At 65.1% G+C, this 57671-nt stretch carries 56 protein-coding genes and 3 pseudogenes (1 of these 59 running past the window's edge); 36 read left to right on the forward strand and 23 right to left on the reverse strand.

All coding sequences use genetic code 11. The features are described 5' to 3' along the window. On the forward strand, positions 1–636 hold a 636-nt coding region (locus tag BV95_RS04380), incomplete at its 5' end, for an HAD-IIB family hydrolase (RefSeq protein ID WP_037447959.1). Positions 637–832: 196 nt separating this feature from the next. Here the strand turns inward: BV95_RS04380 and BV95_RS04385 are convergent. The 3 genes and pseudogenes from BV95_RS04385 to BV95_RS04395 form a co-directional block, all read right to left on the reverse strand. Then, a pseudogene (locus BV95_RS04385) lies at positions 833–2638 on the reverse strand (Tn3 family transposase); the annotation flags it as partial. A gap of 61 nt (positions 2639–2699) precedes the next feature. Next, positions 2700–3260 carry a recombinase family protein gene (locus BV95_RS04390; protein WP_004213255.1) on the reverse strand — a complete coding sequence of 187 codons (561 nt, stop codon included), beginning with the start codon at positions 3258–3260 and terminating at the stop codon, positions 2700–2702. 170 nt (positions 3261–3430) lie between these two features. Next, positions 3431–3853: a MerR family transcriptional regulator gene (locus tag BV95_RS04395; protein ID WP_014072603.1), complete on the reverse strand. Its 423-nt coding sequence runs from the start codon at positions 3851–3853 to the stop codon at positions 3431–3433. Between the two features lie 76 nt (positions 3854–3929). On the opposite strand from BV95_RS04395, the gene BV95_RS04400 reads away from it, so the two are divergent. The 4 genes from BV95_RS04400 (at position 3930) to BV95_RS04415 (ending at position 9184) form a co-directional block, all read left to right on the forward strand. Beyond that, on the forward strand, positions 3930–4325 hold the full coding sequence (locus tag BV95_RS04400; protein WP_014072602.1) for a mercuric transporter MerT family protein: 396 nt from the start codon (positions 3930–3932) through the stop codon (positions 4323–4325). A gap of 12 nt (positions 4326–4337) precedes the next feature. Next, complete coding sequence (locus BV95_RS22970) at positions 4338–4667, forward strand: heavy-metal-associated domain-containing protein (RefSeq protein WP_004213249.1); 330 nt, start codon at positions 4338–4340, stop codon at positions 4665–4667. 79 nt (positions 4668–4746) lie between these two features. Next, the gene (gene merA / locus BV95_RS04410; RefSeq protein ID WP_021222959.1) at positions 4747–6123 is read left to right on the forward strand and encodes a mercury(II) reductase; all 1377 of its coding nucleotides are present in this window, start codon (positions 4747–4749) and stop codon (positions 6121–6123) included. 91 nt (positions 6124–6214) lie between these two features. Next, positions 6215–9184: a Tn3 family transposase gene (locus BV95_RS04415; protein WP_037447961.1), complete on the forward strand. Its 2970-nt coding sequence runs from the start codon at positions 6215–6217 to the stop codon at positions 9182–9184. A gap of 45 nt (positions 9185–9229) precedes the next feature. Here the strand turns inward: BV95_RS04415 and BV95_RS04420 are convergent. Next, positions 9230–10336, reverse strand: a pseudogene (locus BV95_RS04420) (DUF4158 domain-containing protein); the annotation flags it as partial. Between the two features lie 125 nt (positions 10337–10461). On the opposite strand from BV95_RS04420, the gene BV95_RS04425 reads away from it, so the two are divergent. Both BV95_RS04425 and BV95_RS04430 read left to right on the forward strand, forming a co-directional pair. Further along, positions 10462–11082, forward strand: coding sequence for a recombinase family protein (locus BV95_RS04425; protein ID WP_008832583.1), 621 nt, complete (start codon positions 10462–10464; stop codon positions 11080–11082). Then, entirely contained in the window at positions 11079–11609 is a 531-nt protein-coding gene (locus BV95_RS04430; RefSeq protein WP_037447962.1) for a GNAT family N-acetyltransferase, read from the forward strand. Before BV95_RS04425 ends, BV95_RS04430 begins: the two co-directional genes overlap by 4 nt. A 66-nt stretch (positions 11610–11675) precedes the next feature. Here the strand turns inward: BV95_RS04430 and BV95_RS04435 are convergent, their stop codons facing one another. From BV95_RS04435 to BV95_RS04465, 7 genes are all read right to left on the reverse strand, one after another. Beyond that, a complete protein-coding gene (locus BV95_RS04435; RefSeq protein WP_007683327.1) occupies positions 11676–12938 on the reverse strand; it encodes a hypothetical protein in 1263 nt (420 codons plus the stop codon). 281 nt (positions 12939–13219) lie between these two features. Continuing rightward, complete coding sequence (locus BV95_RS04440; RefSeq protein ID WP_037447963.1) at positions 13220–13624, reverse strand: copper-binding protein; 405 nt, start codon at positions 13622–13624, stop codon at positions 13220–13222. Then, positions 13621–16764: an efflux RND transporter permease subunit gene (locus BV95_RS04445; protein ID WP_016746446.1), complete on the reverse strand. Its 3144-nt coding sequence runs from the start codon at positions 16762–16764 to the stop codon at positions 13621–13623. The genes BV95_RS04440 and BV95_RS04445 overlap by 4 nt, the downstream gene beginning before the upstream one ends. Then, on the reverse strand, positions 16761–18251 hold the full coding sequence (locus BV95_RS04450) for an efflux RND transporter periplasmic adaptor subunit (RefSeq protein WP_007406384.1): 1491 nt from the start codon (positions 18249–18251) through the stop codon (positions 16761–16763). Before BV95_RS04450 ends, BV95_RS04445 begins: the two co-directional genes overlap by 4 nt. Continuing rightward, the gene (locus tag BV95_RS04455; RefSeq protein ID WP_037447966.1) at positions 18248–19510 is read right to left on the reverse strand and encodes a TolC family protein; all 1263 of its coding nucleotides are present in this window, start codon (positions 19508–19510) and stop codon (positions 18248–18250) included. Before BV95_RS04455 ends, BV95_RS04450 begins: the two co-directional genes overlap by 4 nt. A gap of 63 nt (positions 19511–19573) precedes the next feature. Next, entirely contained in the window at positions 19574–19831 is a 258-nt protein-coding gene (locus BV95_RS04460) for a hypothetical protein (protein WP_007683334.1), read from the reverse strand. Between the two features lie 77 nt (positions 19832–19908). Then, positions 19909–20271: a hypothetical protein gene (locus tag BV95_RS04465; protein ID WP_007406428.1), complete on the reverse strand. Its 363-nt coding sequence runs from the start codon at positions 20269–20271 to the stop codon at positions 19909–19911. Positions 20272–20531: 260 nt separating this feature from the next. On the opposite strand from BV95_RS04465, the gene BV95_RS04470 reads away from it, so the two are divergent. From BV95_RS04470 to hutC, 20 genes and pseudogenes are all read left to right on the forward strand, one after another. Further along, a complete protein-coding gene (locus tag BV95_RS04470) occupies positions 20532–20870 on the forward strand; it encodes a hypothetical protein (protein ID WP_037447968.1) in 339 nt (112 codons plus the stop codon). Positions 20871–21012: 142 nt separating this feature from the next. After that, entirely contained in the window at positions 21013–21492 is a 480-nt protein-coding gene (locus BV95_RS04475) for a heavy metal-responsive transcriptional regulator (RefSeq protein WP_007406417.1), read from the forward strand. Next, positions 21489–21710, forward strand: a complete 222-nt coding sequence (locus tag BV95_RS04480) for a hypothetical protein (RefSeq protein WP_007406426.1) — start codon at positions 21489–21491, stop codon at positions 21708–21710. Before BV95_RS04475 ends, BV95_RS04480 begins: the two co-directional genes overlap by 4 nt. 59 nt (positions 21711–21769) lie before the next feature. Beyond that, entirely contained in the window at positions 21770–22090 is a 321-nt protein-coding gene (locus tag BV95_RS04485) for a hypothetical protein (protein WP_007406382.1), read from the forward strand. A 23-nt stretch (positions 22091–22113) separates the two neighbouring features. After that, positions 22114–24024, forward strand: coding sequence for a 2Fe-2S iron-sulfur cluster-binding protein (locus BV95_RS04490; RefSeq protein WP_037448232.1), 1911 nt, complete (start codon positions 22114–22116; stop codon positions 24022–24024). Beyond that, positions 24024–24752: a hypothetical protein gene (locus BV95_RS04495; protein ID WP_037447969.1), complete on the forward strand. Its 729-nt coding sequence runs from the start codon at positions 24024–24026 to the stop codon at positions 24750–24752. The genes BV95_RS04490 and BV95_RS04495 overlap by 1 nt, the downstream gene beginning before the upstream one ends. After that, positions 24749–25471, forward strand: coding sequence for a hypothetical protein (locus tag BV95_RS04500; protein WP_007406380.1), 723 nt, complete (start codon positions 24749–24751; stop codon positions 25469–25471). The genes BV95_RS04495 and BV95_RS04500 overlap by 4 nt, the downstream gene beginning before the upstream one ends. After that, positions 25458–25901, forward strand: a complete 444-nt coding sequence (locus BV95_RS04505) for a DUF1622 domain-containing protein (protein WP_007406411.1) — start codon at positions 25458–25460, stop codon at positions 25899–25901. Before BV95_RS04500 ends, BV95_RS04505 begins: the two co-directional genes overlap by 14 nt. Positions 25902–25915: 14 nt before the next feature. Then, positions 25916–26356, forward strand: a complete 441-nt coding sequence (locus tag BV95_RS04510; protein ID WP_015449267.1) for a four-helix bundle copper-binding protein — start codon at positions 25916–25918, stop codon at positions 26354–26356. 254 nt (positions 26357–26610) lie between these two features. Further along, a complete protein-coding gene (locus BV95_RS04515; RefSeq protein WP_438830636.1) occupies positions 26611–27912 on the forward strand; it encodes a glycoside hydrolase family 130 protein in 1302 nt (433 codons plus the stop codon). 228 nt (positions 27913–28140) lie between these two features. Beyond that, positions 28141–28431, forward strand: a complete 291-nt coding sequence (locus BV95_RS04520; RefSeq protein WP_007406388.1) for a hypothetical protein — start codon at positions 28141–28143, stop codon at positions 28429–28431. 318 nt (positions 28432–28749) lie between these two features. Then, positions 28750–29151 (forward strand): hypothetical protein, encoded by a 402-nt coding sequence (locus BV95_RS24235; protein ID WP_015449265.1) that lies wholly within the window; start codon positions 28750–28752, stop codon positions 29149–29151. A gap of 147 nt (positions 29152–29298) precedes the next feature. Next, positions 29299–29627, forward strand: a pseudogene (locus BV95_RS24910) (hypothetical protein). Positions 29628–29879: 252 nt separating this feature from the next. After that, complete coding sequence (locus BV95_RS04535; RefSeq protein ID WP_037447974.1) at positions 29880–31400, forward strand: aldehyde dehydrogenase family protein; 1521 nt, start codon at positions 29880–29882, stop codon at positions 31398–31400. A 26-nt stretch (positions 31401–31426) separates the two neighbouring features. After that, positions 31427–32452 carry an alcohol dehydrogenase AdhP gene (gene adhP, locus BV95_RS04540; RefSeq protein ID WP_037447976.1) on the forward strand — a complete coding sequence of 342 codons (1026 nt, stop codon included), beginning with the start codon at positions 31427–31429 and terminating at the stop codon, positions 32450–32452. 25 nt (positions 32453–32477) lie between these two features. Next, a complete protein-coding gene (locus BV95_RS04545) occupies positions 32478–34184 on the forward strand; it encodes a copper resistance system multicopper oxidase (protein WP_037447979.1) in 1707 nt (568 codons plus the stop codon). After that, on the forward strand, positions 34181–35167 hold the full coding sequence (locus tag BV95_RS04550; RefSeq protein WP_015449262.1) for a copper resistance protein B: 987 nt from the start codon (positions 34181–34183) through the stop codon (positions 35165–35167). Before BV95_RS04545 ends, BV95_RS04550 begins: the two co-directional genes overlap by 4 nt. After that, positions 35161–36402 carry an MFS transporter gene (locus BV95_RS04555; protein ID WP_015449261.1) on the forward strand — a complete coding sequence of 414 codons (1242 nt, stop codon included), beginning with the start codon at positions 35161–35163 and terminating at the stop codon, positions 36400–36402. Before BV95_RS04550 ends, BV95_RS04555 begins: the two co-directional genes overlap by 7 nt. A gap of 68 nt (positions 36403–36470) precedes the next feature. After that, positions 36471–36908, forward strand: a complete 438-nt coding sequence (locus BV95_RS04560) for a DUF411 domain-containing protein (protein WP_004213035.1) — start codon at positions 36471–36473, stop codon at positions 36906–36908. A 140-nt stretch (positions 36909–37048) separates the two neighbouring features. Next, positions 37049–37807, forward strand: coding sequence for a histidine utilization repressor (hutC, locus tag BV95_RS04565; RefSeq protein ID WP_037447981.1), 759 nt, complete (start codon positions 37049–37051; stop codon positions 37805–37807). Here hutC and BV95_RS04570 read toward each other — a convergent pair. From BV95_RS04570 to BV95_RS04620, 11 genes are all read right to left on the reverse strand, one after another. Beyond that, positions 37788–38522 (reverse strand): PepSY domain-containing protein, encoded by a 735-nt coding sequence (locus tag BV95_RS04570; RefSeq protein WP_037447984.1) that lies wholly within the window; start codon positions 38520–38522, stop codon positions 37788–37790. The two genes, hutC and BV95_RS04570, sit on opposite strands and share 20 nt — an antisense overlap. Beyond that, positions 38519–38893: a hypothetical protein gene (locus tag BV95_RS04575; RefSeq protein ID WP_234703093.1), complete on the reverse strand. Its 375-nt coding sequence runs from the start codon at positions 38891–38893 to the stop codon at positions 38519–38521. The genes BV95_RS04570 and BV95_RS04575 overlap by 4 nt, the downstream gene beginning before the upstream one ends. Before the next feature lie 103 nt (positions 38894–38996). Then, positions 38997–39404: a response regulator gene (locus tag BV95_RS04580; protein WP_016743851.1), complete on the reverse strand. Its 408-nt coding sequence runs from the start codon at positions 39402–39404 to the stop codon at positions 38997–38999. 81 nt (positions 39405–39485) lie between these two features. Beyond that, positions 39486–40109 carry a response regulator transcription factor gene (locus tag BV95_RS04585; protein ID WP_037447987.1) on the reverse strand — a complete coding sequence of 208 codons (624 nt, stop codon included), beginning with the start codon at positions 40107–40109 and terminating at the stop codon, positions 39486–39488. Next, entirely contained in the window at positions 40099–41634 is a 1536-nt protein-coding gene (locus tag BV95_RS04590) for a PAS domain-containing sensor histidine kinase (protein ID WP_030089528.1), read from the reverse strand. Before BV95_RS04590 ends, BV95_RS04585 begins: the two co-directional genes overlap by 11 nt. A gap of 58 nt (positions 41635–41692) precedes the next feature. After that, positions 41693–42166, reverse strand: a complete 474-nt coding sequence (locus tag BV95_RS04595; RefSeq protein ID WP_015449253.1) for a DUF305 domain-containing protein — start codon at positions 42164–42166, stop codon at positions 41693–41695. Between the two features lie 90 nt (positions 42167–42256). Then, positions 42257–43444 carry a copper resistance protein B gene (locus BV95_RS04600; protein WP_015449252.1) on the reverse strand — a complete coding sequence of 396 codons (1188 nt, stop codon included), beginning with the start codon at positions 43442–43444 and terminating at the stop codon, positions 42257–42259. After that, positions 43441–45393 carry a copper resistance system multicopper oxidase gene (locus tag BV95_RS04605; protein ID WP_015449251.1) on the reverse strand — a complete coding sequence of 651 codons (1953 nt, stop codon included), beginning with the start codon at positions 45391–45393 and terminating at the stop codon, positions 43441–43443. Before BV95_RS04605 ends, BV95_RS04600 begins: the two co-directional genes overlap by 4 nt. 67 nt (positions 45394–45460) lie before the next feature. Beyond that, positions 45461–46027, reverse strand: coding sequence for an RNA polymerase sigma factor (locus BV95_RS04610; RefSeq protein WP_017501305.1), 567 nt, complete (start codon positions 46025–46027; stop codon positions 45461–45463). After that, positions 46024–46464, reverse strand: a complete 441-nt coding sequence (locus BV95_RS04615; protein WP_026109207.1) for a periplasmic heavy metal sensor — start codon at positions 46462–46464, stop codon at positions 46024–46026. Before BV95_RS04615 ends, BV95_RS04610 begins: the two co-directional genes overlap by 4 nt. Continuing rightward, positions 46464–46733, reverse strand: coding sequence for a hypothetical protein (locus BV95_RS04620; RefSeq protein ID WP_037447996.1), 270 nt, complete (start codon positions 46731–46733; stop codon positions 46464–46466). The genes BV95_RS04615 and BV95_RS04620 overlap by 1 nt, the downstream gene beginning before the upstream one ends. A gap of 132 nt (positions 46734–46865) precedes the next feature. Here BV95_RS04620 and copC point away from each other — a divergent pair, with 132 nt between their 5' ends. From copC to fabI, 9 genes are all read left to right on the forward strand, one after another. Then, positions 46866–47243 (forward strand): copper homeostasis periplasmic binding protein CopC, encoded by a 378-nt coding sequence (gene copC / locus BV95_RS04625; RefSeq protein ID WP_037447999.1) that lies wholly within the window; start codon positions 46866–46868, stop codon positions 47241–47243. 4 nt (positions 47244–47247) lie between these two features. Beyond that, positions 47248–48192 carry a copper homeostasis membrane protein CopD gene (gene copD, locus BV95_RS04630; RefSeq protein ID WP_037448002.1) on the forward strand — a complete coding sequence of 315 codons (945 nt, stop codon included), beginning with the start codon at positions 47248–47250 and terminating at the stop codon, positions 48190–48192. Positions 48193–48228: 36 nt separating this feature from the next. Beyond that, a complete protein-coding gene (locus BV95_RS04635; RefSeq protein WP_020820524.1) occupies positions 48229–48903 on the forward strand; it encodes a class I SAM-dependent methyltransferase in 675 nt (224 codons plus the stop codon). 107 nt (positions 48904–49010) lie between these two features. Then, complete coding sequence (locus tag BV95_RS04640; protein ID WP_037448006.1) at positions 49011–51368, forward strand: heavy metal translocating P-type ATPase; 2358 nt, start codon at positions 49011–49013, stop codon at positions 51366–51368. Beyond that, positions 51365–51763, forward strand: a complete 399-nt coding sequence (cueR, locus tag BV95_RS04645; protein WP_007406402.1) for a Cu(I)-responsive transcriptional regulator — start codon at positions 51365–51367, stop codon at positions 51761–51763. The genes BV95_RS04640 and cueR overlap by 4 nt, the downstream gene beginning before the upstream one ends. A 403-nt stretch (positions 51764–52166) precedes the next feature. Further along, on the forward strand, positions 52167–53888 hold the full coding sequence (locus BV95_RS04650; RefSeq protein ID WP_037448009.1) for a PHA/PHB synthase family protein: 1722 nt from the start codon (positions 52167–52169) through the stop codon (positions 53886–53888). Positions 53889–53891: 3 nt separating this feature from the next. Beyond that, positions 53892–55319 (forward strand): bifunctional enoyl-CoA hydratase/phosphate acetyltransferase, encoded by a 1428-nt coding sequence (locus BV95_RS04655; RefSeq protein WP_021245224.1) that lies wholly within the window; start codon positions 53892–53894, stop codon positions 55317–55319. Further along, complete coding sequence (locus BV95_RS04660; RefSeq protein ID WP_037448015.1) at positions 55312–56502, forward strand: acetate/propionate family kinase; 1191 nt, start codon at positions 55312–55314, stop codon at positions 56500–56502. The genes BV95_RS04655 and BV95_RS04660 overlap by 8 nt, the downstream gene beginning before the upstream one ends. Further along, positions 56499–57272, forward strand: coding sequence for an enoyl-ACP reductase FabI (gene fabI, locus BV95_RS04665; RefSeq protein ID WP_037448018.1), 774 nt, complete (start codon positions 56499–56501; stop codon positions 57270–57272). The genes BV95_RS04660 and fabI overlap by 4 nt, the downstream gene beginning before the upstream one ends. A gap of 27 nt (positions 57273–57299) precedes the next feature. On the opposite strand, the gene BV95_RS04670 is transcribed toward fabI, so the two are convergent. Beyond that, positions 57300–57671 carry the 3' portion of a hypothetical protein gene (locus BV95_RS04670; RefSeq protein WP_017501314.1) on the reverse strand. The gene runs 48 nt beyond the window's last position, so 372 of the gene's 420 nt are visible here — the last part of the coding sequence; its start codon lies off the right edge, out of view — the gene reads right to left on this strand; the stop codon is at positions 57300–57302.

Below are 57671 nucleotides of genomic sequence, written 5' to 3' on the forward strand. Positions count from 1 at the left end.
GTGATCTCGGGCGGGGACTGGCCGCAGTTCGAAAAGCAGATCGCCTCGCGCCTTCCTGCCGGCGTCGCGCTCGACCGTCTCTGGTTGATGCCGACCACAGGCACGAAACTCTATCGGTTCATCAATGGCGCTTGGCGCGCGGTCTATGCCGAACTGTTCGACGACGCGGAGAAGGCGAAGATCCGCACGGCCTTCGATCAGGCGCTGACCGATGCCGGTCTCGCCGACGAACGTATCTGGGGCGAACGGATCGAGGACCGGGGCAGCCAGATCACCTTTTCGGGCCTGGGGCAGGCAGCGCCGCTGAAGGAAAAGGAAGCGTGGGATCCTGACCGAAAGAAGAGGACCGCGTTGCAGGCCACGTTGCGCGCGAAGCTGCCGGAGCTCTCGATCAATCTCGGTGGCACGACATCGATCGACGTGACCAGAGCAGGGATCGACAAGGGCTATGGCCTGAAGCGCCTGAGTGCCGAGAGCGGTGTCCCGCTCGACGGGATGCTGTTCATTGGGGATGCGATATTCCCCGGTGGGAATGACTATCCCGCTGCTGAAATCGGCCTCGACACAGTGAGGGTGCGCGACGTCGCGGAAACCACCGCCGTCGTGACCGCCATCATCGCGTGTCTGCACCGATAGGATCAAGATACATGGTCGGCTCCATCGCGGAATGCCGCATTGTCAAAGCTCTGGCTTCTGTCGCTTAGGGCAGCGCTTCCTAAAACGAAAAGAAGGCAATGTGCGCGTCTCCGCGAACAAAGCCTCCAGCGATCAATCTAAGAGATTCCGCCGCGCTTCTCAATCGTAGGGGGCGTTTGCGGGAGGGGGCGGAATCCTACGCTAAGGATTTGGGCCAGCGATATTCCCCGGTTAGATTGATGTGTTCCCATCCCAACGGCGAGACGTGGGCGAGTAGATCAGGCGCGATATGGGTACCGCTGGCGGCCCGGGTATTGACGACCTCGCCGAGCTTCATGGTGTTCCAGAATATGATGATGGCGGCGAGCAGGTTCATTCCGGCGATGCGATAGTGCTGGCCTTCGCCGGATCGATCCCGGATTTCACCTCGGCGGTGGAAGCTGATGGCGCGCTTTAGGGCGTGGTGGGCCTCACCCTTGTTGAGGCCGATCTGAGCCTGGCGCTGGAGGCCGGCATCAAGAATCCAGTCGATCATGAACAGGGTTCGCTCGATGCGGCCCACCTCTCGCAATGCGAGGGCCAGCTCATTCTGGCGCGGGTAAGAGGCGAGCTTGCGAAGAATCTGGCTGGGGGCGACGATCCCCGCTGCGATCGTCGCCATGATGCGCAGGATGTCGGGCCAGTTGCGCTCGATGAGCGGTTCATTGATCTTACCTCCGACCAGCGCTCGCACATTGGCCGGCGTCGCGTTGGGCGTGAAGGCATAGAGTCTTTTCTGAGGGAGATCGCGGATACGGGGGGCGAACCTGTAGCCGAGCAAGGCGCAGGCGGCGAACACATGATCGGTGAAGCCGCCCGTGTCGGCAAAATGCTGGCGAACGCGGCGGCCCGCGTCATTCATGAGCAGCCCGTCCAGGATATAGGGAGCCTCGCTGACCGTTGCCGGGATCACCTGGGTTGCGAACGGCGCATATTGATCGGACACATGGCTGTATCCCTTGAGGCCCGGGACGTTGCCATATTTCGCGTTGATCAGATTCATCGCCTCGCCCTGCTCGGTAGCAAGGAAGAACTGCCCGTCGCTGGATGCCGATTGCCCTTGTCCCCAGAAGGCGGCCATGGGCAGGGCGGCGTGGGCCTCCACGATCATGGCGAGCGCCCGATCATAGGCGCTGCCTTCGACATGCCAGCGCGCGATCCGCAGCAATTCCCAGAAGCTGTGCGTGTTGGTCGCCGCCGCCATCTTGCGCAAACCGAGATTGACGCCTTCCGCCAGCAACACGTTCATCAGGCCGATCCGGTCGCTGCAGGGCGCGCCGGTGCGCAGATGCGTGAACGCCTCGGAAAATCCGGTTCGCTCATCGACTTCCAGCAACAGATCGGTGATCCTCGCGGGCGGGAGCTGTTGATAGAGATCGAGCACGAGATCCTCGGCCCCTTCGGGCGTGTCGGCCCTCAGCTTGTCGATGTGCAGCTTGCCGTTCTCGATGATGCCGCCTGGGATCGTGCCGGTTCGCGCCGCGCGGCCAAACTCCTTCAGCCGTGTATCCAGTCGAGCCCTGCGCTCGGCCAGCCCTTCGCCGGGTCGCAGCGGCACGGCGAGCCGCGCGGTCTGCTCTATCGCCTGTGGCGGGACCAGAAGCTGCTTGAGGTCGCCATAGCGGCGCGATCCCGCCAACCATATGTCACCGGACCGGAAGGCGTCGCGGATGTGGAACAGCACCGCGATTTCCCAAAGCCGGTGGTCGCCGCTGGGCTCAGCGCGAAGATGACGATGCCATTTCGAGTTGGGACGTAGAAAATCCACCGGCGGATCGACCTTGATCCCGTTACGCAGCATCGCAACGGCCGCCAGAAGAGGCGTGGCGATCGGCGCCGCCTGCATGTCGAGCAGGCGCAGCATCCTGGGCGCGTAGAGGCGGAAACGGTGATAGCCGTCCAGCACACGGCTGAGCGGGTCGGCCGCGAGCACGTTGGTCAGCGCGGAGGCCGTGGCGACAAGGCGTCACCTCAAGCTTTGTACGCTGAACAACGATTTTCCGGACATAATGTGAACATTGGTGTCAGGCAGCGGCGCGAAGGTACTGGTAGAGGGTTTCGCGGCTGATGCCCATGTCGCGCGCGATGGTCGCCTTGCGTTCACCGGCGGCAACGCGGCGGTGCAGATCGGCAATCATCTCATCCGAGAGCGACCGTTTCCGCCCCCGATAGGCGCCGCGCTGCCGAGCGATCGCAATGCCTTCGCGTTGCCGTTCGCGGATCAGGGCGCGCTCGAACTCAGCAAACGCACCCATGACCGAGAGCATCAGATTGGCCATCGGGGAGTCCTCCCCCGAGAAGGACAGGCTTTCCTTCTCAAACTCGATCCGGATACCTCGCTTGGTGAGGCCCTGGACCAGCTTGCGCAGGTCATCCAGATTGCGGGCCAACCGATCCATGCTGTGGACGACGACGGTATCGCCTTCGCGGGCGAAAGTGAGCAGAGCCTCAAGCTGGGGGCGGTTGACGTCCTTGCCCGATGCCTTGTCGGTGAAGGTCCGATCGAGCGACTGACCTTCCAATTGGCGATCCACATTCTGATCGAACGTGCTGACCCGGACATAGCCGATCCGTTGCCCCTTCACTGCGCACTCTCTCCATCAAAATGTCAGGTTGAAATCTATGATACGCAACGACATTCGTCAACAAATTCCGTTTAGTACCCTAATCTGACAGAAACCGCGGTAGCGCCCTGACGTCCGGTTAGGCTATACTCCAAGCTGACATCACAAAATCAAATCCCTCAAAGATGGCGTCAATTGCCTTGATGGGGTAAAAACTGGAGTGCTTCCAGGATGGGACATTCGGCAACGTCATCTCCAGTGCATCTGGCTAACGTGGTCGCCAGCGTCACCTCTATCTTCTGCAAATCTGCAATGCGGCGGCGGACATCTTCAAGGTGGAGTTCGGTTCTCGCCATAACCTCCGCGCAGGTTTGTGCACCGGTATCGGTGAGCGACAACAATGACCGTATCTCATCCATTGCATAGCCAAGGTCGCGCGCGCGCAGGATGAACTGCAACCTTTGCACCAGTTCCGGCGAATAGACGCGGTAGCCGTTGGAACTGCGAGGCGGCCCCGGCAGCAATCCCACCTTCTCGTAATAGCGGATGGTTTCGAGATTGCAGCCTGTTTTCCGGGCAAGCTGGGCACGCAAGATGCCGACCTGTTGCTCCATGAAAATACCTCTTGAGTCTGTAGTGGCTACAGAGCCTACACTGCGAATCACTCAGTTGGAACAAGGGATTCAAGCCATGGTCTCAACGCCGGAAGCGGGACAGCCAGCCCTCACCGAAAACCACGAGCCGAAGCAGGCAAACTGGGTTGCGGCGGGCGCATTGATCGGCGCGGGGCTCGCCTCGGCTTGCTGCGTCGTCCCGCTACTGTTGGTTATGCTCGGAATTTCCGGCGCGTGGATCGCCAACCTGACGGCGCTCGAACCTTACAAGCCCTATGTCGCAGGCGTAACGCTCGCGCTGCTCGGCTACGGCTTCTGGCATGTCTATTTCAAGCCGAAACCGCCCTGTGAAGACGGTTCCTACTGCGCTCGTCCACAATCGGCTTGGACCACCAAGGCGGTGCTGTGGCTGGGCCTTGCCGTCGCCATCCTGGCGCTCACCATCGACTGGTGGGCACCCTGGTTCTATTGAAAGGAAATACCCATGAAAAAGACAGTATGTATCGCTATGGCCGTGCTGGCTATGGCTGGCGGCGGGGTCGCCTATGCAGTTAGTGGCACGGCGCAAGATCGCCCCGCGGCTACCGCAACCGCTCAGAAGCAAACCACCTTTGCCATAGAGAACATGACCTGCGCCACCTGCCCGATCACCGTGAAGAAGGCGATGGAAGGCGTCGCCGGGGTAACGGCGGTCACGGTCGATTTCGCAGCCAAGACCGCGCGCGCAACCTATAACCCGCGCCGCACCAATGCTGCTGCGATTGCCGCTGCATCAACCAACGCGGGTTATCCGGCGCGCGCTATTCAAAACTGAGCGGGGCGCCGCCAGCGCCTCAAGAAAGCGATAAGCAATGAACGACTGTTGCAACCGCCCCGGGCAGGAAGGATTTGACGTGGCCGTCATCGGCGCGGGTTCTGCCGGGTTCTCCGCCGCGATCGCCGCTGCCGATCTGGGCGCGAAAGTGGCGCTCGTCGGTCACGGCACGATTGGCGGCACCTGTGTCAATGTTGGCTGCGTTCCTTCCAAGACGCTGATCCGCGCCGCCGAAGCGGTGCATGGTGGGCTTGCCGCCGCGCGCTTTCCCGGCCTTGGGGGCGCTGTCCAGATGGATGACTGGTCCGTATTGGCGGCGTCGAAGGACGATCTTGTCACGACGCTGCGCCAAAAAAAATATGTCGATCTGCTGCCCGCCTATGACGGTGTGAGCTATATCGAGGGCAAGGCACGCTTTGCCGATGGTGCGCTGATTGTCGGCGATGCGCCTATGAAGGTCGGCAAGGTCATATTGGCGATGGGTGCGCACGCCGCCGTGCCGCCGATTCCGGGGATGGACAGCGTGCCCTACCTAACCAGCACATCGGCGCTGGCGCTGGATCGCTTGCCCAAATCGCTGCTGGTGATCGGTGGCGGGGTGATCGGGGTAGAACTGGGACAGATGTTTTCGCGTCTGGGCGTTGATGTCACCATCTGCTGCCGAAGCCGCCTGCTCCCCGAAATGGACCCGGAAGTGAGTGCCGCGCTGAAAAACTATTTGGAAGCCGAGGGCGTGCGGGTTTGCGCAGGTGTCGGCTATCAGCGTATCGCCCAAACACAGAGCGGGGTCGAATTGACCTGCGAGGGGCATTGTGACACCGTCGCGGCGGAACAGGTGCTCATCGCCACCGGACGCCGACCCAATAGCGACGGGCTTGGGCTGGAGGAGCGCGGCATAGTGCTTGCCCGTAATGGTGGAATCGTCGTCGATGACCACCTCGAAACGTCGGTTCCAGGCATTTACGCGGCGGGCGATGTAACGGGACGGGACCAGTTCGTCTACATGGCCGCCTATGGCGCAAAACTGGCCGCGCGCAACGCGGTGACGGGCAACCAATACCGCTACGACAATTCCTCCATGCCATCCGTCGTCTTCACCGACCCGCAAGTCGCCAGCGCCGGCCTCACTGAAACGACAGCACGGGCGCAAGGCCTGGACATCAAGGTTTCGCTGCTCCCGCTCGATGCTGTGCCAAGGGCACTGGCAGCACGCGATACGCGGGGTCTCATCAAACTGATTGCCGACAAGGCGAACGACCGTTTGCTGGGCGGCCAGATCATGGCACCCGAAGGCGCGGATTCGATCCAGACACTGGTGCTGGCGATCAAACACGGCATGACCACCCTGGAATTGGGTGCAACGATATTTCCTTACCTGACCACTGTGGAAGGCCTCAAACTGGCGGCCCAAACGTTTGATAAGGATGTCGCCAAACTGTCTTGCTGCGCCGGGTGATTGCTCGGGGATCAACCGGCAACGAATGGCCTCCCTCCAGTGCAAGCCGCTTTGGTGTCAATTTTGTTATTCGCCTCAGCGGGAGAGCAAAATGGCACGACGCCGACTTCTGACCGGAGACGAGCGCCGGCGCCTGTTCGATCCTCCTGTCCAAGAAACCGCGATCATTGGGCATTATACCCTTTCTGCGGAAGATGTTGAATTGGTTGGGCGCCGCTATGGTCCAGCAAATCGCCTCGGTCTGGCTGCACAAATCGCTTTGATGCGACATCCCGGCTTTGGTCTGCAACCCGAGATCGGGCTTCCCGACGTCATTCTTCAGTACCTCGCGGCACAGTTATTCGTCGATCCTTCCTCCTTCTCTGCATATGGTCAGCGCGCGCAAACCCGTACCGATCATGCCGATCTCGTGGCGCGTTATCTTGGCATACGCCCGTTTCGACGCGGCGACCTGGCACTTGCCCTGAATCTTGCCGCGCAAGCCGCCGAGTATACAGACAGAGGTGAACCGATTGTTCGCGCCCTCATGGTTGGCCTGAAGGGTGAGCGGTTCATTCTTCCGTCAGGCGACACACTGGAACGCGCCGGTCTTGCTGGCCGGGCACGCGCACGCAAAGCTGGCGCAGCCGCAATCGTCGAAGGCCTCAGCTCTGCTGAACTGACACGGCTAGACGAACTCGTAATCAACAACCCGGATTTCGGCATGACACCGCTGGCGTGGTTGCGTAATTTCGAAGAAGCCCCGACTGCGGCCAATATCAATGGCTTGCTTGAGCGCCTGCGCTATGTTCGCGGCATAGGTATCCACCCGGTAGTTGGGGGCGCCATTCCGGAATTCCGCTTTGCCCAATTTGTCCGCGAGGGCGGCGTGGCACCGGCATTCCTGCTTTCGGATTACAGCGTCAATCGCAGGCGGGCGACGTTGACGGCCGCAGTGATCGACCTTGAGGCCAGACTTGCCGATGCCGCGATCCAAATGTTTGACCGACTTATCGGCGGCATGTTCACGCGCGCGCGGCGTGGGCGCGAGCGTCGCTACCAAGATAGTATTCAGTCGGTGGGGCAACTCATGCGGCTGTTTGGCGCCACGATTACAGCACTTGATGAGGCTGTCCAGAATGGCGGCGATCCGCTCGAATTGATTGACGAAGCGGTGGGCTGGCACCGGCTTGTTGCGGCAAAGGCCCAAGTAGATGCCCTTGCTGATCTTGCCGGCGAGGACGCACTGGTAACGGCAACCGAGCGTTACGCCACGCTACGGCGTTTCAGCCCGGCATTTCTGGACGCCTTCACCTTCAAGGCGTCTGGAACAGGGACGGCACTGATCAAAGCCATCGATGTCATTCGCGATGCGAACACACGAAAGTCGCGCGACCTTCCCGATGGCGTTCCACTGCCATTCCCCAATCGGCAGTGGAAGCGTCTCATCACCGAAAGCGGCCGTATCGACCGCCGACGTTATGAAATTGCGATCATGGCAACCTTGCGTGATCGTTTGCGCGCCGGTGATGTATGGATCGAGGGAACCCGCAACTATCAGCGCTTCGATGCCTATTTGCTGGGTCGGCGCGACGCCGCCAAAGTGGCGGATGTGCTTCCGTTCGATTCAAATGCTGCATCCTACCTCGCTGACCGGGCACGAAATCTTGACTGGCGGCTGCGCCGATTTGCCAAGCAGTTGAAAACAAACAAGCTTGAGGGAGTGTCGCTCGAACGAGACCGGCTCAAGCTTCAGCAAATGCCGCCTGTCACCCCACCGGAAGCTGAAGCCCTCGATCGCAAGCTCGATACCCTGCTTCCCCGCGTGCGCATCACCGAGCTGCTGCTTGAAGTCGCCGAACGCACTGGTTTTTTGAACGCATTCCGTGACCTGCGCTCAGGCAAGGAGCACGACAACCCCAGCACGGTACTCGCCGCAATTCTGGCTGATGGCACCAACCTCGGGCTGGAGCGGATGGCCAATGCCAGCGAAGGCGTCAGCTATGCCCAACTCGCATGGACCCACAACTGGTATCTTTCACCCGAGAACTATCAGGCCGCGCTGGCCATGATCATCTCAGCCCATCACGAATTACCCTTCGCGCGGCATTGGGGCGCTGGCACCAGTTCGTCGTCCGATGGCCAGTTCTTCCGGTCGGGGCGGAGCCGTTCAGGGGCGGCGGACGTCAATGCCAAATATGGCGCCGAACCTGGCGTGAAAATCTATTCTCACCTTTCCGATCACTTCGCATCATTCGGATCACGGATCATGTCCGCGACGGCAGGTGAAGCGCCTTACGTGCTCGACGGGCTTGTCCTGGGCGCCGGCAACCTTCCGTTGCATGAGCACTATACCGATACCGGCGGCGCCACCGATCATGTTTTCGCACTCTGCCACCTACTCGGGTTCCGCTTCGCGCCACGGCTGCGCGATATTGGCGACCGCAAGCTGGGTTCGATCGCTGCGCCATCGACATACAAGGGCATCGAAAGTCTGATGGGCCGCACCATCAAAACGGCAGCGATCGAGGCCGATTGGGATGACATCGTCAGGATTGTCGCCTCAATCAAGGATGGCACGGTGGCGCCGTCAGTAATCTTGCGAAAACTTGCCGCCTACAAACGCCAGAACAGGCTGGATTTTGCATTGGCTGAACTGGGCCGTATCGAGCGCACTTTGTTCACGCTCGATTGGCTTGAACAACCGGAACTGCGACGTGCCTGTCAGGCCGGTCTCAACAAAGGCGAGGCGAGGCACACGCTTGCCGCCGCCATCTATACCAACCGGCAGGGTCGGTTCACCGATCGCTCGCTGGAAAATCAGGAATTTCGCGCATCTGGGCTGAACCTGCTGATTGCGGCGATTTCCTACTGGAACACGGTCTATCTCGACCGGGCCGCCCAGCACCTCAACGCTGTCGGCACGACGTTCGATGCGGCACTGCTTGCGCACCTTTCTCCGATGGGCTGGGCGCACATCAGTCTGACCGGCGATTACCTCTGGGAGCAGGCCAGGCGACTTCCAGCAGGTGAATTCCACCCACTCAACGAGCCAATGGCGCGGTTGAAGCGTGTAGCGTAGCCCATGTTCCGCTTATGTCCGAGAAATCGTTGTCTGGCGAACAAACCTTGAGGTGACGCCGACAAGGGTTCTGAACCGTTCCCAGCCAGGCCCGGTGGCGATTATCCCGTCCAGGGCCGTGCCATCGTCCTGCGCTCCAAGCAAAGCACCACCGATTTCGGCAAAGGACTTCAGCGTGTCCCGAACGGCCGCCTTTTCGTCGGCGATCCTGGTGTTGCAAAGGCGTTCGGAGGCCCGATAGAGACGGCCTACGATGCGATCGTGGGTCTCCACGATGACATCGGCCAGCGATGACCGCCATTCCAGGGTGCAGACAGCGAGGATCGCAAGCCGCCTGTCTTCGGGCAGATCACGCATGCCGTCGGCGTAATAGCGCTCGCCCTGCCGGCGAAGCCGGGTCACACGATGCGCCGGCACGCCGTCCAGCAAATCCGCCGGAAGATCGAACCTTTGAAGATATTCCAGTCGATCCATCAGCCGGTTAGCGGCTGCTGAATTTGCGCCAACCTCGAACTGTCGCAGCCATACGAAGCGCGTGACGCGACCATCCACCGTATCCTCCAACAGGTGAGCCAAATTCTCGCTCAGGGTTGGCGTGATGCGATGGGCGATAAGATCCTCGATCCGGCGCTCGGCCTCAACCAGCGCATCGGCGCAAAGGCGCTCGATCGTCGAGGAGCCGGGAAGGATCGTGCGGGTGCGGCGACACTCCGCAACGAAGCGACGGGCAAGATCCTCATTCGATGTCGCCGCCTCGGCTTCCCGAGCGATCCATTCGCGCAAATCCCGTGCGCCCCGCCCCGAAAAGGAGCGATAGCCGTAGATTCGGCGAAGGTCCGCCAGATGCTCGTGCCGGGTCTCCTCGCGCGCGGCATAGAGGAGTAGATCGTCGCTGGTCAGGCCGAGCTGGGCCGCGATGAAATCCGATACCTGCGCCGGGATCAACTCGCCAGGAGCGAGCACCCGGCCCGGGTAGCGCAGGACGCACAGTTGCAGCGCGAAGCCAAAACGATTGTGGGCGCGCCGGCGCTGGCGGATATGCCCGAGATCCTCATCGCTGAGGGTATAGTGCCGCAGCAGCTCACCTTGATCGACCGGCAAGTGAAGCAGCGCCTCGCGCTGTCGATCGGTCAGGGTCACGCGACGCGGCATACATGCTCCTTATTCTTTCCGAGCTACGGTTTGAGATAGCTTGATTGAGATGCTGGTTAAGATACACAATAGCCCAATCTTATGTGCTCATGTTCGTCACCGCCTCAAACCTTCGTTTGTGATCCATGCTGATCGGCTACGCCCGCGTGTCCAAAGCCGACGGCTCGCAGTCGCTCGACCTGCAGCACGATGCCCTTCGCGCTGCCGGTGTCGAGCCAGGCAATATCTATGATGATCGTGCATCCGGTAGCCGTGATGATCGCCCCGGTCTTGCCGCCTGCCTGAAATCGTTGCGCGACGGCGATGTCCTCATCGTTTGGAAGCTCGACCGGCTCGGCCGAACGCTCACCCACCTGGTCAGCACGGTGCAGAATCTGTCGGATCGCGGTATCGGTCTGCGGGTGCTCACCGGCAAGGGCGCGCAGATCGACACCACGACGCCATCGGGCCGGATGGTGTTCGGCATTTTTGCCACACTGGCGGAGTTTGAGCGGGATATGATCCGCGAGCGCACCATGGCTGGCCTGGCCGCTGCCCGCGCGCGGGGACGCAAGGGTGGCCGCAAGTTCGCCCTCTCCAAGGCCCAGGTGCGGCTCGCTCAGGCTGCTATGGCCCAACGCGACACGTCCGTTTCCGACCTCTGCAAGGAACTCGGGATCGAGCGCGTCACTCTCTACCGCTATGTCGGTCCCAACGGGGAACTCCGGGATTACGGTCAGCGCGTGCTTGCTGCCAAAACGCGATGATGATGACGGGAGCCCCGATCAAACTTACCCAAGCGGACGCCGCAGACGTTGCAGACCTGTACAACCGTTGCAGCGACTATTTCCTGTTGCAGGACGGGGCCGCGCCCACGCTGGACGATGCTCGCGAGCTTTTCTCCGATGTGCCGCCCGAAAAGAGCGCCCACAATCAAGCTGTCCTGGGATGGAAGGGGCCTGGCGGCCTATATGCAATCGCGGCCATCCTCCGCGATTATCCGCGTGATGGCACATGGTATCTCGGCTTCATGATCGTAGATGCCGCACAGCGTGGTCGTGGCGTCGGACGCTCAATTTACTCGACGGTCGAAAGCTGGGCCGCTGCGAGAGGTGCCACAGAGATTCGGTTGGCCGTGCTGGAAGCGAATGAAGCGGCAGAGCGATTTTGGCGTTCTCTCGGCTTCATTGAGTATCGGCGCGTTGGGCCAGACACCTTCAAAATGCGTAGCCATCACCGGATAGAACTGAGCCGTCGCCTTTCTGGCGCGACCGTAGAAGGCAGCAACAAGTAAGATCTCGCGCCGGCTATCTGGGCGAGCTTGGCGTAGGATTCCGCCCCCTCCCGCAAACGCCCCCTTTCAGGGAAGGGGGCTTGAGATCGCCTTGATGGCCTTCAATCCCGTTCCAAAACGAGCGATCGCGTCCCTGTTTCTCTCCAGCTCGCCATAGGGCAGATAGGCGAAGTCGAGATCGGCAATACGGCTGAAAGCCGGGCGACGGAGTTGCGCGCGAACGTCCTGCTCGCGCGCATTCGGTGCGACCAGGAATAGCCCGGCGGCAGCGTGCAGATCGCTCCCCGACAGCGCCAGATCGAGCATGCGCACGATCCCCGAGTAGATCGAGGTCGAATGTTCAACCTCGAACGCGGCGGCGACGCCGTCGCCACCCTTCGCCAGCCACAACACGTCGATGAGGCGGATCGAGTCCGCTCCGGGAGAGGTCGCAATGGCGTCTGGAAGGCGCTCGAGGCATCCCTGTCCAAGCGGGCAGCCAGCGTGAAGTCGACCGCGGTCATTGGCGGCGATCCACACATCGTAACCGAGGGCATGGCCGAGGTCGCGCAGCCAGGCCTGGATTTCGGCGTGCGTGCGATCGGTTTCGCCCTGCGCGGCGGCTGTCTTGTCGAGCCGGCTTGCCTCCGCTCTGGCATGTTCCAATCTGCCGAGCCAGTCGTCGGCCGCCGTTGCGTCATCCTCCAGCGGTGGCGCGGGATAGCGGCCCGAGCCAATGTCGAACAACAGTCCGCCGATCGCGCCGAGATCGTTGGAGAGCAACTCGCGGTAACGGTCGTTGAGGTCGAGGATGCCGGCGCGCATGGCGAGAAAATGATCCCATGACCCGAGCTTCACCTTGGCGCCGGTGACGGCATTGTAGCCCTTGACGATCGCGGTATTGAAGGGCGGCACCAGCGTCGGGTGAAGGAAATAGAGCAGGTTGGCCGCCGCCGGCCCCAGCCCCTTGATCTTGAGCGCGTCTATGCTGCGGATGTGGCTGATGATCTCCTCGGCGGTATCGCAGCACGAGCAATTGTCGAGCAGGCGACCGAACGCCCGCTGGTTGTCCGGGCTTTCGTAGATGTCTGGAATGCGCAGCTTGGGCTTCCACAGCCAGGCATGGTCGGCGCCCTTGAAGATCTGCCGCTGTTCGGCGATCGAGTGGACAACCGTTTCCAGTGACGAGCCGCGATAGGCGACGCCGAACCGCCCACTTTCGATTTCTGCGACCACCTGCTGCAGCCCGCGACGGATGGAGCGGAAGTTTTTCAGCCGTTCGTCCCACAGAAACCAGGAGCGATAGGTGGCGCCGGGATCGTCTCGCCAACGACGGACAAGCTCGCTCACGAGATCATGATGTGTCGCGGGTAACAAGGTCATACTGGCTGGGTCATCTAAACTGGGCTCCTTGCCGTTCAGGCTATCGCGAGCAAGGGCGGCTTGCACGTTCAATGTGCGATCCGCGAAGCGTGCTCAAATTGTCGGTGATCGCGCAGGGAAACGCCGCTGGCATTGGGCGTTGCCGGTCGCAACCGTCGACCGGGCGCACAGCCAGGCAGACGGCCGGCACGGGCGTCGCCGCCCGGGAGCGGCGACGCAACCAGCTTTTTCCGGTCGAACTTAGCGGATCACTGCTTTGCGATCGCGGTGACCTCGCCATCGCTGCCCTTGAGCGAGAGGTCGAAATCGACCTTGTCGCCGACCTTGACCGCATCGGTGATCGACGGCGCGGCCTTGAACGCCATCGTCATCGCGGGCCACTTGGCCTCCGGGATCGGACCATGATCGAGCGTGATCGTGCCTGCCGCCTTGTCGATCGCGGTGACGGTGCCATGGCCCTTGGCCTTGATCGCGGCGTTCGCGTCAGGCGCCATCGACATGTTGCCCATGTCGCCGCTCATGGTCGCGGCGGGCGGCGCCTCGTTGGTCTCAGTCGCAACGGGGGCCTCCGCCTTCTTGCCGCACGCGGCAGTCAGGGCGGCGAGGCCGAGGGCAATGGTCAGTCGTGCATGGTTCATCGTCTTCTCCTTCATGATGAAACGGGTTGAGGGATGGGATCGGTCTTGGGCCGGCGCAACAGCAGATAGGCGGCGGGCAGGACGAACATTGAGAGCAAGGGCGCGGTCAGCATGCCGCCGATCATCGGCGCGGCAATCCGGCTCATGACCTCCGAACCCGCGCCTGATCCCAGCAGGATCGGCAGCAGGCCGGCCAGGATCACCGCCACCGTCATCGCCTTGGGACGGACGCGCAGCAGCGCGCCTTCGCGCACGGCGGCCTCGACTTCGGCGGCGTCCGGATTTGCGGTGTGCTCCGCCAGCGCGTTCTTGAGATAGATCAGCATCACCACCCCGAACTCGGCGGAGATGCCGGCGAGCGCGATGAACCCGACCCCGGTGGCAACCGACTGGTTGAACCCCAGCAGATAGAGCGTCCAGATGCCGCCGGTCAGCGCGAACGGCAGCGTGCCCATGATCAGCGCAGCCTCGTCGAAGCGGCCGAAGATCAGGTAGAGCAGCACGAAGATGATCAGCAGCGTCGCGGGCACGACCAGCTTCAACCGGTCGACTGCGCGCTCGAGATATTCGAACTGGCCCGAATAGGCGATGCTGACCCCCGGCGAGAGCCGAACCTGTCTCGCCACCGCGCGTTGCAGATCGCCAACCACCGAGGCGAGATCGCGCCCGCGCACATCGACATAGACCCAGGTCGAGGGCCGGGCATTCTCGGTCTTGAGCATCGGCGGCCCTTCGGCGATCGTGACATTGGCGACCGTGCCGAGGGTGATCTGCTGGCCCGCGGGCGTCAGGATCGGTAGCCCCCGCAGCCCGTCGAGGCTGTCGCGCAATTCGCGCGGATAGCGCACGCTGATCGGGTAGCGGGCGAGGCCCTCGACCGTCTCGCCGATCGTCTCGCCGCCGATCGCGCCGGAGACGATGGCCTGGACGTCGGCGATGTTGAGCCCGAACCGCGCGGCGGCGGCGCGGTCTATGTCGACATCGACATAGCGTCCGCCGGTCAGCCGCTCGGCGAGCGCCGAGCTGACGCCGGGCACGCTCCTGGCCACGGTCTCGACATCATGCGCGATGCGGTCGAGCTCGGCGAGGTCACTGCCCGACACCTTGACCCCGATCGGGCTCTTGATGCCCGTCGCGAGCATGTCGATGCGGTTGCGGATCGGCGGCACCCAGATATTGGCGAGACCCGGAAGCTTCACCCGGCGATCGAGCTCGTCGACAAGGCGTTCGGGCGTCATGCCCGACCGCCACTGGTCGCGGGGCTTGAATTGGATCGTCGTCTCGAACATTTCGAGCGGCGCGGGATCGGTCGCGGTCTCGGCGCGGCCGGCCTTGCCGAACACGCTTTCGACTTCGGGCACGGTCTTGATCAGGCGGTCGGTCTGCTGGAGCAGCTCACTCGCCTTGGCGGCCGAGAGGCCCGGCAGCGCCGAGGGCATGTAGAGCAGGTCGCCCTCGTCGAGATTGGGCATGAACTCGCCGCCGAGCCGGCTGAGCGGCCAGGCCGTGGTGGCGAACACCAGAGCCGCGATCAGCAGCACTGCCTTGGGCCGCTTCATCGTCCAGTCGATCGCGGGCCGGTAGATATTGGTGAGCCAGCGATTGACCGGATTGGCCTGCTCGGCCGGAATGCGGCCCCGGATCAGCCAGCCCATCAGGATCGGCACCAGGGTCACCGACAGGATCGCGGCCGCGCCCATCGCATAGGTCTTGGTGAAGGCGAGCGGCGCGAACAGCCGGCCTTCCTGCGCCTCCAGGGTGAAGACCGGAATGAACGACAGCGTGATGATCAGCAGGCTGAAGAACAGCGCCGGCCCGACCTCGGCCGCCGCCTCGGTGACGACGATCCAGCGCATCTCGCCATCGAGATGTCTGTCCGGGTGATCCTGCTCCCAGCGTTCGATCCTCTTGTGGGCGTTCTCGATCATGACGACCGCCGCATCCACCATCGCGCCGATGGCGATGGCGATGCCGCCCAGCGACATGATGTTGGCGTTCACCCCCTGGAACCGCATTACGACGAACGCGGCCAGCACACCGAGCGGCAAGGTCAGGATCGCGACCAGCGCCGAGCGGACGTGCCAGAGGAACAGGGCGCAGACCAATGCGACGACGATGAACTCCTCGACCAGCTTGCGGGTGAGGTTCTCGACCGCGCGATCGATCAGCTGCGAGCGGTCATAGACCGTGACCACCTCGACGCCCGGCGGCAGGCTTTTCCTGAGATCGGCGAGCTTGTCCTTGACCGCCGCGATGGTCTCACGGGCGTTCTTGCCTGACCGAAGAATAACGACGCCGCCGGCGACCTCGCCTTCGCCGTTCAGTTCGGCGATGCCGCGCCGCATCTCGGGGCCGACCTGGATCGTGGCGACATCGCCGAGCCGGACGGGCACGCCGCCCGCCGCAGTCTTGAGCGGGATTGCCCGGAAATCGTCGAGCGTTTTCAGATAGCCCGAGGCGCGGACCATATATTCGGCCTCGGCCATTTCCAGCACCGAGCCGCCGGCTTCCTGATTGGCTTGGCTGATCGCCTGCACTGCCTGGGCGTGGGTTACGCCGTAGGCCGCGAGCTTCACCGGATCGAGCAGCACCTGGTACTGCTTGACCATGCCGCCGATGCTGGCGACTTCGGCCACACCGGTCACGGTCTTCAGCTCGTAGCGCAGGAACCAGTCCTGCAACCCGCGAAGCTGCGAGAGATCGTGCCGGCCGGTGCGGTCGACCAGCGCATATTCATAGACCCAGCCGACCCCGGTCGCGTCCGGCCCGAGCGCGCTGCGGGCGCTGGCCGGCAACCGACCCTGGACCTGGTTGAGATATTCGAGCACGCGGCTGCGCGCCCAGTAGAGATCGGTGCCGTCCTCGAAGATCACATAGACGAAGCTGTCGCCGAAGAAGGAATAGCCGCGCACCGTCTTGGCGCCGGGCACCGACAGCATGGTGGTGGTGAGCGGATAGGTGATCTGGTTCTCGACGATCTGCGGCGCCTGACCCGGATAGGAAGTGCGGATCACGACCTGCACGTCGGAAAGATCGGGCAGCGCGTCGATCGGGGTCGAGCGCACCGCCCACAGGCCCGCGCCGACCAGCGCGAGCATGCCGAGCACGACGAAGAAGCGGTTCCTCACCGACCAGCGGATGAGATGGGCGATCACTGGCCCGCCACCTTCGCCATATGCCGCAGCGTCGGTCCCGCCGGGGGCCGGTCGAACCCGAACCGGACCCGGTCACCCGCCTTGAAGCCGCGCGCGATGCCCGGATTGGCGAGCGCGAAGGTCATCGTCATCGCCGGCCAGTCGAGCGCGGGAACGGGCTCGTGGCTGAGCGTCACCGAATTGGCCGTGATCCGCTCGATCTTGCCCGTCGTCTCGTACAGCGTGGCTTTCGACGCCGGCGCGGCGATGGTCGCCGATGCCGCACCGCCGCCGATCGGCCGCGCCTCGATTCCCGACAGGCTCGCCTCGGAATCGATCAGGAACTGCCCCGAGACGACGACGTTCTCGCCGGGCGACAGGCCGGCAAGGATCTCGGTCTCGCCGCCTGCCTCGCGGCCGATGCGGACCTCGGCGGGATGATAGCGCCCGTCGCCTGCGGCCAGCATGACGAGCGTGCGCCTGCCCGTGCGGATCACCGCTTCGCTCGGCACCAGCAGCGCCGGCTTGGCATCGCCGCCAAGCGCGACGCTGGCGAACATGCCCGGCCGCAACCGGCCGTCCCGGTTGGGCAGCTCGATCCGCACGGTGAGCGTGCGGCTGTCGGCCTGCGTGGTCGGCAGGATCGCGATCACCCGGCCGGCGAAGCGCTCGCCGGGGAAGCCCGCCAGCGTGGTGCTGGCATTCTGGCCGACCCGGACATCGCCCGCGCGCGCTTCGGGCACCGCGGCATTGAGCCAGACGGTGCCGAGCCCGCTTACCTGGGCGAGCGTCTGGCCCATGGCGAGCGTCACGCCGGCACGGGCGTCGAGCGTCTGGATCGTGCCCGAGATCGGCGTCGTGATCGTCACCACGCCGTTCGGGCGTCCGCTCCGCTCGACGCTGGCGATGAGGCCGTCGGACATGCCCATCAGCCGCAGTCGCTGGCGCGCGGCCGCGGTGAGGTCGGGCTTGCCGAGCCGCCTGACGCTCAGATATTCGGTCTGCGCGCCGCCCCATTCGGGCAGGAGCAGGTCCGCGATCGGCGCGCCGGCGCGGACCACGTCCCCGGGCGCTCGCGCATAGACGCGGCTCACGAACCCGCCCGAACGCGCCTGGATGACGGCGACGTCGCGCTGGTTGAAGTCGATCGTGCCGGTGACCTCGAGGGCCGAGGCAAGGCTGCCCATCTTCGCCGCGACGACCCGCAATCCCAGGCTCTGCCGCGCGGCGGGATCGACGGCGACCGTGGGGGCCGCGCCGGCGCTTCCTCCGTCCGCGTATCGCGGCACGAGCTGCATATCCATGAAGGGCGACTTGCCGGGCTTGTCGAACTTCTGGTTGGGGAACATCGGATCGTACCAGTAAAGGACTTTGCCTGCCCCGGCGGGCGTGGTCGCCTCCGATTGCGGTGCCTGGCGATGGCCAGCCCAATAGCCTGTGCCGCCGGCCAGCAGCGCGACAGCCAGGATCGATGCGCCCCAGCGCAGCGCGGATTTATCGAGCGTCATGGCCGCTCCTCCCCATAGGTGATAGTGATGCGGACCGCGTCGCGCGCGACGTCGGCTTCGCGGTTGAGCGCCTCGACCTCGGCCTCCGCGAGCCCGAGCGTCGTGAGCAGCGCGGCGCCAAGGTCGAGCTTGCCGGCGCCATAGCTGTCGCGGTCGAGGTCGGCGCGGTGCCTGGCGAGTGGCACCAGCGTCTCGCGGGCATTGCGCAACCGGGAGAGATGCATGGCATGGTCTGCGAGATCGGCGTCGAGCTGCGCCACCAGCTCGCGGCGGATCGCCTCGCGGTCGAACCGACCCCCTTGCGCAAGGCTCTCGCTTGCAGCGATCCTGGGGTTCTGGCGCTTGCCGGCGAACAGCGGCAGGTCGATCGACACGCCGACCGAGGCCATGTCGCCGTACATGGGATCGCGCCGGCCATAGGTGACGCCGACCTTCCAGTCGGGGCGCTTGTCGGCGCGCGCGAGACGCACGTCCGCTTCGGCGACTGCGATCCGCGCGTCCTGCGCGCGCAGGGCGGGAAGCGCATCGATCCCGGCCCGCAGCCGGATCGGATCGACATCGAGCATCGGCGGGTCGCCCGTCGCCTGCGGGTCGGGGTCGCCGGTATAGCGCGCGAGCCGGGCCCGCGCCTGCGCCACCACCGCAGCCATCTCGGCGCGGCGATCGGCGATGGCGGCGCGGAGCTGGTCGGGCTCGAGCGCCTGGCTCGGGCGCGCGCTGCCCGACGCCAGGCGTGCGGTCACGGTCTTCTGCAGGTCGTCGAGGCTGGCATCGAGCAGGTCGAGCTGCCGGAGCCGGCGTTCTCCATAATAGAGATCGACCCAGGCGAGGGCGGTCTCGAGCCGCACGTTGCGGCCTTCGACCAGCTCGCCCGCCTCGGCGATACCGATATCGGCCGCGGCGCGCGCGGCGCGTGCATGGCGCTTGGCGAGATTGGGGAAGGTCTGGCTGAACCCGATCGTCGCCATAGTGAAATCGTCGCGCGTGAAGCTGCCGGCATTGGGGCCGCTCACCGGGAAGTTCTGCAGGCCCAGGTCGAGCGTCGGATCGGGCAGGCGATCGGCCGCGACCGCCGAAGAGCGGGCGCCGGCTGTCGCCGCCGCGCGCGCCTTGAGGCTTGGCGCGTTGGCGGCAGCGAGCCTCACTGCCTGCTCGTAGGTGAGCGGGCCGGCCGACACCGGCACGGCCCAGGCGCTCGCAAGCGTCGCACCGATAGAGAGCAACAGGCGTCGCACAGCGCGCCTCGGCATCATGATCATGGATATCATCCCCTCATGACAGAGGCGGCGCGCCAAGATGTGACGCGCCGCTCCGGAGCGGGTTTAGCCCTTGTCCGACCTGACTGCGCCGCGCATGCAGTCGGCGGCGCTTGCCTGCATCATCGCGCAATCGCAGCTGGCCATGTCCCGGCTGTCGGGCACCCATATGCGGACACGCGCAGGGCCAGTCGCCCGCGGACCATATTGCGGCGCCGACCGCCATTCCCAATGGCCTTGCGGCGTGCGGCTCGCGTCGGTTGCAAGCGCAGGCGCGGCGAGACTGAGGGCCGCCACAAGGGCGGCCGGAAGCAGTTTGATCATCACGAAAACCTTTGACTGAAAAGAAGGAAACCGGGCGCGCACGCATCGATCGATGCGCGCAGCCCGTGCTCGTTCAATCAGGCAAGGCTGGTGGGAGGATCCGGCTCGGGCGCAACCGCCTTGCCGGTCAATATCGTGTCGGTCGTCCAGAAGCTGGGCGCGTCGTAGAGACGCGCAGGCGCAACGCCGCCTGCCAGGTCCGCTGCGACCAGCGGGATCACGCACCCCATCGCGGCGATGCAATCGAGCGTCAGGCCCTTGCAGGGCTTTTCGCTGGGCGCAGGCTGCTGCTTGGCCATCATTGCCATGCAGTCTGCATCCATGCCCTTGGCCAGCGGCGCGCCTGCCGCCTGCGGCACGCTGTGCGCGGCCGCCATCTGGGCTCCGAAGAGACCGGACAGCGCTCCGATGACGAGCAGAAGGGCGAGCAGGCGTTTCACGAGCCTCGATATCTAGCGGGTTTCGCTGGCGCAGCCAACCAAAGTCTCGCGCCGCGCGGGTTTTGAAGTGCTGACGGCTGATTCCGTCAACTCCGCGTCAATAAAGATCTGGCCCGGGGAAGAAGACCGGCTGCGGCCTCTACGTATATCGAGGCTGGACCCGGGACCGTAGTCCCAAGCCTGAAGAGACGCTCTTCCCCCCGGCAGGTCCGGGCGGTGGCTTACCATCCAAGGAGGTGAATATGGTCAGAAAAACTCTCATGGTCGGGCTTGCCGGCATTTCGATGCTTGCTGCCGTCCCCGCTATGGCCCAGGGCATCGGGCACAGCTTGTTCATGCGCGGCTCGATCGTCGACACGGGCAGCAACGGCACGGTCGTCTGCATCGGCAAGGCCGATGGCGCCGAGGTCGGCCAGAAGCTCGAGGTCTATCGCGTCGTGACCCATCCGGGTCCGCCCAAGGGCGTGGCGCCGACCTATCACCGCCAGCTCGTCGGCCATGTGACGATCGATCATATCTTCGATGATCACTTCGCGCATGTGTCCGTCGCCGACGGTACGCCTGCCAAGCACGACATCGTCGAGCTTCGCAAGAACTGACGCGCCGGTGGCCCGGCGGCACACGCTGCCCTGATGCGAGGCATCGGGGCAGCGGGTTGCCGGCGGCAACGGACCGTTCGGGATCGAGGCGAAACCGCTTGACCCTGGACCATGGTCCTACCGGCATGATCGAGCGGATGACATGGGCAATTTCAAGATCGGCGAACTGGCCGCGGCCGCAGGCGTGGGGCGGGATACGATCCGCTATTATGAGCGGATGGGCCTGCTGCGCGAGCCCGCGCGCACGGCAGCGGGCTACAGGCTCTACGACGCGACCGACCTCGAGCGCGTCAATTTCATCCGCTCGGCGCAGGAGCTTGGTTTCACACTCGAACAGGCCCGGCAGCTGCTGGCGCTCAGGGCGTCGGACACCGCGCATGCCCAGGCCGTGCTCGATATCACGCTTGCCAAGATCGCGGACGCCGAAGCCCGGCTCGAGCGCCTGTCGGATATCCGCGACATGCTGCGGATGCTCGCCGACGAATGCCCGGGCGAAGTGCCGGTCTCCGATTGCCCGATCCTCGCCTTCCTGACGGCGCGGCGGAAAGACCAGCAGCATAACAAGAAACATCAGGCAGCGCAGGACGAACGATCACCACGAGCGAAAGGGGTTTTGTCATGAAGAAAATGCGTTTGATCGCCGTCCTCACGCCGGCGCTGCTTCTAGGCGCCTGTGTGACCACGCGGCCGACCTCGGCGCAGGTCGAGAGTTGCCGGGCGATGGAGGGCAATATGGGTCTCCAGACGCCGCATGATCATGGCGAGATGAAGGGGCAGGGGCGCAACCCGATGAACCTCTCGCACGACCGGTGTCTCCGGATTCTGCGCAGCGCGCAATGAGCCGGTCCGGACGCCAGGGATGGCGCCCGGACACAGTTTTCAAGCCAAGGAGCAAAGCCATGATCGACCATGCGAAGAAAGCCCTTCCACTTGTCGGCGGAAGCCTGTTGCTGGCGCTCGCGCTTTCGGGCTGCGACCGCCAGGCCGACCAGACGGTGCCGCCCGCGGCGAACAGCGTCGCCGCCACCCCGGTCCTGACCGACAGCGGCAACGCTGCAGACGCGGCGCCGATGGACGCGATGAGCAACCAGGCCGAGATGGAGCGGCATCACCGTCAGGCGATGGACCATGACGCGATGCGCGCCGGGGCCGGCAACCAGACCGCGCCGGCACCCGATCCCGCGCCGGGCAATGCGGCGATGCCGATGAAGGATATGTAGGCTCGCACACTAAGGGGATGAGGATGTCCAGGCGGATCAGCCTTCGACGCTTGAGCCTCGGCTGCGCAATCGCTCTCAGCCTGTCCGCGAGCGCGGGCGCGCAGGAGGGCGAGGATCATGCCGCGCATCATGGCGCAGGCATGCCGGCCGGCGGGGGCATGTCCGCACCGGCAGAGCCGGGGTCGTCGAACATGGCGAAGATGATGAACCCCATGATGGATCGCATGATCAATGGGGAAGGGGAGAATGAGCACGGCCACGAATCGCGCCGGACCGGCTTCATCTCGCAGCTGCTCGCCTTTCCCGCGCTTGACGAAGCGGCAAGGCAGCGGGTCGCTGCGCAGGCCGGCGAACGGGTAAGCACGGGTCTGGCGATGATCAACGCCGCCTCGGCCGACGGCGCGCGTGCGACCACGGTCTCGGCCCGGCTCGATGCGGCGCGGCGCCTGCGCGAGGGAACCGACCTGTTCCGCTCCGGCACCGCCGCGCAGGGCGCGATCGGGGGCTTGCAGCCGCCCCGGGAGGTCGGGCTTGCCTGGCTGCGCGATCAGCTCGACATCGACCAGGCCGCGCCCGGCCATGCCGATCACTGGTTCGGCATCTCGCCCTCGCACCTCCTTCTCATGCTGTTCCTGGGGCTGGTGAGCGCCACGCTTATCGCGCTGCAGATCTTCCGCCTGCGGCGGATCGGGGCGATCGCCGGCGGTGTCGCCACCGCCAAGGTTCCAGCAAAGCCGGAGCCGAAGGCTGCCCCTCCCGCTACCAGGGTTGCGCCCGCGCCTGCACCCGTTGCCGACAGCGCCGGGCTCGCGCCGAGCAATGCGGCCGCACCCGCTGGGGCGTCGCTGCGCAAGCCCAAAAGCTGGGCGGGGCAGCTGCGCGTGGTCCAGATCGTGCGAGAGACGCCGAGCGTGCTGACCTTCCGGCTCGCGGACCCGACCGCCGACCGGCTGCCGTTCGACTTCCTGCCGGGCCAGTTCCTGCAGGTCGAGGTAGAGCCCGAAGCGGGCAAGACCGCGCGCCGTTCCTACACGATCGCCTCTTCGCCGACCCAGCGGGCCTATGTCGAACTGACGGTCAAGCGCGAGGAGCAGGGCGTGGTCTCGCGATACCTGCACGACAAGGTCGTCGCCGACGATCTGCTGAAGGTCAGCGGACCGTTCGGCGCCTTCACCTTCACGGGAACGGATGCCCAGAGCATCGTGCTGATCGCGGGCGGGGTCGGCATCACCCCGATGATGTCGGTGCTGCGCTATCTCACCGACACCGCGTGGAAGGGTGATATCTTCTTCTTCTACGGCGCACGGTCGACCGAGGAATTCGTGTTCCGCGACGAGCTCGAGCGGCTCGAACGCCGTTTTCCCAACCTCCATGTCGTCGCCGCGATGCAGCGCGCGCCCGGCACCGTCTGGATGGGCCCCGAAGGGCCGATCACGCGCGAGATGATCCTGGCCGCGGTGCCGGAGATCGCGAGCCGGCGCATCCATATGTGCGGCCCGCCGGCGATGATGGGCGCGATGCGCGGCGTGCTGGCGGAACTCGGCGTCCCCGAAGCGCAGCTGCACACCGAGGCGTTCGGTCCGGCCTCGCTGCCGGCCGACCACGAGGATCTCGAGGTCAAGCCCGCGCCCCCGCCAGCGGATAAGCCGGCCCCGAGCGCCGAGGTGGCGCCGAGCACGGTGACCTTCTCCGTGTCGGGGGTGTCGGCGGCCTTGCCCGCGGACGAGACCGTGCTGGAGGCGGCCGAGGGCGCGGGCGTCGAGATCCCCTATGCATGCCGTGCGGGCACATGCGGCGCCTGCGTGGTCAAGCTGCTGCAGGGCGAAGTGACGATGGAGGTCGAATCCGGCCTTGCGCCCGCCGACAAGGCGCAAGGCTATGTGCTCGCGTGCCAGGCGAAGGGGACGGGCACGCCGCTCGTGGTCGAAGCCTGATGCGCGAACGCAGCGACATTGCCGTGGGCCTGCTGGTCGCGTTCCTGCTGCTGTTCCCGTTCGGCTATCTCGTGCATGTGTCGCCCCGCTTTCCGGGTAGCCTGGCCGGCGGGATCATCGGGATCGCAGCGCTCGTGCTGATGCTGCTGACGCTTCCTTATGTCGCGGCCAAGCACATCGCCTGGGTCGACAAGGCGCTCTCCCGGGTCGTCAGCAAGCCAACCCTGCTCGCCATCCACATCTATGCCGGCGTGCTGGCGCCGATCCTGGGTCTGGTCCACGCCGCGCACAAGCTCGAAAGCCCGGTCGGCCTGCTTCTGACCGTCCTCCTGCTGATGACGGTCATCACCGGCTTCATCGGCCGCTACCTGCTTGCCCAGCTTGGTCGGGCGCTGCGCGGACGCAGGTCAGAACTGGCCTCGCTTCGCGCCGCCTTCCTCGAGGAGCCGGCGGCGCCGACGCAGGCCGATACCGCAGCCCCGCCGCTGTCGGGCTGGAAGCGCTATCTGTTCGTCGCCGGGGATGCGTCCGCGGGCCAGCGCCCCGAGGACAAGGCGGGGATCGCCGCAGCGCTGGCCGATACCGAATTCGCGATCCGTGCCGAAGAGGCAACCAACACCCTGTTCGCGCGGTGGCGGTTCCTGCACATCCTGCTGGGCTGTCTCATCTTCGCGCTGCTCGCGCTCCACGTCGGCGCGGCGATCTATTACGGGCTGCGCTGGCTATGAGCTGGCAGCGTCTTTCCTACGCCGTCTTCATCGCAGCCCTGCTGGTGATGGTCGCCGCGGTCGCGATCCGGATGCGATCGGACGCGCCGAGGGATGCCGGCCTGGTGGCGCAGCTCGTCTCGCCCGGCCCGCTCTCGAGCGCGCACCAGTCCTTTGCCGGCCAATGCACGGCCTGCCACACGCCGGGCAAGGGCGTCGAAACCCGGACCTGTCTCACCTGCCATGCGGGCACCGATTTCGGGACGAAGCAGTCGACGCAGTTCCACGCGAAAGCGACGCAGTGCACCTCCTGCCACGTCGAACATGAGGGAGAGCGCGGCATCATCCGCATGGATCACGCCGCGTTGCTCGACATGGCGAAGTGGCGGCAGCCTTTGGCGGGCATGTCGACAAACACTCGAAGCCTGACCCCCGAGACCGCGCTCAATTGCGCGAGCTGCCATGCGTTCCGCGATCCGCACCAGGGCCTGTTCGGCACCGACTGCGCGAGCTGCCACAAGACCGACAGCTGGAAGATCGCCAATTACCGCCATCCATCGGTCAATTCGACGCAGTGCGCCGAGTGCCACAAGGCGCCGCCGAGTCACTTCATGGAGCATTTCAGCATGGTCTCGCAGCGCGCAGCCGGATCGAAGGCGCGCGTCGACCAATGCTATGCCTGTCACGCCACCGACAGCTTCAACAATATCCGCAAGCGAGGCTGGTATGATCACCATTGAGGCCGACTGGCTGAGCGCCTTCTTCCGGCTCGCGGTGATCGGCCTGGAACTGGCGGGCACGCTGACCATCCTGGTCGGCGCGGGGCTCGCAACCTTTCTGTTTGCGCGGCGGGCGAGGGCGGGCGACCGAACCGAGGCCTATAGCGCGTTCCGCTCGGCGCTCGGCCGCAGCATCCTGCTCGGCCTGGAATTTCTGGTCGCCGGCGACATCGTCAAGTCGCTGGTGATCAACCCAACGCTCGACGATCTCATCGTTCTGGCCGGGCTGGTGCTGGTGCGGACCTTCCTGAGCATCTCGCTCGGGGTCGAGATCAACGGCCACTGGCCCTGGGAGGAAACCCGGATGGCGCGGGAGAAGGCGCGTGCGGCGTCGGATGGGTCGCCTGCGACGGCTGAGGCCGCCGGATGCGGCACAGCGCTCAAGGGATAGCAGATGGGAGGTGCATGATGATCGAGAGACGCGAATTGCTGATGGCCGGCGCCGGCCTTGCCGCCGCCGGAACGCTGGCTGTGCCGGCGGCGGCGCAGCAGCATCGAATGGAAGGGATGGCGATGTCGATGACGGACTGCATCGACGATTGCGTGGCTTCGCACCGCATGTGCCTGGAAACCGCCGCTTGGCTGACGAAGCAAGGCGGCGCGTCAGCTACGGCGTCGCTGATCGCCATGCTGAACGACTGTGCGGAACTGTGCCAGGCGACCGCCAACTCGATGCTGCGGGAATCTGCCCTGCACCGCATCGTCTGCCGCGCCTGCGCCGACGCTTGCGAGCGCTGCGCCGAGGAATGCGGACGCCATAGCGCGGACCAGCGGATCGCGCGTTGCTCGGCCACCTGCAAGAAATGCGCGGCGAGCTGCCGAACGATGGCGGACATGTCGAGCTGAGCGGCGCGCTTCGCACGTGCCCCACATAGTCACGTTCAGGCCAGAGCCCCCGGTCACAGCTTGTGTGTCCGACAACTACGCCAGGACAGCGATCATGGCACGTGGCACAAAGTCCGAGTATCCGGCAACGGCGGAAATCATCGCACCCGCCATCGCCGGAGCCTTCCGTGCCGCCACCCGATAGTCGGGTAATGCCGAGCACCATCTTTACGATTGCGTGAACGCTCCACGGTCGATCTGTATTGGAGAAGTCAGTGTCAACCGCCGAATTTGTCAACCGGCTACCCGAATTGCTCCGCCCCAATCCAGCAAGGGTAGTGATCAGACCCTATATGCCGTCGACGGAAACCTATAAATATGCGGTACCGGATCAGCCACGTGCGCAGCGCATCGCCGACCGCGTCCTGGCGCTCGACCCAGCATCGCTCCACGATGAGTTGCAACGCATTCTTGATGATTTCTCGGGAAGGCATCGTGAGGTTCCGTCCCTGTTTTTGCGGCGGTTCCACGAGGTTGATGGCATCATCGTCTGTGATTGCGAGGTCACCCATGAACAGGCGCTCTTGATCGGTGCCCATTTTTGCAACGAATATTCCTATGAGGCAGCAGCGCTTTTCAATCCGAGCATCGTCCTGCATCCTGATCAGTCTGCTGTACCTGAAAACTCTCTCCGATTCATTCTTTCCCTGCGAGGCGTGGGCGAGGGGCATATCTCCTCCGTCACCTTTCGCACCGGGTTTTGCGCCGCGGACGGAACCATAGCAATCAATCCTCCGAGCCCCATGCCGCTCGTGCTGGAGACTGAAAACATCTCCGGCGAGGACGGGCCGGACGCGGGCATTCGGATCAAGTGCGATGGCAGCCACGATCTCTCGGAGATCGTGATCTTTCCGACAACCCCCAGCCAGCGTGGTGGCATCGAAGACCTTCGCTTGGTCCGCTTCCTGGACGACGATGGCCGAGCCACCTATTTCGGTACATATACGGCATTTAGCGGCCAGTCCGTCCGGCAGGAGTTGTTGTCCACGCCGGACTTCCGGACATTCGAACTCAGACCGCTGCGTGGGGATGCCACCGGTAGCAAGGGCATGGCGCTTTTCCCCCGACGCATTGCCGGGCACTTTGCCATGCTTGGGCGCGAGGATAACGAAAATATCTGGTTCCTGACGTCCGCGGACATTCACGACTGGAGTGGCGGAGCGAAAGCCATCGAACCTCGCTGGCCTTGGGAGTTTGTCCAGATCGGTAATTGCGGATCGCCGATCGAGATCGACGAAGGCTGGCTGGTCGTAACTCATGGAGTCGGCGCCGTTCGGAACTATTGCATCGGGGCGTGCCTGCTGGACCGTGACGATCCCTCGAAGCTGCTGGCGCGGACGAAGCTACCGCTTTTGCGGTCGGACATGGATGAGCGCGAAGGTTATGTGCCAAACGTAGCCTACAGCTGCGGCGCGATGGTACATAATCGGGTGCTGGTACTGCCTTATGCCATTGCTGACAGCTTCACCACTTTTGCCACTATTCCTCTCGAGCGTCTGCTGGCCGCCATGGATTAGTCACTGTTGCCGACCTGTCCTGCTCTCGAGTCCGAACCATAGTTACACATCGGCACAACAACGATGCCAGTGCGATAATTTATGGCCATCTCAGAGACGGACTTCGCACATTACGTATACAGCAAGGCGGAAGGTGACACCATTTCACGGGCAAGCTCCGGAAGGGGCGACAATCGACCGGGCATATGCTCGATCGAACGGGAAACCCAGACTTGAAGGAATGGATACTTGCGCAAGAAGACGGCAATGATCGCTTCGCTGGCAGCTCTCGGCTTCCTCGCCGTCAGTGCCGGACCGGTGCTGGCGGACGGGATGCCGCCGGGCATGCCCGATCTTGAGGAGACCCTCAAGGCCAGGCCGGCGCCTGCCCAGCCCGATCCTGCCCACATGCAGGGCATGGCTCACGGTAAGGAGCAGATGCACGGCCAGATGATGCAGGGCCATCGAATGGCGATGCGGGATTCGCAGGACCAGGACGGCGCCTCCGGCATGTCACACAGGTCGGACGGTGGTTGCTGACCCTGCCATCATTCCATCAGACGACAAGGTTGACGGACAAGATCATGGCCGCTTTCAACCGAAGCCTTGGTCCGCCGTTCCCACGGCGGGCCAATCGCTTTTCTGGCCGGTCTCAGGACGAGAAAACCAGGCCGGGTCACATTTTTGATCGATCCCGGATCATCATTTTACGCGCCTGCTCCAGCAGGCACACGGCCGATCGGATTTCGATTCGTAACTTACGTATACAGACAGCGTCTCGCTAGCAGCATTGAAGCTTCGGAATTGCCGGGATCGGAACGTCGATCGGGCAACAGGAAGAACACTCGGAGACCCTCAATGCGACAGACGACATTTCTCGCGGCGCCCGTCAGCCTCTTCGCGACGCTAACCTTCGCCGCCGGCACCGCTCTCGCCCAGTCGACGCCCGCGCCCGCGCAGGCTGCGCCGGCCCATGCCCACCAGCAGGGCATGGATCATGGCGGGCAGCAGATGCACGATCAGATGATGAAGGATCATCAGGCCGGCGCGCAGAAGCAGCAGGGGCAACCGGCCCAGCAGGATCAACAGGGCATGTCGGGGATGGCCGGCATGTCCGGCGGCTCGCCTGCATCGAACGGCTCGGGCATGGCCGGTAAGGCGAAGAGTGGCTGCTGCAAGATGCCGATGAAGAAGGCCAAGCCGGCGGCGAAGAAGAAGACCGCCAAGCCCATGGCCGACAAGCCGATGAGCGACATGTGAGGTTTCCAGCCCCGAGAACAGACCCCAGGGGCTGAGGGCCCGCCGTTCCCCCGCGGCGGGCCAGTTCTTTGACGATGCCCAGCGTCGCCCCGTGCTCCCAGCTTTCAAAACCGGGTCCGAGCGTCTGACTTGACAGAGGAAACAGCGATGCGAAAACATCTTGGCGTCGGTGCTGCTGTTGGCTTCTGCTCTTTGGCAGCACGCCGCTCCTCGCACAGGGTATCGGCCATAGCTTGTTCATGCGCGGCAAGATCGTCCGTATGGATGCGGGCGGCACAGTGGCCTGCCTGGGTAAGGCCGATGGCGCGCACATCGGGCAGATACTCGAAGTCTATCACGCAACGCCGCGCCACCGCCGTCTTGTCGGTCATGTCGAAGTCGACCAGATTTTCGACGACCATTATGCTCATTTCCGCGTGAGGGACGGGACGCTTCAGAAAGGCGATTGGGTGAGCCTAAAGCGCGTCCGGGCGTAACGCCAGAATTGGAATGCCAAGCGCCGCCCTCGCCAAAAGAAGACTCGGCCGAGTAACGCCTGTCTCGGCATAATTCCGATCAGGCGTGCGCGAATACGTTCAGGAGTCGATGAATAGTCATCGGCTCTGTTGGCGTGTCTGACCCTCAAGCCCGCGACCCCGATACCAGACTACCTTCTGCGGAACTTACTTATAGGCCACCCGGGCAAAGAGATTACTCCGTCAGGCCATCGATAGAGATGGAGTCAGGTTATGTTCGAGAAGGCGATCGGGACCATTAACGCGGCGGCCTCCTTCCGACACCGCTATGATAATTTCATCGGAGGCCGCTGGAGCGCTCCTGCGGGCGGCGAGTATTTCGCCGACACGAGCCCGATCAATGGCGCCCAGATCGCAGAGTTCGCGCTGTCGACGCCGGAAGATGTCGAGCGCGCGCTCGATGCGGCGCACGCCGCCAAGGATCAATGGGCAAGGATCGCGCCCGCCGAACGCGCCAGGATTCTCAATCGCGTCGCCGACCGGCTCGAAGACAATCTGGAGTTGCTGGCACTTGCCGAGACGATCGACAATGGCAAGCCGATCCGCGAGACGCGCGCTGCCGACGTGCCGCTCGCGATCGACCATTTCCGCTACTTCGCCGGCTGCATCCGGGCGGAGGAAGGCGGCATCTCGACGATCGATGCGGACACCATGGCCTATCATTTCCGCGAGCCGCTCGGCGTCGTCGGCCAGATCATCCCGTGGAACTTCCCGCTGCTGATGGCGGCGTGGAAGATCGCCCCGGCGCTGGCGGCGGGCAACTGCACCGTCATCAAACCCGCATCCCAGACGCCGCTCACCTTGCTGATGTTCGCCGAGCTCACCGCCGACATCCTGCCGCCCGGCGTGCTCAATGTCGTTACCGGCCCGGGACGGACCGTTGGCCAGGCGATCGCCGCCAATCCGCGCATCGCCAAGGTCTCGTTCACCGGCGAGACCGTCACCGGCAAGCAGATCATGCACGCCGCGGCGGACCATCTGATCCCCCAGACGATGGAGCTTGGCGGCAAGTCGCCCAACATCTTCATGGCGGACGTGCTCGACGAGGACGATGCCTTCTTCGACAAGGCGCTCGAAGGCTTTACTTTGTTCGCCTTCAACAAGGGCGAGGTCTGTACCTGCCCGTCGCGCGCCCTGATCCATGAGTCGATCTTCGACCGCTTCATCGAGCGCGCCGTGGCGCGCGTCGCCGCGATCCGCCAGGGCGATCCGCTCGACCCGTCGGTCCAGGTCGGCGCGCAGGCGTCGGAGGACCAGCTCCACAAGATCCTGGGCTATATCGATATCGGCAAGGCCGAGGGCGCGCAGTGTCTGGTCGGTGGCGCCAGGGCGCTGCCGGGCGGTGCGCTCGACCAGGGCTATTTCGTGCAGCCGACCGTGTTCGTGGGTCAGAACCACATGCGCATCTTCCAGGAGGAGATCTTCGGTCCCGTCCTGTCGGTCACCACGTTCAAGACGGTCGAGGAGGCGATCGCACTTGCCAATGACACCGCCTACGGTCTTGGCGCGGGCGTCTGGACCCGGAGCGGCAACACCGCCTACCGGCTCGGCCGCGCGATCGAGGCCGGGCGGGTCTGGACCAACTGCTATCATCAGTACCCCGCCCATGCCGCCTTCGGCGGATACAAGGCATCGGGCTTCGGGCGTGAAAACCACCGGATGATGCTCGATCATTATCAGCAGACCAAGAATCTGCTCGTCTCCTATGACGAGCACGCGCTCGGCCTATTCTGACCCCCCGCTTAAAAGGAGAAACGGACATGGCGAAAACCATGAAGGCGGCGGTCGTCCGCGAATTTGGCAAGCCCCTGGTCATCGAGGACGCGCCGATCCCGACGGTCGGCCCCGGGCAGGTCCTGGTCAAGATTGCGGCAACCGGCGTGTGCCATACCGACCTGCACGCGGCAGAAGGGGACTGGCCGGTCAAGCCCAACCCGCCCTTCATTCCTGGCCATGAGGGCGTCGGGCATGTCGCCGCCATTGGTGCCGGCGTCACCCATGTGAAGGAAGGCGACCGGGTCGGTGTGCCCTGGCTCTACACCGCCTGCGGGCACTGCGTGCATTGCCTGGGTGGCTGGGAGACGCTTTGCCACGAACAGCAGAACACCGGCTATTCGGTCAATGGCAGCTTTGCCGAATATGTCCTCGCCGATCCCAACTATGTTGGTCACCTTCCCGACAATGTCGACTTCCTCGACATTGCGCCGATCCTCTGCGCGGGCGTCACCGTCTACAAGGGATTGAAGGCCACCGAGGCCCGACCCGGCGAGTGGGTGGTCGTCTCCGGCATTGGCGGGCTCGGCCACATGGCGGTGCAATATGCCCGAGCCATGGGTCTCAATGTGGCCGCGGTCGACATCGACGATAGCAAGCTCGACCTCGCTACACGCCTTGGCGCCACACTGACGGTCAACGCGCGCAACGAGGACCCTTCGGCAGCGCTCAAGAAAGCCATTGGCGGCGCGCACGGGGCGCTGGTGACCGCCGTTTCGCCCAAGGCGTTCCAGCAGGCGCTCGGCATGGTCCGGCGCGGCGGCACGGTCGCGCTCAACGGCCTGCCGCCGGGCGACTTCCCGTTGTCGATCTTCGACACCGTGCTGAACGGCATTACCGTGCGCGGCTCGATCGTCGGCACGCGGCTCGATCTGCTCGAGGCACTGGCGTTCGCCGGCGAGGGCAAGGTCAAGGCCACGGTCCATGCAGACAAGCTGGAGAACATCAACGACGTCTTCTCCCGCATGCATCATGGCGACATCGAGGGCCGGATCGTCCTCGACCTCGCCTGAAGCCGACTTCGCGAAAGTACAGTTCATGTCTCCCTTACATATCCGGCCGATCGCGCGGCGCCGTTTCGTCCAGGGGCTGGCGATCGGCGGCGCGGTCGCCGGTTTCGCCCCGGCGCTTCTCGCGCGATCCGCACCAACCTTGCCCGCTGAGCTGAGCGGGACCGAGTTCGACCTCGAGATCGCCGAGCTGCCGGTCAACTTCACCGGCAAACGCCGTATCGCGACCGCCGTGAACGGCAGCGTGCCCGCGCCGGTCCTGCGCCTGCGCGAAGGCGACACGGTCACGCTGCGCGTACGCAACGGCCTCAAGGAGATGTCGAGCATCCATTGGCACGGCATCATCGTGCCGGCGGAGATGGACGGCGTGCCCGGCATCAGCTTTGCCGGCATCGCGCCGGGCGAGACCTTCACCTATCGCTTCGAGGTCCGCCAGAGCGGAACCTACTGGTATCACGCTCACACGCTCGCCGAGCAGACGGGACTCTATGGAGCGATCATCGTGGAGCCAAAACAGGTGCCGACGGCGCGGGCGCCCGATCGCGACTATTGCATCGTGCTCAGCGACTGGTCGGACGAGCCGCCGCTGCAGATCTTCCTCAATCTCAAGAAGCAGAGCAGCTACTATAATTTTGCGCAGCCGACCGCCGGCGATTTCCTCAAGGATGTCGGCACCATGGGCTTGGGCAAGGCGCTCGAGCGGCGGCGGATGTGGAACAGCTCGCGGATGAACCCGACCGACTACAGCGATGTCTCTGCCGCGACCTACACCTATCTGATGAACGGCGCGCCGCCCGCCGGCAACTGGACCGGTATCGCCGCGCCCGGCGAGCGCGTGCGCCTGCGCTTCGTCGGCGCGGGGACGGCGACGTTCTTCGACGTGCGGATCCCCGGGGTCGAGCTGACGGTCGTATCGACCGACGGGCAGCCGGTCGAGCCGGTCACGGTCGAGGAATTCCGGATCGGCCCGGGCGAGACCTACGACGTCGAGTTCACCATGCCCGAGGGCGGCGCCCGCACCATCTTCGCGCAGGCGATCGATCGGAGCGGCTATGCGCGTGGCACGATCGCACCGGCCCCGGGCATGGCGGCAGCCGTGCCGCCGCTCGATGCCCGGACCTGGCTCGAGCCGGTCGACATGATGGGCGCGATGGCGACGATGGGCGCAATGGGAGGCGACGCGCATGCCGGGCACGGCATGACCGAGATGCCGGCCAGGGCACGGCACGCCCGCACCGAATATGGCGCCAATACCGACATGCGCGTCGACTATCCGCGCACCAATCTCGACGATCCCGGCGCCGGGCTGCGCGGGCGCGGCTGGCGCGTGCTGACGCTGGCCGATCTGCGCACGCCGGGCGGCGATCCCGACCCGCGCGAGCCCGAGCGCGACATCGAGCTGCATCTGACGGGCAATATGGAACGGTTCATCTGGTCGCTCGACGGCATCAAGCTCAACGATTCCAGGCCGCTTCATTTCAAGCCAAACGAGCGGCTGCGCGTCACCTTCGTCAACGACACGATGATGGCGCATCCGATGCATCTGCACGGCATGTGGAGCGATGTCGAAGGCCCGGACCTCGCCTTCCAGGTCCGCAAGCATACGGTCGTGGTCCAGCCCGCCCAGCGGGTGAGCTTCCGCGTCACCGCCGACGCCATGGGCCGATGGGCCTTCCACTGCCATCTGCTCTATCACATGGCGGCCGGCATGTTCCGGGAGGTGGTGGTCGCATGATCCGGATTTTCCCCTCGCGCGGCATCGCTCTTGGCGCTGCCCTCTTCCTGGCGCCGGCGATCACGGCTCCCGCCCTCGCGCAGGATGCCTCGCCCCCGTCGCCCGCCGCCACCCCTGCCCAAACGGCCACTCCCGCTCAGCACACCCCTTCCGCGCAAGGCTCTCAGGACCATGCGGGCATGGACATGCCGGGCATGGATATGACCGACACGAAGGCGTCCGGTAACGGCGCCACGATGGACATGGGCTCGATGCAGGGCGGCCAGGCCCCGCCGGACGCGCGCAACTCGGACGATTATGCCGACGGCTACCGCAACTCGACGCTGCCGGGCTATGAGATGGCCGACAAGCTCTCAATCCCCAAGATACTTGTCGATGAGCTTGAGTTCACCAGCGGCAACGAGGGTCAGGGCGTGGGCTGGACCGTGCTCGTCACCAAGGGTCAGGACAATGACAAGCTCTGGCTGCGCAGCCAGGGGCTCAAGAACTCCCGCGACCAACGTCTCGATCCGGAGAGCAGCGTCGAGGCGCTGTGGTGGCACAGCAAGAACCCGTTCTGGGGCACGCTGCTCGGGGTCAGGCAGGATCTCGGCAAGGGTGCGACCACCTGGCTGGCCGCCGGCGTCGAGGGACTGGCGCCCTATTGGTTCGACGTCCAGCTCACCGGCTATGTAGGAACCGATGGGCGTCTCGCGGCGCGCGCCAAGGCGTCCTATGAGGTCTTGTTCACCAATCGGTTGATCCTTACGCCGCAGGTGGAGACCAATATCTATTCGAAGCGGTCGAGCGATCGGCAGCTCGGCAGCGGCTTCAGCAATGTCGAGCTGAGCGGACGGTTGCGCTACGAGGTGTCGCGCAAGTTCGCGCCCTATATCGGCTTCGTCTGGGAGCGCGCATTTGACGGCACGGCCGATTTCCGTCGCCTGCGCGGGGAAGGGCCTTCCGAACACAGGCTGGTGATCGGCTTGCGCGCCTGGTGGTGATCCGCGGATGGCCACTCGAGGGGTCGACCGCGAACGCGCCGCGTGACAAGGCTGGATCGCAAGCCAACGGTCGCTGGCCGGCCTCCTTTTTCGTCTTGTTGCTCGCGGCGGCTGCGGCGTCGGCGGGACAGACGGCCATTCTCGCCTTCCTTCCGGCACTGGTCGACCCGGCTCGTGGCGCGCTATCGTCAAGCGCTCATGATTTTCATGTCGCGAGCCTGACCGCGGTCCATCCCCTGGCAGCCTTGCTGGCGGCGCCGCTCTGGGGCTGGATCGCGGACCGGGTCGACTATCGGGCGATGTTGCGCGCAGCGCTGGTCATCCTCGCCCTGGTGACCGCGCCGATCGGCCTCGTCGGGCTGCCTGAGCTTTATGCATTGCGCCTGGTGGCGGGGATGGCGTCGGCCGCCATCATACCGTTGGGCTTGCTCTGCGCGAGCTTTGCCGCAAACGAGCGCGCGGACCAGGCGCGGCGCTTCACCTGGCTGACCGCCTTCTTGTTTCTGGGCGATCTCGCCGGTCCGCTGGTGGCGGAGGTCTCGGCCGCGATCCTGCCCCGCGCTCCCCTCATGATCCTCGCTTTCGGCATCGGTGCCGTCGGGGCGGCGCTTTGCGCCGTGCGTCTGCCGCGCTGGTGTGCACCTTGCATCGATGGCGGAGACCTGCCCGCGCCGACGCTCGGCGCGACGCTGATCCTGCTTTTCGTCACGATCGTCGCGGGCGGCGGGCTGGCGGCGATGCATGTCAATCTCCTGGTGACGCGGAGCGTCATTTCGCTGAGCCGCGAAGAGATCGCCTGGATGCTCAGTCTCTGCGGATTGGGCATGCTGGCAGCACAGATCTTCCATGCGAGGCTCGATTGGCTGGTGACCATGCCGAGGCGGCTTGCGGGGCTGACGCTCGGCCTGCTGGCTGCGGCGCTCTTCCTGTTCCCTGTCGCCGCGAGCATGGCCGAACTCAGTGGGATCATCGTTGCTGCCGGCTGGAGCTCGGCAACCCTTCGATTGGTCACCAGCTTCTGGATCAGCGGTGCGGCAGCCCCTTCGGGTCTGAAGCTCGGTCTCCAGCATTCCGCCGCCAGCATCGGGCAGGCGCTCGCGCCGCTGGCGATCGCCGTCGTCGCTCCCGGGGCGCAGCACTTAGTCTTGTGGGGGATTGGTGGTCTGTCGCTGGCGCTGCTTGTGTCCTTGCCGCTCGCCTGGAGGCCGCGCGCCATCGTGAAATCTTCAGCGTGATGAGGGGTAGGGGGCATCAATGCGTATAGATCATTAGGAACCCTATCGCATGCTTCCGGGAGCCGTTCATGAAGACCCGTCTTTCTGCCGCCTTGCTGTTCCTCGCCCTGCCCGGCGCAGCGCTTGCGGCGAATGATGTCGTCGTCCACCGGGACCCGGGTTGTGGATGCTGTGAGAAGTGGGCCCAGGCGCTTCGCGCGAAGCTGGGCCGCACGGTCGTCATGCGCGACGATGCGTCGCGCGGGGCGCTTCAGCGGAGGGCCGGCATGCCGGGCACGCTGGCATCCTGCCACAGCGCGATGGTTGATGGCTATCTGATCGAGGGCCATGTCCCGGTCGCCGATATCAAGCGCCTGCTGGCAACCCGTCCCGTAGGCGTCAGAGGCATTGCGGTGGCGGGGATGCCGATCGGCTCGGAGGGCATGGAAGTGGCAGGCGCCGCCCGCCAACCCTATGCGGTGGTGTCGTTCGGCAGTTCGGGCCAGAAGGTCTTCGCGCGGCATTGATCACGCACGCCTCGGCTCTCGCTGGTGATTTCCTGTTTGAATGACTGGGACTTGCTCGCCCCCACCTGTATAGTCATTTGATGCATGCTCCCGCTCGCCCCCATAGCCGCGCATCCGCTCCCCGGACGAAAGCTGCTTCTGTGGGCGAACCCGCGGTCGACGCTGCCGGTGCGGAGAAGCAACCTCGCTATGTGGCGATCAAAGACAGCATTTTCGAGGACATCCGGGAAGGTCGCCTGAAGCCCGGCGACCAGACGCCGTCAGAGGCCGAGCTCGTCGAGACGTTCAAAGTCTCGCGCATGACCGCAAACCGGGCGTTGCGGGAACTGCAATCGGCCGGTGTCGTGGTACGGCGGGCGGGGCGGGGCAGCTTTGTCGCCGAGCCCCGGCCGATCGGGCAGCTGATCGAGATCCGCAACATCGCGGAGGAGGTGCGCGGCAGGGGCCACGCCTATCGCGCGCGCGTCATTTATAATATCGAGATACGGGCTGATGCGGAAAGGGCAGCTCTGCTGGAAGTCGGCTTGGGCACGCGCCTCTTCCATTCGCTTATCGTCCATCACGAGACCGAATTCCCAATTCAGGTCGAGGAGCGCTTTGTGCTGGCATCTGCTGCGCCACGCTACGGAGAGAGGGATTTCAGCGCCTCGACGCCGAATGAATATCTGACACGTGTTGCCCCGCTCGAGCGAGTAGAGCACCGGGTGTGCGCGGCGATGCCGGATACAGCCATGCGAACAATGCTGGGCCTCGCTGAAGGAGAACCAGTGCTAATGATGACGCGCAGAACCTGGAGTCGCGGACGTCTCGTATCGCACGCTTGGCTCACGCACCCGGGCAATCGGTTCGAGCTATCGGCTTTCTGTTGGGACCTAGCGATCAGCCCGCGCCCAACTTGACGGCCGATTTGCGCCTGCGCCGCAACCATCGCACGTCGGCGCGACTGAAGCTCTTAAACAGCAGGTAGAAGCCCGTCCCCGACAGCCACAAAGTACCGAACGCAACGAAGACGATCAGCGGGTGATTGAAGCTGGTGCGGTTCATATAGTCCATATTGTGGAGCATCCAGAAGAAATCCCAGGTGCGCCATGTGTCGCCGCGCATGACCAGGAATCGGCCGGTGTCGGCGGAGATGTAGGCGCTGCTGTTCTCTGCGTCCGCGAAATCCAGTCGCCACATGGTGCCTTCGTGCTCGCGCGCTTCCACATTCGGTTCGGCGAGCAACGTTGCCTTGCGGATCGGTGCTTCATTCACCATCGTCGCGACGTCGCGCGCGACCTGCTCGTCGACCCGAACCGGGGCGCCGCTCGTCGCGTCGATTAGCCGCGTGCCCGTGGTGGATCGAAGCTCGTAGACGGGGCGTGTGGCAAGGGACCGCAAGGCGATGCCGAGCACGGGACCATCAAGAGCGAGCTTTGCCGGCGCAATATAGTCACCGGCAGGTAGGGCGTGCTGATGGCTGGCCTGCGCACTGTGTCCGCCGACCTTCTCCTGATCGAGCAAGGCCATCATCGAGCCGCTCAGAGCCCAAAGGAGAAACTGCACGCCCAGGATCAGGCCGACCCATTTGTGGATGCGCCGAAAAATGAGCGGGGTGAACCGGATTTTCTTCATGCCTTCTTCCTGCGCCGCGGGAACGACCAAAGCAGCAGCCAAGCCCCGGCCAGCGCCATGGCAAGGGCACTCCAGGTCGCCACGCGCAGCAGCGGATTGTTGACGTCGGAGCGATCGTCATAGTCCATGATGTGCAGCATCCACGCGAAATCGAACACGCGCCACAGCGCATGGCGGCGCGAGATCAGCTCACCGGTCTGCGGAGAGAGATACAGGGTTGGCCGGTTCCAGGCATCGAATTCGACCTGCCAATAGGGAGGCTTGCGCGCCTGCATTTCCAGTGGCGCCGTCGTCAGCAGCCGGGCTGCGACGATGTCCCCGGTGCCGCTGTAGATGCGCCGAGCGGCGGCGCGGATTTGTGCCTCGCTCAAATCGGGGATGGGCTGTCCCGAACCTGCATCGAAGAGTCTGACGGCGCAGATCGGCTTTCCACATCGCGCCGGGCTGAGGCTGCCGGGGGCCGGCCGCCACAATTCAATGCTTTCGAAGCGTCTCGATGCGGTGCCGGTCCAACGCTTCGAGCAAAGCCCTGCCGATCAGCGGCTTTGCGAGAACATGATCGAAGCCCGCCTCAGCGGCCCGCGAGGCCAGCAGCGTGTCATGAAAGCCTGAGATCATGATCGCGCGTCCCGACCATCCGATCTCGCGAAGGTGACGCAGCATCGCGAATCCGTCGATGTCGGGCATGCGATAGTCGAGGATGACGCAGTCTGCCTCCTTCGCGCGGGGGTCGGCCAACAGCGCGTGGCCGGTCGTATATCCCCACACGGCATAGCCGCGCGATCTCAGCAGCAGCTGGAGGCCACGCCGCACGCCGGGATCGTCGTCGGAGACGAGGATGGTGTATCTGCCATCATGCTGAGTGGAACGGACCGATGGCATTGCGAGAAGCGGACACCCGTGTGACGATTGCACCATCGATCGCATATCGCGCCTCGTCCCGTCGCTACGTAGAGGTCGCAGTCACTTCGGCTTGCGGCCCATGCCCGCGGCAAAGGCGATCCGCAGGGCTTCGGACAAATTGCGGACCTCGAGCTTGGCCATCAGGCTCGCGCGATGGACCTCGACCGTTCGCGATGAACAGCCCAGGTCATAGGCGATCGTCTTATTGGGCAGGCCGTTCGCCAGCCCTTCCATCACTTCACGCTCCCGGGGCGTCAGTGCAGCGACCCGCACGCCGGCTTCAGAGGTTTCCAGAGTGCGAAGGTCGACATCGTCGAGACGCGCGAACGCGCGGCTGACGGCGCCGAGCAGGGCGGCTTTCTCGAAGGGCTTCTCGAGAAAGTCGACCGCGCCGCCTTTCATGGCCTGCACCGCAACCGACACGTCGCCATGGCCGGTCAGGACGATGACCGGCATATTGACCCCGCGTGCTGCCATGGCGGCCTGAATCTCGAGACCGTCCATCTCGGGCATGCGCACGTCGAGGATGACGCAGCCGACGGCCGCCGACTTCGCCTCCTTGAGAAACTCCACGCCCGAGGCATAGGTCACGACGTCGTAGCCCGCGGTCTTGAGCGCAAAGCTCGCCGCCTTGCGGATGCTCTCCTCGTCGTCGACCAGATGGATGACGCGTCTATCCCCCATGTTCCTCCTCCGCCCGCGCATGGATCAAGGTAAAATGAAAGCGCGCGCCGCCGCGGTCGGGGCGCTCCATCCAGATACGGCCCCCATGCGCTTCGATGATGGTCCGGCAGATCGAAAGGCCGAGGCCCATGCCGTCGGCCTTTGTCGACTTGAACGCCGTGAAGAGCTGCTCCCGGACCTCGTCGGCGATGCCGGGGCCGGTATCCTCCACGGTCACCTCGATCAGCCCGTCAGGGCGCAACCTGGTCGCTACCTTGAGGTCGCGAACAGGACACGCCGCCATCGCCTCGATGGCGTTGCGCATCAGGTTGACCAGCACCTGCTGGATCTGCACCCTGTCGACGAGAACCGGCGTCGCGGCGGGATCGACCGCGAAGAAGCTGCGGATGCCGCGCTCGCGTGCACCGACCAGCGCGAGCTCGCTCGCCTCGGCGACAACCTGCGGCAGATCGTGGAGGCTCTTGTCGACCTCGCCGCGGGCGACGAAATCGCGCAGGCGCCGGACGATATGGCCGGCCCGCAGCGTTTCCTGTGCCGCATCATCCATCACCGACCGTAGCGACACGAAGGGTTCGTCGTCCCGCTCGTCGAGCATGTCGCGGATCGTCTCGAGATAGAGCGCGACCGCGGCAAGCGGCTGGTTGAGCTCATGCGCGAGGGTCGAGGCCATCGTGCCCATCGCGCTCAGCCGGGAGACATGGACCAGCTCTGCCTGCAGTTCCTTGAGCCTGAGCTCATCCTGCTCCTTGGCGGTGAGATCCCGGATGAAGCCGGTGAACAACCGCTGCCCGTCTTCACCGGCCTCGCCAACCGACAGCTGCATCGGGAAGGTCGAGCCGTCGCGGCGCTGGCCGACCACGACGCGGCCGAGGCCGATGATCCGGCGCTCGCCGGTCTGGAGATAATGCGCGATATATTCGTCATGCCGGTCGCGATCGGGCTGGGGCATCAGGCAGGAGACGTTGCGGCCGACGAGCTCGGTTTCCGAATAGCCGAACAGGCGTTGGGCGGCCGCGCTGAACGACGTGATGTCGCCGGTCTCGTCGATGATGATCATCGCATCGGGGACGGTCGCCAGGATCGACTGGAGATGCTGCTCGCGGGTCTCGATTGACGCCCGGACCGCCGCCTCGTCGGTGACATCGCGACTGATGCAGGCAAAGCCTCGATGTGCGTCGCCTTCGAACAGGGCGCTGATCGTCAGGCGCGCGAGATACTCCGCTCCGTTCTCGCAGACCCGCCACGCTTCGCGCTCCAGCGTGCCTTCGTGAAGGGCGGCCGCCAGGTCTGCGCACGGGCGGCCGGCCGCAATCTCGTCGGGCGGGTAGAACAGGTCATGGGGCTGTCCCAGGACGCGATCGAGGGGCCAGCATTCGGCACGCTCGCCTTCTTCATTATAGCTCAGCACGATCCCGGCAGGATCGAGCAGCGTCAGGACATGGCCGCCAGCCTGTCGCAGGAACAACGGCGCAAGCCGCACCACCTCCCTGGCAATCTCGTCCGCCCCGCGCCTCGTGTCGACCATCGGCCGGCTCACATACCTGGCCGGGCGCACGTATCCGGGCGTAGCCCGACCGTGCCACTCAGCGCCGCGCGAGTATGGCCTTCATCTCGTCGATTTCCTGCCGCTGCGAGCGCTTGATCGCTTCGCAAAGCCGGATGACTTCCGGATCGCTGAGCTTTGCTTCCTGGCACATCAGGATCGCCCCGGAATGATGCGGGATCATCGAGCGCAGAAAGGCCGTGTCGCCGATCGTGGTCTGGGTGCGGATGAGTGCAAAGCTGCCGAAGAAGGCGACCAGCGACGCGGCGATCAGCGCGATGTTGGCGGCCTTCGACACGAACATGTGTCGCATGGCGAGGATCATCAGCACCACCATCGGTGCGACCATCATCAGCGTCATGTAGAGCATGTTGAGGTTGTTGTAGAAGCTGTCGAGCCCGTCGATCATGACGAACATCACCAGATACATGATGACGCCGCTGATGACGGTCTGAACGGCAAGGCTCCAATAGGCACCCATCTTCCGGGTGTTCATGTGGGACGAATGGTCCATGGCGTATCTCCTTCGCTCGGCGCCGGCCGACCTGGGTATGAGTGTAACGCCCCGCTCTCTTGTTCGCCCCCGCCATCAGCCGTCCTGATGCTAAAACCAGAAGCGAACGCCGGCGACGAAGCTGGTGGCATGGACGTCCTCGCCCGCAAGCCTCGACAGCCGCGCCGTGTCTCCGGCTTTGCGCAGATAGGAAACGCCGATGTAAGGTGCGAACTGGCGGCTGAATTCGTAGCGCAGGCGCGCGCCGAGCTCTATGTTGACCAGCCCCGAACCGATGTCGTTCTCCGGAATATCCTGCGCGGCGAAATTGACCTCGGCGCGCGGCTGCAAGATCAGGCGCTGGGTGATGCGCTGGTCGTAATAGCCCTCGACCCGGCCCAGAACATCGCCCTTGGTCGAGAGGAACAGCGCGCCTTCGACCTCGAACATGCCAGGAGCCAGGCCCTCGACGCCGATCGTCGCGTAGGTGCGGTCGGGCCCGCGGCCGAAGTCCTGGCGGATACCGCCCTGAAGATTGAAATAGGGGTCGATGGCCCGGCTGTAGAGCACCTGCACCTCGGCGCTGTCGATGCCGCGGCCGAACTCGCCTTCGCCCTCGCTCTTGAGCCAGAGGCGGTTGATGTCGCCGCCGTAAAAGCCTTCGCCATCCCAGCGATAGCCATCGCGGCCGCTATGCGCCTGATACTCGAACAGGTTGAGCAGCACCTGCCCGAAATTGTTGCCGCCGCTGTCCTTCATCATGATGTCGCGCGAGCGCGCCATCTCGCCGCCGGGAAAATCCCGATCGGCGAAGTGGTCGCCTGGGGGCGGCGGCGGGGGCGCATTGCCGGCCGGAAGTGCGGTGCCGGTCATTTGCATGCCGGGCATGGCGGGCGTTCCCGGCGTCGCTGTCTGGCCATGCTGCGCATGGTCCATCCCGGGCATGTCGGGCATCGCGCCGTCCTGATGCTGGGAGTGGTCCATGCCCGGCATCTCCGGCATTGCGGGAGACGTGGATTGCGGCTGACCGGCCGCATTTGCTTGCGCCGCGGGAGTGGTCTGGTGCTGCGAATGGTCCATTGCCGGCATGGTGTCCGGCGCTGGCTTCTGAGCGCGCGGCCTGGCAGTGGGCTTGGGGCGCGGCGCGGCGGCCTTGTCCTTCTTTTTCTCCTGCGCCGGCCGCGCCCCGCCCGGCGGCGCCATGCCGGGCATGTCGTGCATCGAATGATCCTGGGCAAAGGCGGGTGCGGCGGCGAGAAGGGCGATCGCGCTCACCAGCGGCGTGAGGATGCGGGTCATTGCGCGTCTCCCTTCGGACGCACGCTCACGACCCGCATCATCCCTGCATGCATGTGGTAGAGGAGATGGCAGTGGAAGGCCCAGTCCCCGACCGCGTCGGCGGTGAAGTCCCAGCTCACCTTGCCGCCGGGCTGGACGATGACGGTGTGCTTGCGCGGCGCATGGTCGCCATGCCCGGTCACCAGCTCGAAGAAATGGCCGTGGATGTGGATCGGATGCCCCATCATCGTGTCGTTGATGAGATTGACGCGCACCCGCTCGCCTTCGATGAACGGGATCGGCTCGTGATGGTCCGACATTTTCTCGCCGTCGAACGACCACATGAACCGCTCCATGTTGCCGGTGAGGTGGATGTCGATGCTGCGGCTCGGCGCGCGCACGTCTGGATTGCGCTCGAGCGCCATCAGATCCTTGTAGACGAGCACCTTGTGGCCGACGTCGGTGAGGCCCTGGCCGGGCTCGCCGGTGCGGTCGACGGGCATCGGCGAGATGGTCTGGACGCTCGGATCGCGCTTCACCTGCGGCGCGTTCGAGAAGTCGCGCATCTTCATCGAACCCATCGCGTGCCCGCCATGATCCATGCCCGCCATCTGGCCATCGGCGCCCATCGCGCCGTGGTCCATGCCGGCCATCGATCCATGATCCATCCCGCTCATCGCGGAATGATCCATCCCCGAATGGTCCATGCCCGCCATGGCGCTGTTGTCCATGGTCGCCATCGCTGCCGCCGCGCCGGTCGCGAGGCGCGCGGACGCGTTCTTCTCGGCCGTCGGATCGACGCCCCGCATAGCGCCGCCCGACATGTCCATGCCTTCCATGCCCGGCATCGAGGACATGTCCATGCCCATGTCCTTCATGTCGGCGAGCGGCCGTTTGCGTAAGGGAGGCACCTCGCCAGCCATGCCGGCGCGCGGCGCGAGCGTGGCACGCGCCATACCCGAGCGGTCGATGGCCTCGCCGACAAGAGTATAGGCCTTGTCCTCGCCTGGGCTGACAACGACGTCGTAGGTCTCGGCGACACCGATCTGGAACTCGTCGACGGTGACGGGCACCACATTCTGCCCGTCGGCCTGGACGATGCTGAGCGGCAGGCCGGGTACGCGGACGTTGAAGGTGGTCATCGCCGACGCATTGATGACGCGCAGCCGCACCCGCTCGCCCGGGGTGAAGAGCGCGGTCCAGTTGTCCATCGGACCATGGCCATTGACGAGATAGGTGTAGGTCGATCCGGTGACATCGGAGATGTCGGCGGGGTCCATCCGCATCTGGCCCCAGTCGAGCCGGTCCTTGAGTGGCTGGTCCTTGCCCGAGAGCAGCCCGGCCAGCGTCTGGCGCTGGAAGTTGAAATGGCCGGGGTTGACCTTGAGACGCCGGAAGATCGCCTGCGGCGAGAGTGCGCTGTGATCGGCGAGCACGATGACATGCTCGCGGTCATAGGCGACCGGATCGGCACCGGCGGGGTCGATGATGATCGGGCCGTAATGGCCTTCCTGCTCCTGCAGGCCCGAATGGCTGTGATACCAGTAGGTGCCGCTTTGCACGACGGGGAACTGGTAGAGGTAGTTCGATCCCGGCTTGATGCCCGGAAAAGACACGCCCGGCACGCCGTCCATATTGGCCGGCAGGATCAGCCCGTGCCAGTGGATCGAGCTGTCCTCCTCGAGTTGATTGACGACGTTGAGCCGCACGCGCTGGCCTTCGCGCAGCCGGATCAGCGGGGCGGGGACCGTGCCGTTGAGACCGATTGCGCGGAACTGGCGCCCGTCGATGCTCATCGACTGCCGGGCGATGGTCAGCGTGATGTCTTCGCCCGACACGGTCGGTAGCGTCGGTCGCATCCCCGGCGAGATGGTCTGCGCCCAGGCAGGCAGCCAGGCTGATAATGCGGCGCCACCACCGGCGAGGGCCGCGCCGCGAAGGAACTGGCGGCGGTCGAGGGCAGAAATCATTCGGTTTGTCTCAGCTTGCGGAAAGAGGGCGGACCTATTGGAAATACGCAGCCCACCCGCCTGCCCCTCAAACTTTCTTCAAACTTTCCGCGAGGCGCGCCCGGGCGCGGTAGAGGCGGGTCTCGACGGCCTTCTGGGAGATGCCGAGGATCTCGGCGGTTTCGGCTTCCGATTTCTCGTCGATCGTCCGCAGGATGAGCGTGTCCTTGAGCGAGGCGGGCAGGGCGGCGATCGCCGTCATCGCCTCGGCGAGTTGCTGTTCGGCATCCAGGGCGCGGTCGGCCGAGGGGGCGTCGTCGACGATATGTTCGGCTTCGCCCAGAGGAAGGGCGAAGGAAAAGAAATTGCGGACCGCACGGCGACGGCGCCAGTCGTGGCATTTGTTGATGACGATCCGCGACATCCAGACCGGGAAGGGCCGCGTCCCATCATAGCGGCTGAGCGCGGAAAAGGCGGCCACGAAGCTCGCCTGAGTGACGTCGAGCGCCTCGTCGGGGCTACCGACATGGCTGCGCACGAGACGGTGTACCCAGCCCTGATGCCGGCGGACCAGCTCGCCATAGGCCGCTTGCCGGCCCCCCAGCGCCAGAGCCGCAAGCTCCCCGTCCGAGCAGTCGGGGAGGTGGAGCGTCATTTTTTCTCGGCCGTCAGCGCTTTCACGACGGCGTCGTCGAACTTCACCGTCTGGTCGGGGCGGAGCACCGCACGCATCGCGAAGATATGCTCGAGCGTTTCCTTCTGCAGCGCGCCCATCGCCTGGTGTGACCGGTCGACGGCGGCGGAGACCTGAGGCCCATAGCCATGTTCCGACCTGATGGCCTGCGCGAGCCATGCATTGTCGGCGCGCAGTTCCGCTTCCAGGGCCTGTCGGCGGATGGCGTAGCGGGCTTCGATAGCCTCGAGCCGTGCATGTTGCGCGCTATCCAGCTTGAGATCGCGATGGAGCAGGTCGTGCAGCTCATTCTCGACAGGGGGCGCCGGCACGACATAGAGCCGGCCGATCACGACCCCCGCTACTGCCGCAACAAACGTCAGCAGCACGAGAAGGAGAAGGCCGCGGCGATCGCGCATCATTGCGCGCTCAGCAGCGTCGAAGGAGCGAGCGCGAGCCGCGCGTCGAAGGGCGATGCCGCAGCATCTGCCGAACGCACTGGCACCGCGGAACCGGCGATGCCGATGAAGAGCGCGACCGCGGCTGCGACACCGAAGGTCGTGGCGCTCAGGCGCGGCATGGCCTGGAGCCGGGCGATCTCGGCCATGACGCGGCTGTCCAGCCCGGCAAGCCGGGGATCGAGGGGGGCTTCCCGCAACCGGCTGAGCATGTCGTCGAGGTGGTCCATGATGTTTCTCCGTCTTCTCTTCTCAATACGCAGGGTGGTCTTCTAACCCTTGTCCGGGAACAAAAAGAAAATTGCGAGGGGTGCAGGTCGCGGCTGCGTATTCTCTCATGTCACTGACAGGAGAATGTCCAAATGCGCTTCTTTTCGCCGCTCGCAGCCATCGCCGCCGTCGGCCTGAGTGTTTCTGCTCCGGCCTACGCCCATCCCAAGCTCGTGTCCTCGACGCCCGCCGCCAACGCCAGCGTCCCGGCGCCGTCGCGTATAACGCTCACCTTCAGTGAAGGTCTGATGCCGAAGCTGTCGGGCGCCGAGATCGTGATGACCGGCATGCCCGGCATGCCCAACCACCGCATGACGGTAACCGGCTTCAAGACGTCCGTCGAAGGCGACAAGACGCTCGTGCTGACGCTCGCCAAGCCGCTCATGGCGGGCAGCTATCAGGTCGCCTGGCACGTCGTCTCGACCGACACGCACCGCATCCAGGGCAATCTCGCCTTTACCGTCAAGTGACGCCATGAACGACGTGGCACTCGTCGCCGTCCGCTGGGCGCTCTACGTCGATCTCGGCCTGCTGTTCGGCCTGCCGCTGTTCGCGCTCTATGCGCCCGGCGGCGGCCGGATGGTGCAGCGGCATCTGCCGATGGCGGCAATGGTGGCCGGTCTCGCCTGTCTCGCCCTCCTGCTGTCGGCGCTGGGGTTCGCGTTGCAGGCTGCGGCGATGACCGGGCTGCCACTCGCCCAGCCTGATCTTTCCATGGTCGCAGAGCTGTTCAACGGCACTTCCATGGGAACGGCGCTGAAGGCGCGCCTCGTCGCGCTCCTCGTTCTTCTGCTCTGCATCCCCTTCTATCGCCGGCAATCCCGTCCTGCCTTCATCGCCTCCACTCTGGCGGGCGCGGTCGCGCTCGCGACCCTCGCCTGGAGCGGGCATGGCGCGGCCGGCGAAGGCGAGGCGGGCTGGCTGCAACTGCTGGCCGATCTCATCCATCTGCTCGCCGCCGGCGCCTGGGTCGGCGCGCTTGCCGCCTTCCTCGCGCTGGTTCTTCCCAGGCTCGCAACCGATGATGTCGCCGCTGAAGACATGGACCAGGTCACACTGGCCGAGGAAGCCCTGCGGGGTTTCTCCCTCGTCGGCACGATCATCGTCGCCCTGCTGATCCTGACCGGGACGGTGAACGGCTGGTTTCTGGTCGGCCCGGGCAACATCGCCTCGCTCGGTCAGTCGAGCTACGGCCTGCTGCTCATCGCCAAGCTGGTGCTGTTTGGGGGCATGCTGGGCCTTGCCGCGCTCAACCGCTACCGCCTGACCCCGGCACTGGCACAGGCGATCGAGGAAGAGGACGCGCCACGGGCGCAGGCGCTGTTGCGCGCGAGCCTCTTCGTCGAAGGCGGGCTTGCGATCGTCATTCTCGGGCTCGTCGCCTGGCTGGGGACACTATCGCCGCCCATGTCGATGTAGCTTATCGTTTCGGACGCCTCGCGTTGGGAGAAGCCAATGCAATCCTACACCCCGCCGCTCGGGACCGGATCGACGAAAGACTATGATCGCGCGATCCGCCTGTGGACGCGGGAGAAGCGGTGGCGTGCCGCCATGCTCGCCGCCCTGGCGCCCAAAGCCGGTGAGACGGTCGTCGACGTCGGCTGTGGCACCGGCAGCTTCGCGCTGATGCTCAAGCAAGCCGAGCCCAGGACGCAGGTGATCGGTCTCGATCCCGATGCCGAGGCGCTCGACATCGCGCGGCACAAGGCCGCTGCGCGGCAGGCCGATATCGACTGGCGTCAGGGATTTGCCAGGGACGTGGCCCCGGGCACCGCCGACGCTGTCGTATCGAGTCTCGTGCTGCATCAGATGCCGGTCAGGGAGAAGGCGGCAACCCTGCGCGCCATGTTCGCCATGCTGCGCCCGGGTGGCCGCCTGGTGATCGCAGATTATGGCCGCCAGCACGGTCTCATGCGGCTCGCCTTTCGCCTGACCGTGCAGCGACTCGATGGCATCGATGATACCCGACCCAACGCCGACGGCGTGCTCCCCGGCCTGATCGCGGCGGCCGGCTTCAGGCATGTGGCCGAGACGTTTCGGCTCTTGACCATCACCGGCGCGATCGAATTGCTTACCGCGCATCGACCGGCGCAGGCCCAGGGCCTTACGGTTGCGAACGACCTTGGCTGATCCCGGCCGAGCGACCGGGTACGCCGATTTGGCCGCTTAGGCGATTACGTATTGACCCTGACACGGTGTCAGACCCTAGATCGTCAGGCGTCGAAAGGAGCAAGGCGATGAACGAGACACATGGAGCGGCGCATGGCGGCGGTTGCTGCGGCGGCCACGGCGGCGCGAAAGCGGCGACCGGCATCAAGGACCCGGTCTGTGGCATGACCGTCGATCCGGCGACCACCGCGCACCATGCCGATCATGGCGGTGAACGCTATCATTTCTGCAGCGCGGGCTGCCGGGCAAAGTTCATCGCCGATCCCGAGCGCTATCTCGGCCCGCCGGCACCGCCGTTCGCAGCGCCCGTGGGCACGATCTGGACCTGCCCTATGCATCCCGAGATCCGGCAGGACCATCCCGGGTCCTGTCCGATCTGCGGCATGGCGCTCGAACCCGCGACCGTGACCGCCGACAGCGGTCCCAGCCACGAGCTGGTCGATTTCACGCGGCGTTTCTGGGTTGGCCTGGTGCTGGCCCTGCCGGTGCTGATCCTCGAGATGGGGGCGCACCTGTTTCCTGTGATCCATCGCCTCGTGCCGATGTCGACCTCGGTATGGATCCAGTTCGTGCTGGCGACGCCTGTCGTGCTCTGGGCGGGCTGGCCGTTCTTCGAGCGTGGCTGGGCCTCGCTCAAGACCCGCAACCTCAACATGTTCACCCTGATCGCGATGGGGACGGGGGTCGCCTGGATCTACAGCGTCGTCGCGACGCTCGCGCCTCAGCTGTTCCCGCCTGCCTTCCGCGGCGAGGACGGCATGGTTGCCGTCTATTTCGAGGCCGCCGCGGTGATCACCGTTCTCGTGCTGCTCGGCCAGGTGCTCGAACTGCGCGCGCGTGAGCGGACCTCGGGCGCGATCAAGGCGCTGCTCAACCTCGCGCCCAAGACCGCGCGCCGGATCGCCGCCGACGGGAGCGAAGAGGAGATCAGTCTCGATCTGGTCGCGGTCGGCGACCGCCTGCGCGTGCGGCCGGGCGAGAAGGTGCCGGTCGACGGCGTAGTCGAGGACGGCCGCTCCTCGCTCGACGAGTCGATGGTCACCGGTGAATCCATGCCCGTCACCAAGGCCAAGGCCGACACGGTGATCGGCGGCACGCTCAACCAGACCGGTGCGCTGGTGATCGTCGCCGACAAGGTCGGACGCGACACCATGCTTGCGCGGATTGTCCAGATGGTCGCCGAGGCGCAGCGCTCGCGCGCGCCGATCCAGCGCATGGCCGATCAGGTGTCGGGCTGGTTCGTGCCCGTGGTCATCGCGGTTGCGGTGGTCGCGTTTATCGCCTGGGGTATCTGGGGCCCCGAGCCGCGCTTCGCCTATGGGCTGGTGGCGGCGGTCGCCGTGCTGATCATCGCCTGTCCCTGTGCACTGGGTCTCGCCACGCCGATGTCGATCATGGTGGGCGTCGGCCGCGGCGCCGGACTCGGCGTCCTTATCAAGAATGCCGAAGCGCTCGAGCATATGGAGAAGGTCGACACGCTCGTCGTCGACAAGACAGGCACGCTGACCGAAGGCCGGCCTGCCGTCACCCAGATCGTGCCGGCGCCCGGCTTCGACGAAGCCGAACTGCTGCGGCTTGCCGCCTCGGTCGAGCGGGCCTCCGAGCATCCGCTCGCGCTGGCGATCGTCGAGGCCGCGAAGGATCGCGGCATCCCCACGAGCGACCTCACCGACTTCGATTCCCCCACCGGACGCGGCGCGCTCGGCACCGTCGACGGCCGCCGGATCGTGCTCGGTAATGCGCGGTTCCTCTCGGAAGAGGGCATAGCAACCGACGCGCTGGCGGAGCAGGCCGACGCCCTGCGCCGGGATGGCGCCACCGCGATCTTCATCGGCGTCGACGGCACCGTCGGCGGCGCCTTTGCAATCGCCGATCCCGTGAAGCAGACGACGCCGGAGGCCCTGGCCGCACTCAAGGCCGAAGGCATTCGCGTGGTGATGTTGACCGGCGACAACCGCACCACAGCAGAGGCGGTGGCAAGGCGGCTCGGCATTGACGATGTCGAAGCCGAGGTACTGCCCGACCAGAAGAGTGCCGTCGTCGCGCGGTTGAAGAGCGAGGGGCGCGTGGTGGCGATGGCCGGCGACGGGGTCAACGACGCCCCCGCACTGGCTGCCGCCGATGTCGGTATTGCCATGGGCTCGGGCACCGACGTCGCGATCGAGAGCGCGGGCGTGACGCTGCTCAAGGGCGATCTCATGGGCATCGTGCGGGCACGGCGGCTGAGCCAGGCGACCATGTCCAACATCCGCCAGAACCTGGTCTTCGCCTTCATCTACAATGTCGCCGGGGTGCCGGTGGCGGCGGGCGCGCTCTATCCGCTGTTCGGCATCCTGCTCTCGCCGATCATCGCGGCCGCCGCCATGGCGCTCTCCTCGGTCAGCGTGGTCACCAACGCGCTGCGCCTCAACCGGAAAGCGCTGTGAACATCGGGGAGGCGTCGAAGCAAAGCGGGGTCTCGGAGCGGATGATCCGCCATTATGAGAAGATCGGCCTCATCCCGGCGCCGCCGCGCCGGGGAGCGGGTTATCGCGACTATGGCGAGAGTGACCTCCATCGCCTGCGGTTCATCGCCAATGCCCGCGATCTCGGTTTTCCGATCGAGGAGATCCGGACCCTGCTCGGCCTGTGGGCCGACACGGGCCGCAGCAGCGCCGATGTAAAGCGGGTCGCGTTGGCGCGGGCGGAGGAATTGCAGCGCAAGGCCGAAGCGCTGACGACCCTGCGCGAGACCCTCGTCGATCTCGCCGAGCGCTGTCATGGCGACGAGCGGCCAGATTGTCCCATCATCGCCGAACTGAGTCTCGACAGAAAATGTTAGCGCCGGCCGCCTCTCGGACCAGACCCGCTCTGGCGGCCGGGGTGCTGATCGCACTTGGCATTCTCACGACGGGCCTCGCGATATATTTCCTCGCAGTCCGCCCGCCACTGCTGGCGGAGGATCTTCGCCATATCGGCGGCAACCCGCAGACCCTTTCGCCGGTATTGCGGGACTGGTTCGGCGGGATAGCTGGCTCGCCCGGGCGACCGCACTGAGCCTCCTGATCGTATTTGGCCGCTTTTCATACAGCAATGTCGTGCTGAGCTCTGACTTCTGGGGCTGGCATATGCGAGGCAATCCCTCCGTAGGACTACGGAGTGCGCAGAGGCTTCCTGCGCTTCAGGGCTTGTTGCACCGCAGCAGGAGCGAAAATGTGCAGAGTCGAAGCAATATCCCTGACCCGTTGGACGGTCTGGCCACGACGCTGGATCGGTCGAGCTTCGCCGCCATCGCGCAGCTGACTTCAGGCCAGTCGCCCGCCACTTTGGCGCAGTCTTTTTCCGACTGGTGGACGCACATTCTCTGCTCGCCAGGCAGGCAGCTGCAGCTCGCCGCCAAGGGCGGGCGCAAGCTGATGCGGCTCGCCGACTATGCCATGCGCAGCGCATCCGGCAGCGATCCCGAGCCGGCGATCAATCCGCTGCCCCAGGATCGGCGCTTCGCCGACGCAGCCTGGAAGCGCCATCCGTTCGACCTGATCGAGCAGGCCTTCCTGCTCCAGCAGCAATGGTGGCATGCCGCGACGACCGGCGTGAGCGGCGTCACCGGGCACCACGAAGCGATCGTCGAGTTCGCGACCCGCCAGATGCTCGACATGGTGTCCCCGACCAATTTCATCCCGACCAACCCCGTGCTCCAGCAGCGCATCCTCGAAACCGGAGGACAATGCCTTGTCGAGGGTGCGCGATTTTTTTGCGACGACCTGGAACGCCTGGTACGCGGGGAGCCCGCAGCGGGCACGGAGGCCTATCGGGTCGGCGAGAAGGTCGCAGCCACGGCTGGCAAGGTCGTGTTTCGCAACAGGGTCATGGAACTGATCCAATATGCGCCCGCAACCGAGACGGTGCGTCCGGAGCCGATACTGATCGTGCCGGCATGGATCATGAAATATTACATCCTCGACCTGTCGCCGGAAAATTCGCTCATCCGCTGGCTGGTCGGGCAGGGCTACACCGTGTTCTGCATCTCCTGGCACAATCCCGACAGCGCCGACCGCGATCTCGACATGGAGGATTATCGCCTGCTTGGGCCGATGGCCGCCGTGGATGTCATCCAGGTGATTACCGGCACCGAGAAGATCCACGCGGCCGGCTATTGTATCGGCGGCACGCTGCTCGCCATCACCGCGGCCGCGATGGCGCGCGATGAAGATGAGCGTCTGGCGAGCGTGACGCTGTTCGCCGCCCAGACCGAGTTCAGCGAGCCGGGCGAACTTGGTCTGTTCATCGACGAGGCGGAGATCAACCTGATCGATGCGATGATGTGGGCGCGCGGCTTTCTCGACAGCAGCCAGATGGGCGGCGCCTTCCAGATGCTGCGGTCCAACGATCTGCTCTGGTCGCGCATCCTCTCGACCTATCTCATGGGCGAGCGCGAGCCGATGACCGACCTCATGGCATGGAACGCCGACGGCACCCGCATGCCCTATGCCATGCACGCGCAATATCTTCGGCGCCTGTTCCTCGACAATGACCTGTCCGAAGGGCGCTACGAGGCCGGCGGCCACCCGGTCTCGCTCTCGGGGCTGAGCATGCCGATCTTCATGGTGGGCACGGAAACCGACCATGTCGCGCCGTGGCGCTCGACCCACAAGCTCCACATGCTGACGGGCGCGGAGATCCGCTTCGTGCTGACGAGCGGTGGCCACAATGCCGGGATCGTCTCCGAGCCCGGGCATCCTCATCGCCATTATCGCATCGCGACACGGATGCAGGATGGCCCGGCGCCAGGTCCCGATGCCTGGCTGGAGCGGGCCGAGGTGCGCGAAGGGTCGTGGTGGCCGGAATGGAGTTCATGGCTTGGATCGCACTCGGGCGAGGCGGCGGCCCCACCGGCGATGGGCGCGCCCGAACGGAACTATCCGCCGCTCGGTGATGCCCCCGGGCGCTACGTGCTGGAGCGCTGAGCCATGGCCGCCGCCAACCTCATCGAGAACCGCACGTTCGACGAGATCGCCGTCGGCGATACGGCCAGCCTCACCCGCACGCTGACCGCCGACGACATCCAGCTCTTCGCGGCGGTGTCAGGCGACGTGAATCCGGCGCATCTCGACCCTGTCTATGCCGAAACGGACATGTTCCACAGGGTCATCGCTCATGGCATGTGGGGCGCGGGGCTCATCTCGGCGATCCTGGGAACCGAGCTGCCAGGGCCCGGTGCGATCTATCTCGGCCAATCGCTTCGCTTCACCCGCCCGGTGGGCGTCGGCGACACCATCACGGCCTGCGTCACCGTCGCGCAGAAGCGCGCCGAGCATCATGTCATCGTTCTCGACTGCACCTGTGTGAACCAGAAGGGCGAGACCGTCATCAGCGGCCAGGCCGAGGTCAAGGCGCCCACCGAGAAAGTCAGCCGGCCCCGCATGCCGCTTCCCGACGTGCGGATCGCCAGCCACGACCGCTTCCGCCAGTTGATGGCGCGCGCCAAGGACGGATCTGCGTGCGTCACGGCCGTGGTCCATCCGTGCAGCGCCGACGCCATGCGCGCAGTGGCTGAGGCCGCCGACGCCGGCATCGTCGTTCCGATTCTCATCGGCCCTGCGGCGCGTATGACGAATGCGGCGAAGGACGCCGGTGTCGATATTGCGGCCTTCCGGGTGATCGACGTCCCGCACAGCCACGCCGCCGCCGCCGAAGCCGTCGCGCGCGTGCGGGCCGGCGAAGCCGCGCTGCTGATGAAGGGCTCGCTTCATACTGACGAGCTCATGGGCGCGGTCGTATCGTCCGACACGGGCCTTCGGACCGAACGCAGGATCAGCCACGCCTATGTGATGGACGTGCCCGGCTATCCGCGCCCGCTCATCATCACCGACGCCGCGATCAACATCGAGCCGACGCTTGAGGACAAGGCCGACATCGCGCGCAACGCGATCGACCTTGCCCATGTGATCGGGATCGAACAGCCCAGGGTCGCGATCCTCGCCGCCGTCGAAACGGTCAATCCGAAAATGCGCACCACATTGGATGCCGCGGCGCTCTGCAAGATGGCGGACCGGGGCCAGATCGAAGGCGCGCTGCTCGATGGCCCGCTCGCCCTCGATAATGCGATCAGCGAGGCGGCCGTGCGCGAGAAAAGTATCGTCTCGCCGGTCGCCGGCCAGGCGGACATCCTGCTGGTGCCCGATCTGGAGGCCGGCAACATGCTCGCAAAGCAGCTGACCTTCCTGGGCGGCGCCGATGCCGCAGGCGTGGTGCTCGGCGCGCGCGCTCCGATCATCCTCACCAGCCGGGCAGACAGCGTGCGCACGCGCCTCGCCTCCTGCGCGCTCGCGGTGCTGCTGGCGCGGGCTGCGACCAAGGCGGCTCCCGGCGTTGCGGGACAGCGCCGCGATGGCTGAAATCCTGTGCCTCAACGCCGGTTCGTCGAGCCTTAAGTTCGCGCTCTACGCCGAGCCGGGCACTGATGAGCCCTCTTTGCTGGCGAGCGGCAAGATCGAGAATATCGGCCTTGAGCCGCACCTGATCGCGCGCGATGCGAAGGGGGATGTCCTTGCCGAGCGGCGCTGGACGAAAGACGGCACGATTACGCACGAGACGCTGCTCGAGGATTTGCTGCGGGAGATCGAAGCCTCGGTCGGCGACGATCTGATCGCGGTCGGCCATCGGATCGTTCATGGCGGCACCGACTATTCAGCGCCGGCGCGGGTCGACGCGCCACTCCTCGCCGCGCTCGAGGCGCTTTGCCCACTGGCGCCATTGCATCAGCCCCATAATCTCGCCGCGGTCCGCGCCGTCTCCAGGCTGCGCCCCGCTGTGCTGCAAGTCGCCTGCTTCGACACCGGCTTCCATCATGGCCAGCCCCCGATCGCGACGCGCCTCGCGCTGCCGCGCGCGCTTGGCGAAGAGGGCATGCGGCGCTACGGTTTTCACGGCATCTCCTACGAATATATCGCGCGGCAGCTGCGTTCGATCGATCCCGATACAGGCGGTGGCCGCACGATCGCCGCGCATCTCGGCAACGGGGCCAGCCTTTGCGCGATGGCCGGGGGGCGCAGCATCGACACGACGATGGGGTTCACCGCGCTCGACGGGCTGGTGATGGGTACGCGCTGCGGCGCGCTCGACCCGGGCGCGGTGCTCTATCTTTTCCAGCAGAGGGGCATGACGGCGCGTGAAGTCGAGCATCTCCTCTACAGTGAGTCCGGCCTTTTGGGCGTGTCCGGCGTCTCCAGCGACATGCGCGCGCTTCTCGGCAGCGAAACGCCCGCCGCTGGGGAAGCGATCGAGCTCTTCGTCTGGCAGATCGCGCGCCAGGCCGGCGCTCTCGCGTCCTCGCTCGGGGGTCTCGACACATTCGTGTTCACTGCCGGGATCGGCGAGAATTCGCCTGAAATTCGCGCCCGCGTCGCCGGTCGGCTCGGCTGGCTCGGCGTGGACCTCGACGCGGACGCGAACCTCCGAGGAGATGCAGTCATCAGCGCGCCGTCCAGCCGTGTCGCCGTCCGCGTCATCCCGACCGATGAGGAAAGGATGATCGCTATCCACGCCGCCGATCTGCTGCGTGAGGAGCCGAAAGCATGAAACCTCTCGTCGATCTTACTGGCAAGCGCGGCCTGGTGATCGGTATCGCCAACGCGCATAGCATCGCGGCGGGTTGCGCCCAGGCCTTTCACGACTGTGGGGCGAGACTGGCGGCGACCTATCTCAACGGAAAGGCCGAGCCGTTCGTGGCGCCCGTCGCGGAGACCCTGGGAGTCGAATGGCTCGCCGCGTGCGATGTCCGGGTGCCGGGCGAAGTGGAGGCCCTGTTCGAGCGGGTGAAGTCCGAATGGGGCGGCCTCGATTTCCTGCTTCACTCGATCGCTTTCGCGCCGAAGGAGGATTTGCACGGCCGCGTCGTCGACAGCTCGGCCGAAGGCTTCGCGCTGGCGATGGACGTCTCGTGCCACAGCTTCCTGCGCATGGCGCGTCTCGCCGAGCCGCTGATGTCGGATGGCGGCTGCCTGCTGTGCGTCACCTTCTACGGGTCGGAGCGGGTGGTCGAGCACTACAACCTGATGGGGCCGGTCAAAGCGGCCCTCGAAAGCGCGACCCGCTATGTCGCGGCTGAGCTTGGCCCCAAGGGCATTCGCGCCCATGCGATCTCGCCAGGCCCGATCGCGACCCGCGCTGCCAGCGGCATCGACCGCTTCGACGAGCTGCTCGAACGGGCCGCGGCGACGGTCCCGCAGCACCAGCTCGTGACCATCGAGGATGTCGGAGGGCTCGCCGCCTTTCTGGTGAGCGATGCCGGCCGCCATATCACCGGCACGATCATTCCGGTCGATGGCGGTCAGCACCTGCTCGGCTAGGGCGGCTCGCCGCGATCGGGGGCTATCCTATTTGTCGCTGGTGGCCTGCTTCTCGCCGTCGCCCGGGCTTTTCTGCCCGAACCATGGTCCGACAATGGCAGCAAAGGCATCCAGCGCCCCGGGAGCCGTCGGAGCGCTCGCGACGGCCTGCCAGGCCTGCTGCCATTCCTCGAACGCCGATCTTGTGCCGGCAATCATATGCTCGCGGACCGTGGCCATGTCCTCGAACAGTGCCCGCGGTCCGGCCGGGCTGACCGCGCCGGCGTCCGACGTCTTGTCCGTCGCGCCCGCAATCGAGGCACGCGCCTCTTCGGCGAAGCGGCCGGCGGCGCGGTTGCCGACCTCGAGCGACTCTTCGCCACCTTTCCGGGCGACTTCGGCGAGCTTCAGCATCAGGCC

It is taken from the genome of Sphingobium chlorophenolicum (genome assembly GCF_000722875.1).
Taxonomy (GTDB): Bacteria; Pseudomonadota; Alphaproteobacteria; order Sphingomonadales; family Sphingomonadaceae; genus Sphingobium; species Sphingobium chlorophenolicum.

Excerpts from the sequence above, each read along its gene's own strand:
- BV95_RS04480 (WP_007406426.1), top strand. The coding sequence starts at position 21,489 with ATGAAGAAAATGCGTTTGATCGCCGTCCTCACGCCGGCGCTGCTTCTA.
- BV95_RS04635 (WP_020820524.1), top strand. The coding sequence starts at position 48,229 with ATGCAATCCTACACCCCGCCGCTCGGGACCGGATCGACGAAAGACTAT.
- BV95_RS04455 (WP_037447966.1), bottom strand. The coding sequence starts at position 19,510 with ATGATCATGATGCCGAGGCGCGCTGTGCGACGCCTGTTGCTCTCTATC.
- BV95_RS04475 (WP_007406417.1), top strand. The coding sequence starts at position 21,013 with ATGGGCAATTTCAAGATCGGCGAACTGGCCGCGGCCGCAGGCGTGGGG.
- BV95_RS04440 (WP_037447963.1), bottom strand. The coding sequence starts at position 13,624 with ATGAAGGAGAAGACGATGAACCATGCACGACTGACCATTGCCCTCGGC.
- BV95_RS04400 (WP_014072602.1), top strand. The coding sequence starts at position 3,930 with ATGGTCTCAACGCCGGAAGCGGGACAGCCAGCCCTCACCGAAAACCAC.
- BV95_RS04460 (WP_007683334.1), bottom strand. The coding sequence starts at position 19,831 with ATGATCAAACTGCTTCCGGCCGCCCTTGTGGCGGCCCTCAGTCTCGCC.
- BV95_RS04600 (WP_015449252.1), bottom strand. The coding sequence starts at position 43,444 with ATGACCCGCATCCTCACGCCGCTGGTGAGCGCGATCGCCCTTCTCGCC.
- BV95_RS04595 (WP_015449253.1), bottom strand. The coding sequence starts at position 42,166 with ATGGACCATTCGTCCCACATGAACACCCGGAAGATGGGTGCCTATTGG.
- BV95_RS04620 (WP_037447996.1), bottom strand. The coding sequence starts at position 46,733 with ATGGACCACCTCGACGACATGCTCAGCCGGTTGCGGGAAGCCCCCCTC.
- BV95_RS04570 (WP_037447984.1), bottom strand. The coding sequence starts at position 38,522 with ATGAAGAAAATCCGGTTCACCCCGCTCATTTTTCGGCGCATCCACAAA.
- BV95_RS04545 (WP_037447979.1), top strand. The coding sequence starts at position 32,478 with ATGTCTCCCTTACATATCCGGCCGATCGCGCGGCGCCGTTTCGTCCAG.
- BV95_RS04425 (WP_008832583.1), top strand. The coding sequence starts at position 10,462 with ATGCTGATCGGCTACGCCCGCGTGTCCAAAGCCGACGGCTCGCAGTCG.
- BV95_RS04415 (WP_037447961.1), top strand. The coding sequence starts at position 6,215 with ATGGCACGACGCCGACTTCTGACCGGAGACGAGCGCCGGCGCCTGTTC.
- BV95_RS04535 (WP_037447974.1), top strand. The coding sequence starts at position 29,880 with ATGTTCGAGAAGGCGATCGGGACCATTAACGCGGCGGCCTCCTTCCGA.
- BV95_RS04485 (WP_007406382.1), top strand. The coding sequence starts at position 21,770 with ATGATCGACCATGCGAAGAAAGCCCTTCCACTTGTCGGCGGAAGCCTG.
- BV95_RS04505 (WP_007406411.1), top strand. The coding sequence starts at position 25,458 with ATGATCACCATTGAGGCCGACTGGCTGAGCGCCTTCTTCCGGCTCGCG.
- BV95_RS04640 (WP_037448006.1), top strand. The coding sequence starts at position 49,011 with ATGAACGAGACACATGGAGCGGCGCATGGCGGCGGTTGCTGCGGCGGC.
- BV95_RS04590 (WP_030089528.1), bottom strand. The coding sequence starts at position 41,634 with ATGGTCGACACGAGGCGCGGGGCGGACGAGATTGCCAGGGAGGTGGTG.
- BV95_RS04490 (WP_037448232.1), top strand. The coding sequence starts at position 22,114 with ATGTCCAGGCGGATCAGCCTTCGACGCTTGAGCCTCGGCTGCGCAATC.
- adhP (WP_037447976.1), top strand. The coding sequence starts at position 31,427 with ATGGCGAAAACCATGAAGGCGGCGGTCGTCCGCGAATTTGGCAAGCCC.
- BV95_RS04470 (WP_037447968.1), top strand. The coding sequence starts at position 20,532 with ATGGTCGGGCTTGCCGGCATTTCGATGCTTGCTGCCGTCCCCGCTATG.
- BV95_RS04510 (WP_015449267.1), top strand. The coding sequence starts at position 25,916 with ATGATGATCGAGAGACGCGAATTGCTGATGGCCGGCGCCGGCCTTGCC.
- BV95_RS04560 (WP_004213035.1), top strand. The coding sequence starts at position 36,471 with ATGAAGACCCGTCTTTCTGCCGCCTTGCTGTTCCTCGCCCTGCCCGGC.
- BV95_RS04395 (WP_014072603.1), bottom strand. The coding sequence starts at position 3,853 with ATGGAGCAACAGGTCGGCATCTTGCGTGCCCAGCTTGCCCGGAAAACA.
- BV95_RS04580 (WP_016743851.1), bottom strand. The coding sequence starts at position 39,404 with ATGCCATCGGTCCGTTCCACTCAGCATGATGGCAGATACACCATCCTC.
- BV95_RS22970 (WP_004213249.1), top strand. The coding sequence starts at position 4,338 with ATGAAAAAGACAGTATGTATCGCTATGGCCGTGCTGGCTATGGCTGGC.
- BV95_RS04615 (WP_026109207.1), bottom strand. The coding sequence starts at position 46,464 with ATGCGCGATCGCCGCGGCCTTCTCCTTCTCGTGCTGCTGACGTTTGTT.
- BV95_RS04605 (WP_015449251.1), bottom strand. The coding sequence starts at position 45,393 with ATGATTTCTGCCCTCGACCGCCGCCAGTTCCTTCGCGGCGCGGCCCTC.
- BV95_RS04610 (WP_017501305.1), bottom strand. The coding sequence starts at position 46,027 with ATGACGCTCCACCTCCCCGACTGCTCGGACGGGGAGCTTGCGGCTCTG.
- BV95_RS04585 (WP_037447987.1), bottom strand. The coding sequence starts at position 40,109 with ATGGGGGATAGACGCGTCATCCATCTGGTCGACGACGAGGAGAGCATC.
- copC (WP_037447999.1), top strand. The coding sequence starts at position 46,866 with ATGCGCTTCTTTTCGCCGCTCGCAGCCATCGCCGCCGTCGGCCTGAGT.
- fabI (WP_037448018.1), top strand. The coding sequence starts at position 56,499 with ATGAAACCTCTCGTCGATCTTACTGGCAAGCGCGGCCTGGTGATCGGT.
- BV95_RS04660 (WP_037448015.1), top strand. The coding sequence starts at position 55,312 with ATGGCTGAAATCCTGTGCCTCAACGCCGGTTCGTCGAGCCTTAAGTTC.
- BV95_RS04550 (WP_015449262.1), top strand. The coding sequence starts at position 34,181 with ATGATCCGGATTTTCCCCTCGCGCGGCATCGCTCTTGGCGCTGCCCTC.
- BV95_RS04495 (WP_037447969.1), top strand. The coding sequence starts at position 24,024 with ATGCGCGAACGCAGCGACATTGCCGTGGGCCTGCTGGTCGCGTTCCTG.
- BV95_RS24235 (WP_015449265.1), top strand. The coding sequence starts at position 28,750 with ATGCGACAGACGACATTTCTCGCGGCGCCCGTCAGCCTCTTCGCGACG.
- BV95_RS04450 (WP_007406384.1), bottom strand. The coding sequence starts at position 18,251 with ATGACGCTCGATAAATCCGCGCTGCGCTGGGGCGCATCGATCCTGGCT.
- BV95_RS04500 (WP_007406380.1), top strand. The coding sequence starts at position 24,749 with ATGAGCTGGCAGCGTCTTTCCTACGCCGTCTTCATCGCAGCCCTGCTG.
- BV95_RS04430 (WP_037447962.1), top strand. The coding sequence starts at position 11,079 with ATGATGATGACGGGAGCCCCGATCAAACTTACCCAAGCGGACGCCGCA.
- copD (WP_037448002.1), top strand. The coding sequence starts at position 47,248 with ATGAACGACGTGGCACTCGTCGCCGTCCGCTGGGCGCTCTACGTCGAT.
- BV95_RS04655 (WP_021245224.1), top strand. The coding sequence starts at position 53,892 with ATGGCCGCCGCCAACCTCATCGAGAACCGCACGTTCGACGAGATCGCC.